The organism is Bacillus sp. GW823-FHT06A11 (assembly GCF_058795355.1).
The window spans coordinates 173,015-230,685 of the sequence record NZ_JBXAHS010000006.1 but is presented as its reverse complement, the minus strand read 5'-3'; the positions used below and the strand labels follow the sequence as shown (position 1 = coordinate 230,685).

Sequence of the window (57,671 nt, the reverse complement as noted above, 5' to 3'; positions counted from 1 at the left end):
ACAGGAATAATAATATTTGGTGAGTGGATAAAGTGAAACTATAATCAGTGGGGATTTTGTTCATCCTCTGCGATTATTAGTTGAACCAATCGGGCATTTACGGGCGGTTATCTCCCGCTTAAATACCAAGCGTTTGCTGAATGTCGAGGTGGGAGTCTTACTGCTCGCAAATAGCGGGATAAAATGAGGTGATTGTATGGAACAATCGATGCGAAAGAAAAACAACAATCAAATTAATATTGTGTTAAACCATCGAAAGAAAATTTCTTTGCCAGCTGCAGAAAATAAAACGGTAATTTCAAATGAAACTACAATTAAACATGAAATGCTGCAGAGAATTGAAGAAGAGATGGGGAAGCTTGTTGGGATGGATGATATAAAAAAGATAATAAAAGAAATATATGCTTGGATTTATGTGAATAAAAAAAGACAAGAGAAGGGATTGAAGTCTGAGAAGCAAGTGCTTCATATGCTGTTTAAAGGGAATCCGGGTACAGGGAAGACAACTGTTGCTAGAATGATAGGAAAATTGCTGTTTGAGATGAATATTCTATCGAAAGGCCACTTGGTTGAAGCTGAACGTGCTGATCTTGTAGGAGAGTACATCGGCCATACAGCTCAAAAAACAAGAGACTTAATAAAAAAAGCAATGGGAGGTATTTTGTTTATTGATGAGGCGTATTCTTTAGCTCGAGGAGGAGAGAAGGACTTTGGAAAAGAAGCAATTGATACGCTTGTAAAACATATGGAAGATAAACAACATGGTTTTGTATTGATTTTAGCTGGATATTCAAGAGAGATGAATCACTTTCTTTCATTAAACCCAGGGCTGCAATCTCGTTTTCCGTTTATTATTGAATTTGCGGATTACTCGGTAAATCAGCTATTGGAAATTGGAAAGAGAATGTATGAAGATCGTGAATATCAGTTATCAAAAGAAGCTGAATGGAAATTTAGGGATCATTTACATGCGGTGAAGTATTCGTCGCAAATTACATCGTTTAGTAATGGGCGATATGTACGGAATATTGTTGAAAAATCAATTCGTACACAGGCGATGCGGTTGTTGCAAGAAGATACGTATGATAAAAATGATTTAATTGGAATATCGAGTATGGATTTGATGCTCGAAGAGGAGACGCACAGTACATAAACTGTGCGTCTATTTTTGTGTATAAGTTCGTTTACTCTTTTTTTGCTTTTTCTTGGTGCGCTTTATGGAAGCGTTCCATTTTAGCGCTCTTTTCGTGTGCTGAATTAGGGTCGTGTCCAAATTGGTTTACTGAACTTTTTTGAGCTCCTTTATTAACGTGGTTTGTCATTTGTATTCACCTCACTTTAAAAATTAGTATAAACATTATATAAAGAAAAAATCGTTAGAAAAGAAAAACCTCTTTACGATATGTAAAGAGGTTAGATTGCTATTTATGCATTGAACGTTCTTTCGTTTCGATACGTCTGTGCGGTAAATGCCATTTGTAATGAATAGAAACCATGCGGAAGCAAACAATTAAAATGAATAAAATGTAAAGGGCCCAATCGCTAACAATAATTTGAGCGCCAATTAAGAAACCTGCTAAAATTGTCCAAAAGGCATATACTTCAGCTCGAAGAACGAGAGGTTTTCTGCGGGCTAAAAGGTCGCGAATGATACCGCCGCCGATACCAGTTAAAACAGCTGCCACGATTGTGGCACTAATTGGTAAATTTAATTTTTGAGCATATAATGCTCCTTGTACAGCAAATGCTGATAAGCCGATAGCGTCAGTGATATTTTCCCACTTTTTCCAATGTCTAATTAACTTATTTGGAAAAAGAAAAATAATAGTCATTGATAAAAGTGCGATTTGGAATAACATGTCTTGTTGCCAAAACGCGACAATCGGATAACCGATTAATAAATTACGAAGGGCACCTCCCCCAAATGCGGTTGCCATTCCTAAAATATACACCCCGAAAATATCATAATCCTCTTCCATTGCAACAATGGCTCCGCTTAGTGCGAAAGCGATTGTGCCTATGATGCTAAAAATCTCCCATGCCATGAATTTTCTCCCCCGCTAACTAGATGAAATGTGCTTCCTCTGCTATTATATTAGAAGGTTTAAATTTCGAAAAGGATGAGTGAACATATTTGATGGAAGAAAAAGAAAAAGTCATATTAGTAGGCTGTCAATTGCCGCAAGATGATGATGAAAAATTTATGCATTCCATGAAAGAGCTTGCATCACTAGCTAAGACTGCGAGAGCGGAAGTGTTAGTTTCAACAACGCAAAAACGACCAAAGTTTCATCCGGCAACTTACATAGGTAAAGGGAAATTAGAAGAGCTTACAATGCTAACTGAAGAATTAGAGCCGGATGTTATTATATTTAATAATGAATTAACGCCGAGTCAAATTCGGAATTTATCCTCAGTATTAGATGCGAGAGTAATTGATCGAACGCAACTAATACTAGATATTTTTGCGCAACGTGCGAAGTCGAGGGAAGGTAAGCTTCAAGTAGAATTAGCTCAGTTGCAATATACAATGCCACGTCTTATGGGGCAAGGGTTGTCCTTATCACGTCTTGGTGGTGGTATTGGAACGAGAGGACCGGGTGAGACGAAACTTGAGACGGATCGTCGTCATATTCGATCGCGTATTGATGAAATAAAGAAACAACTTGCAGTTGTTGTGGAACACCGAAAAAGATATCGTGAGAGAAGAAAAGACAATAAAGTATTTCAAATTTCATTAATAGGCTATACAAATGCAGGGAAATCGACACTGTTTAATAGATTAACGGAAGCTAATACGTTTGAAGAAAACCTTCTGTTTGCAACACTAGACCCAACGACGAGGAAGATGCCCTTACCTTCTGGTTATACAGTATTACTAACTGATACTGTTGGTTTTATACAAGATTTACCCACTTCATTAATTGCTGCTTTTCGTTCAACACTGGAAGAAGCGGGGGAAGCAGATATTATTTTACATGTAGTTGATTCTGCGGATCCTAACTACATAGGGCATGAAAAAACAGTAAAACGATTATTATCAGAACTTGAAATTAATCATATTCCTATTATTACGTTATATAATAAAAAAGATGAATTACATCAAAACTTTATTCCGTTTCCGAAAAGTGATTTCTTAATGACTAGTGCTTTTGAAGAAAGTGATTTATTGCGTATAAAAGAAGCGATAGAAATGAAAATGAAGAAAGAAATGGATCGTTATCGAGTAGAAATCCCTCCGAGTGAAGGTAAGTTATTAACGCTTTTAAAGACGGAAACGCTATTAGCAAAGATGGAGTTTCTGGAAGATAAATTTGTATATGATTGTGCAGGGTATATTTTTACTCATTCATCGCTTAATGTGCAATTAAAGAGATTTTTAGTGGAAGAAGGAGAAAATAAAAATGTTTGATCGTTTGAAAAATGGAGAAAAAATTGCTCCAATCGTAAAAGAAGTAGAGAATCAGATTACAGAAGTACATAAACGTGCGGATGAAGTAATTGAAAGTAATCAGTTTCGTGTATTAGAAAGTTTTCGTAAACATAAAATTAGTGACTCGCATTTTATCCCGACGACAGGTTATGGTTATGATGATATTGGCCGTGATACGTTAGAAAAAGTGTATGCTGATGTATTTGGGGCGGAAGCTGGACTTGTTCGTCCGCAAATTATTTCAGGTACTCACGCTATTTCTACAGCGTTATTCGGTATTTTACGTCCAGGAGATGAGTTATTGTACATTACTGGGAAACCGTATGATACGTTAGAGGAAATCGTTGGTGTGCGTGGGAAAGGTGTAGGTTCATTTAAAGAATATAATATTGGTTACAATGCAGTTCCGCTAACTGAAGGTGGGCTTGTTGATTTTGAAGCTGTTGCAGCAGCGATTCATAGTAATACGAAAATGATCGGTATTCAGCGCTCGAAAGGTTATGCTACTCGTCCATCGTTTACTATTTCTCAAATTAAAGAGATGATCGCGTTTGTTAAAGAAATTAAACCTGATGTTGTTGTGTTTGTAGATAATTGTTATGGGGAGTTTATTGAAGAGCAAGAGCCGTGTCATGTTGGTGCAGATTTAATGGCGGGTTCGCTTATTAAAAACCCAGGCGGGGGAATTGTAAAAACTGGTGGTTACATTGTCGGTAAAGAACATTATGTTGAAGCGTGTGCATATCGTTTAACATCTCCGGGAATTGGTGCGGAAGCTGGAGCGTCTTTATACAGTCTGCAAGAAATGTATCAAGGGTTCTTCTTAGCGCCACATGTTGCAGGACAAGCGCTGAAAGGTGCAATTTTTACAGCTGCGTTTTTAGAAAAGTTAGGAATGAACACGTCACCAGCGTGGAATGCACCAAGAACAGACTTAATTCAATCTGTTCAATTTGATGATAAAGACCGTATGGTTGCCTTCTGCCAAGCGATTCAATATGCATCTCCAATTAATTCGCATTTTACTCCGTATGCAAACTATATGCCAGGTTATGAAGATGATGTAATTATGGCGGCGGGAACATTTATTCAAGGTGCAAGTATTGAATTGTCTGCTGATGGTCCGATTAGACCACCGTATGTTGCATATGTGCAAGGTGGATTAACGTATTCGCATGTTAAAATTGCGATTTGTTCTGCGATTGATGAATTGATTGAAAAGAATTTATTAACAATTTCTTAAAGGGGAGCTGTCGATATCGGCAGCTTTTTTCGTATAAAAGTAACGATTTCTGCGATTAGAAAAAAGAATGAAAAAATTTATAAAAAATCATGTAAGAAAAGCTAACATCTATTGACACTAAACATAACATGTTATAAAATGAGAAGCAGTTAAGGCGAAGGAGGAACTGAAAAATGAAAGAAGATAGACGTTCTGCCCCGCTGTTTCCAATTGGTATTGTTATGGATTTAACACAATTGTCTGCACGTCAAATTCGCTACTATGAAGAGCATAATCTTGTTTCTCCAACCCGTACAAAGGGGAATCGTAGATTATTTTCATTTAACGATGTAGATAAGTTGTTAGAGATTAAAGATTTGTTAGATCAAGGCTTGAATATGGCTGGTATTAAGCAAGTGTTACTAATGAAAGAAAATCAAACAGAAGCAGTGAAAGTAAAAGAAGAAACGAAAGAAATTTCAAAAACTGAGCTTCGCAAAATACTTCGAGATGAATTACAACATACAGGTAGATTCAATCGAACTTCATTGCGACAAGGTGACATTTCAAGATTTTTTCACTAAAGATAACTGATTCTGAAGGCGATTAGAGGGACTAAGGAGGAATTTATAATGTCTAGATACACAAAAGAAGATATTTTCCGTTTGGCGAAAGAAGAGAATGTAAAGTATATCCGTTTACAATTTACGGACCTTTTAGGGGTAATTAAAAACGTAGAGATTCCAGTGAGACAATTAACGAAAGCTCTTGATAACAAAATGATGTTTGATGGATCTTCGATTGAAGGTTTCGTACGTATTGAAGAATCTGATATGTATTTATATCCTGATTTAGACACTTGGGTAATTTTCCCTTGGACAGCTGAAAAAGGTAAGGTAGCTCGACTAATCTGTGATATTTACAATGCAGATGGCACTCCATTTGATGGAGACCCACGTAACAACTTAAAACGTGTGTTAAAAGAAATGGAAGCTTTAGGATTTTCAGACTTCAATCTTGGACCAGAGCCAGAATTCTTCCTATTTAAGGTTGATGAAAAAGGAAATCCAACATTAGAATTAAACGATAACGGTGGATACTTCGACCTTGCGCCGATGGATCTAGGGGAAAACTGTCGTCGTGATATCGTTCTTGAACTTGAAGAAATGGGATTTGAAATTGAAGCATCTCACCATGAGGTTGCTCCAGGGCAGCATGAAATTGACTTTAAATATGCAAATGCAATTCGCTCATGTGATGACATTCAAACATTCAAACTTGTTGTAAAAACAATTGCTCGTAAACATGGTTTACACGCAACATTTATGCCGAAACCACTATACGGTGTGAACGGTTCAGGTATGCACTGTAACTTATCATTATTTAAAAATGGTGAGAACGTATTCTTTGATGCAAACGGTGACTTACAACTAAGTGATGATGCTCGTCACTTCATCGCAGGTATTTTAAAACATGCACCAGCATTTACAGCGATAGCAAATCCAACTGTAAACTCATATAAACGTCTAGTACCTGGATATGAAGCGCCTTGTTACGTAGCATGGTCTGCACAAAACCGTAGCCCGTTAGTACGTATCCCTGCATCTCGTGGTATTAGTACACGCGTAGAAGTACGTAGTGTTGACCCAGCTGCAAACCCATATTTAGTAATGGCTACATTATTAGCTGCAGGTCTTGATGGAATTAAAAACAAATTAACTCCACCAGCTGCAGTAGACCGTAACATCTATGTAATGACAAAAGAAGAGCGCGAAGAAGCAGGTATCGTTGACTTACCAGCAACATTAGCGCAAGCGTTAGTTACATTACAATCTAATGAAGTAGTATGCGGTGCACTAGGAGAACACTTACTTGAGCACTTCATCGAAGCGAAAGAGATTGAGTGGGATATCTTTAGAACACAAGTTCACCAATGGGAACGCGATCAATATATGTCTCTTTACTAAGAGGCTTGAACCCTTGATACAACTCGTATCAAGGGTTTTTTAATTCCCTATTATTACAATTTTATATGGTTGCAAAATGAAAAACAGCCACATAAAAGCCAATAATTAATAACAAGTAGTGATATCATAGAAAAACATTATCAGATAAATGTAAGTTTTATATAATTTGTGAAATGAAAAAGCCTTGATACTACGGTATCAGGGCTTTTTTAGTGAAGTTATTGGATATGTTAACTACTAGATAATGGATTGTTTTTGGTTATTTTGAATCATGTTACTAAGAAAATCTTTTCAAAAGAATTGATCTTATCTTTTTTAATCACTTGTGCTAAAACTTAATAATTCTTTACTGCCTTGTACAACGCGAGCGATGATTTTTATGTCCTCATCTGCAAGGCTATAAGTTTGTGGCTTGTGAATCAGATTATTACTCAATGATATTAACGTAATGATGCTCAGTTATAACACAGTCTTATTCAGAATTTCGTTAGTTCATTTTCTAAATTTAGGGAATAAATATAGCTTAGTACCTTGCAATAAACAATACTAAGTGGTATATTATGGATAAATCAGGTACCGTGTATTGAACAGTACTAAGATAGGGAAGGAGGATGGCACTTGAACGTTCAGTTTAAAAAAGGTGTGCTTGAACTTTGTGTATTAGCACTTGTAAAACGTAAAGATAGTTACGGTTATGAACTTGTTCAGCAAATCTCTAATAAATTTTTAATATCGGAAGGATCAGTATACCCTTTATTACGTCGTTTGACGAAAGAAGGGTATTTTCAAACGTATTTAAAGGAATCTACGGAAGGGCCACCTCGTAAATATTATCAATTAACAGAGCGAGGGGAGACGCAATTTCATTTGTTAGTAACAGAATGGCGTGATTTTGCGAAAGGGGTACAAGAAATTATTGAAGGGGTGGAATGGGATGAGTAAAGAAGGGTTTCTTAAAGAATTATCAAGTTATCTTAGAAAGTTACCAGAGGAAGAGAGGCAAGATATTTTATTGGATTATGAAGAGCACTTTCAGTTTGGACTAGAAGAGGGGAAAACTGAATCAGAAATAATTCAGGGCCTTGGTTCTCCGAAAGTAATCGCAAAAGAGTTACTTGCGATGTATCGCTTCGATGAAATGAAAAAAAATCCATCGACTTCAAATGTGACAAGAGCTGTTATGGCAGCGATTGGACTTAGTTTGTTTAATTTTATTATTGTGTTAGGCCCGTTAGTCGCAATTGTTGCTTTTATATTTTCTTTTTGGATTGGTGGTATTGCTAGTGTAGTAACACCATTTTTCGTTATTGGAAAAGTATTTATGGGTACTTTTATATGGTTGGATCTTTTCGTTAGTATAACGTTTGTTGGAGTAGGTTTATTGTTATGTATTATCGCTTTTTATAGTACAAAGTGGTTTAAGAGATTGTGTGTACGATATGTAATATGGAACTTCAAAATGATAAAAGGAGAGTAAATGATGAAAAAACTATTTTTAATCGCTATCGCTTGTATCATTATTGGAGTAATAGGAATTTCCCAAACATATGAAAAAGCAGTACAAACTGCTGAAAAAGGCGATAAAGAAGATGTAATTAAAAACGAAACATTAAAAAATATAGAAGTTAAGTTAGATGCCGGAGATATTGTTATCCAAAAATCTCCTGATTCTTCTTTTTATGTAAAGCAATCAGGAGATGTACGTAAACAAGAGATTCGTATTGCAGAAGATGGTGACACATTAAAAATTATTGGGGAAAGAGAAAAAGGTGCTTCATTTGATTTTTCTTTTTATGATTTTAGGTTTCAAACGTCTAAATTGACTCTCCTTGTGCCTGAACGCGCTTATCAAGATGTAAAAGTAAATTCATCTGCTGGACAAATCGAAATGAGTGATGTGAAAAGTGATAGCGTAAGTGTTAGAACACTTGCTGGAGAAGTAGAGTTGAAACAAGTAACGGCTAAGAATGTGGAAGGATCGACAAAAGCTGGTGAGGTGAACTTTAAGAAGGTATTAGGGAAAGTGACCGCAAAAACAAAAAGTGGGGAAATAAATATTCGAGATCATGATTCCAAGTATAATCTAGAAGCAAGTTCAACTGAGGGAGACATAGATATTACTTTATCGGAAAAACCACAAGATGCGGTAATTACTGGGCAAAGTGCTGCCGGAGATGTAACAATTTTTAATGAAGAAAATAATAACGTAACAATTGGCAATGGTAGTAAAAAGATTAGCGGTAAAACGGCTGCGGGAGATGTGACGATTGAAACTCGTTAATAAGAAATAGAATGTATGGAAATCTATCAAAATACAAAAAAGAAGATAATTACCGTATATAAATAAGGTAATTATCTTCTTTTTATTATTTTTAATGTAAATCACGATATACGCCAATTACTTTCCCGATAACTGACACTTGTTTTAAAATGATAGGTTCTAATGAAGAGTTTTCTGGTTGTAGACGGAAATGGTCTTTTTCTTTATAGAAACGTTTAACAGTTGCTTCGTTATCTTCTGTTAAAGCGACTACAATTTCACCATTATATGCAGACTGTTGTTGGCGAACAACAACTAAATCTCCATCGAAAATACCAGCTTCAATCATACTATCTCCAGAAATACGTAACATGAACACTTGGTCTGCTCCAGCAACAATACTAGCTGGAAGTGGGAAATGTTCCTCTACGCTTTCAACCGCTGTAATTGGTAAACCGGCAGTAACTTTTCCGACAATTGGAACTTGAATAACAGATTGTGTTTCCGTATCCATTCGGTCTTCACCTAAAATTTCAATGGCACGTGGTTTTGTTGGATCGCGTCGAATGTATCCTTTTTCTTCTAATCGTGATAAATGTCCGTGCACTGTAGAACTAGAAGCGAGGCCGACTGCTTGACCAATTTCACGTACGGAAGGTGGATATCCTTTTTCTTGTACTTTTAGCTTAATAAAGTCGAGAATGTCTTGCTGGCGTTTCGTTAACTTTTCCATGTTTTCTAACACCTCGTTTTCTTTCATTTTTCTTATTAATAAGTATAACATGTGAAAAAACATTCTACAAACATAAGTTCGAACAAATGGCGGATTTATGTTACACTATAGGGAAATAATAGGGAGAAAGAGGGGTTCAAAATGAATGCAATTATTTATGCACGTGTGAGTACAACGAAAGAAGCGCAAGAAACATCATTATTACGTCAAAAAGATGAATTATTGCATTTAGCTGAGCGCTATCAAATGAATGTTACTAAGGTGATTGAAGAGCAGGCTAGTGGATATACAATTGAACGTGACGGTATATTAGAGGTGCTGGATACAATTCGAGACGAACAAATTGATGTGTTACTTATACAAGATGAAACGCGCCTTGGTAGAGGAAATGCGAAGATCGCATTAATGCATTGTTTACATAAAGAAGGCATAAAAGTATATACGCATACACATAATGGTGAATTACAATTGTCGGATTCTGATTCGATGGTATTAGATATTATTGGTATTGTTGAAGAATATCAAAGAAAGATTCATAATTTGAAAATTAAACGAGGTATGCAACGTGCAGTAGAAAAAGGTTATCGTCCAGAAAATAATTTAAAAAATCGTCATTTAAGTGTAGGAAGAGAGAAAAAAGAAGTGCCAATTGAGGAAATTGTACGTTTGCGAAAAAGTGAACTCACGTTTGAAGAAATTGCAGCAACATTACGTGGATTTGGTCATAATGTTTCAAAGGCGACTGTACATCGTAGATATGTAGAGTATACGAAGCAATTGCTTGATAAAGAAGAGTAACTATTGTATGATAATAATCAGTTTTGATTAGAAGGGGGATTCGAGATGATTAATCACGAACTCGTTGAACGCATTAACTTCTTAGCGAAAAAAGCAAAAGCTGAAGGTTTAACTGAAGAAGAGCAACGTGAGCGTCAATCGCTACGTGAACAATATTTAAAAGGATTTCGTCAAAATATGTTAAACGAACTTAAAGGAATTAAAGTTGTTAACGAAGAAGGTACAGATGTTACACCGACGAAATTAAAAGCTTTAAAAAAGCAAGATAATGCAAAATTAAATTAAAAGATGGGCGAAGCCCATCTTTTTTTATTTGTAAAAATCGTTATTTAATAACTTTCCAGTTGTTATTAACGGTTGCTTCTATCGTTTTATGTTCCAATATATAATTAGCGATAAGTTCAGACATATCTGTGGGTATATCTTTTACTACCGGTTTGTTTTGAAACATAAAGAAATTTCCCCCGCCACTTGCACGATAATTATTCATTACAACTTCATATTCTTCATTCATATTAAGAGGAGCACTGTTATGCTGTAAAGATTCTACTCTTTCACCAATTGGTTTTGAAATGTTTAATACATATGAAATCCCTTCCCACATATCATAATTATAATGTTGTGGTTTTGGTTCTATGTAGGTAGGACTTACGATGATGGATCCATCTGTTTTTAATGTGAAATAAGAAGCAGAGAGTTCAAGAGCGGCTTTTATATCAGCTCCAGTTATTCTAATTACTTTTAATGTGTTTGGATAAATATAATTAGAAACGATGTCACGGATTGTTACATGTTCCGGGAAACCTGGAGATGTATTATGGAACAAACTTGTACAAGAAATTGATACCTTAGCTATATCCATCTGTATTTTATTTATGAATTCGATAAAAGGATGATCGTGCAAACGAGTTTGCATAGCATCTGAAATTTGCATGTCCCCCTGAATGATTCCAATAGGTTGATCAAGCCACTTTTGTGTTTTCTCTTCGTAATCGGCTACCAATGAAAGTACATCTTGGTCCGCTTCAATTCCTTGTACAGATAATAATTCAGAAGAGCTCTCTTTTTTTACCCATTTACGTTTCGTTTTTTCGAATGTTACTTTTACTTTGCCGACTGAGTGTCCATTGCATCCGGTCTGTAAAATTGTTACACCGTTAGCCATTGTGTGAGAAATTTCTCGGTGTTGATGACCTGTTAGTAAAAGATCTATGCCTTCAATTTCATGGCACATTGCATATCCTTGGTTTTCACCTGTTAACACGTCAGTAGGTTCCCCGGTTTGTAAATCTTTTTCAAATCCACCGTGATAGGCTACGACTAATAAATCGGGTTTCTCATGTTCGCGAATATAAGAAACCCATTTTTTTGTAGTCTTTAATGCATCTTCAAATAGTAAATCTTTAATGTGATGGGCCTGTTCCCAATTTGGGATGTAATGTGTTGTTACCCCTAAAATAGCGATTTTTATATTGGATTCAATCTGTTTGATTAAATAAGGTTTTCCGAAATAGGGTTTGTTTATGTTTTTATCTAATATGTTTGCTGATAGGTACGGGAAGTTCGCAGTAGTCACAGCATTATTTAATATATTCATCCCGTAATTAAATTCATGATTGCCGATAATTGCAGCGTCATATTGTAAGTAATTCGCTAATAAGGACATTGGATTTTTTTTGTTTTTTTCGTATGTAACGTAATGATAAGTAAATGGTGTTCCTTGAATAAAGTCGCCATTATCAATTAAAAGAACGTTTGTATTTTGGGAACGTTCTTTTTTTATAAGAGTAGAAATTTTAGCTAAACCAAGTTCTGCTGGGGAGTTATCTTGGTAGTGAATAGGATAAACAGTGCCATGTATATCGCTTGTTAATAAGATGTTTAAAGTTACAGTTTGATTTTGTTCCAATATGACTCACCTTTTCTATTGTTATCTTCCAATTAATCATATCAAATATGTGAAGTGAATTTTGATGTGAATGTATAGAATGTGTAAAGATTCTGTAAATACCCAATTGTGTATCAAAATATGTGATATATTTCTTCATGTTTACGGAAGGTTATTTTATAACAAGAAAAATGGAGGCATTAATATGTTGAAAAAAGTTTTTGCAATGAGTACAACAGTTGTACTAGCGGCCGGATTATTAAGTGGCTGCGGGACGAAAGAGTCCAGTGCAAGTAAAAATGAAGATACGAAAAAAGGTTATGTACCAAAGACCTTAAATGTTCAATTTGTTCCTTCTCAAAATGCGGATACGTTAGAGGCAAAGGCAAAACCATTGGAAAAGCTATTAAGCGATAAATTAAATATTCCGGTAAAAGTTAGTATTTCAACTAACTACAATACAATTGTAGAAGCGATGGCATCTAAACAAGTAGATGTAGGATTTTTACCGCCAACAGCGTACGTATTAGCACATGAAAAGAAGGCTGCAAATGTAATTTTGCAAGCACAACGTTTTGGAGTAGAGGATGAAACAGGAGCTCCTACAAAAGATTTAGTAGATTATTATAAATCTGAGTTTGTTGTTAAAAAAGACTCTAATATAAATAGTGTAAAAGATTTAAAAGGTAAAAAAATTGGTTATCAAGATGTAACATCATCAGCAGGATATGTATGGCCTGCAGCTGTTCTATTAAAAGAGGGAATTGATCCGCTAAAGGATGTGAAACCTGTTACATTAAAAGGGCATGATCAGTCACTTATTGCTCTTTTAAATGGTGATGTAGATGCAGCTGTTGTATTCCAAGATGCTCGTAATATTGTAAAAAAGGATTATCCGAATATATTTGATCAAACGAAAATAGTGAAATTTACTGAGAAAATTCCGAACGATACAATTTCTGTACGCTCGGATTTAGATGCAGAGTGGAGCAAGAAATTACAAGATGCTTTCATTGAAATTGGAAAAAATGAGGAAGGCCGTAAAATCATTAAAGAAGTATATTCTCATGAAGGATATATTAAATCTGATGATAGTAAATTTGATATTGTTCGTGAATATGGAAAGACAGTGAAGACGCAATAATACATAGTGAAATGGCGGCTAGCTGGAAGGTGTGAGATTTCAGTTAGTTTGCCGTTTTTTAGTTATTGATAATACATTGAAAGTAGGTAAGATGTGTGATAGAGTTTCGAAATGTTTCCAAAATGTATCCGAATGGCACAAGGGGATTGAATAATATAAATTTAAAGATTCAAAAAGGTGAGTTTATTGTAATGGTCGGATTATCCGGAGCTGGAAAATCTACACTTCTCAGATCCGTAAATCGTCTTCATGAGATTACCGAAGGAGAAATCATTATTGAAGGTGAGTCTATTACTTCTGCGAAAGGAAAAGGATTAAGGCGTATGCGCCGGGATATCGGTATGATCTTCCAAAGTTTTAACCTTGTAAAGCGATCAACAGTATTAAAAAATGTATTAGCTGGTCGTGTTGGATATCATTCCACATTACGTACAACGTTAGGTTTGTTTCCGAAAGAAGATGTGGAGCTCGCATTTCAAGCATTAAAAAGAGTGAATATTTTAGAAAAAGCATATGCGCGTGCTGATGAATTATCAGGAGGACAACAGCAACGTGTATCGATAGCTAGAGCATTGGCGCAAGAAGCAAAAATCATATTGGCAGATGAGCCTGTTGCATCGTTAGATCCACTTACGACAAAGCAAGTGCTAGATGATTTGAAAAAAATTAATGAAGATTTTGGAATCACGACAATTGTAAATTTACATTCTATTGATTTGGCTAGACAATATGCGACACGCATTATCGGATTACATGCAGGAGAAATTGTTTTTGACGGTTTAGTAGAAGAAGCAACGGATGAAAAATTTGCTGAAATTTATGGGGACGTTGCTCAGAAAAGCGAATTATTAGAGGTGGCAGTAAAATGAATGACGTGACGATATATTCAAATGAAATACCGAAGCCGCCGAGTAAATTGAAACATATGTTAACGTTTATTTTAGTTATTTTAATGCTGTGGAGTAGTAGTGTACAAGTAGATGCATCATTTTCAAAATTGGTAGACGGTTTTCCAAATATCGTAGATCTATTGAAAGAAATGGTGCCACCTGATTGGAGTTATTTTCAAGTTATTACAACAGCGATGTTAGATACAATACGTATGGCGATTATTGGGACGACCTTAGGAGCGATTTTAGCTATTCCACTTGCATTGTTTGCAGCAAGTAATGTGTTTACTAACACATTTTTATACAGTCTAGCTCGAATGATTTTAAATTTTATACGAACAATACCAGATTTATTATTGGCGGCTATTTTCGTAGCGATTTTTGGAATTGGGCCACTTCCAGGTATTTTGGCTCTTACTTTTTTTTCAATTGGACTTGTAGCGAAATTGTTGTATGAATCAATTGAATCAATTGACCCTGGCCCACTAGAAGCGATGACAGCTGTAGGGGCTACTAAGGTACAATGGATTGTTTATGGAGTCATTCCACAAGTAAAAGCACACTTTGTTTCCTATGTACTATATACATTTGAGGTGAATGTACGTGCAGCGGCTGTTCTAGGTTTAGTAGGAGCAGGTGGTATTGGACTATATTATGATCGTACACTTGGATTTTTACAATATCAACAAACTGCTTCTATAATTATCTATACCCTTATTGTTGTTTTGTTAATTGACTACATTAGTACATTGTTGCGGGAGAAACTATAATGAATAGAACGACGATGATTGTGCCAAAACCGAAGAAACCGAGTATATATCGCTGGATTATTTTAATAGCACTTACAGTTGTATATGTATGGGCCTTTTCAGGAGTACCATTAGAAGGGATAAAGGACACAGCAGGTGAAATCACGAAAGCAATTATGACAGGGATATTAAATCCAGACTGGTCGTATGTATCTTTGCCAGATGGTGAAGATTTATTGCATGGATTAATTGATACGTTGGCAATTGCGATATTAGGTACATTTATTTCTGCATTTTTATCTGTTCCGTTTGCCTTCTGGGCGGCAACGAATATGAGTAGTGGAAAATTAACTTCAGGATCTGGGAAATTTGTACTTAGTTTTGTTCGTACGTTTCCTGAATTAGTTATGGCTCTTTTATTTATAAAAGCTGTTGGTCCAGGCTCTTTTGCAGGAGTATTAGCTTTAGGATTACATTCTATTGGAATGTTAGGGAAACTATATTCAGAAGGAATTGAAAACATAGATAAAGGACCGACGGAAGCGTTGCTAGCAACAGGAGCAAACCGTTTTCAAATACTTTGGTATGCAGTGTTACCACAAGTGTTACCAGATTTTCTATCGTATACGTTATACAGATTTGAAATTAATGTACGATCCGCTGCGGTTTTAGGGGTTATTGGAGCGGGAGGGATTGGTACACCTTTAATTTTTGCGCTGAGTTCACGGAATTGGTCTCGTGTTGGGATTATTTTATTAGGTATTATTTTAATGGTAATTATAATTGATTTGATTTCAAGTTCGATTCGGAAACGGATTGTTTAACTTATTTGAAAAGCATCGAAGTTAGATGCTTTTTTATGTTTTTAAAAACGTATTTAAAAAAGTAAGAATAGAAGAAATTTGTATAAATATACAGATAATTCTTTTTCTTTTTAAAATAAAAATAATGAAAAAGTATGTCATATTGAATGCCCATACATTCCCGGAAACATTGATTTTTTTATAAAAAATCAAAAAAATATCAACATATTTGTCGATACATGTTGTATAATCTTGCGTGGGAAGCTATCATATAAATGTATAAAACGTTTACTAATATAAGCGAAGGGAAGAATAGCATGTCACATTCAATCGAACAACTTTCTATCAACACGATTCGCACATTATCCATCGATGCGATTGAAAAAGCAAACTCTGGTCACCCAGGAATGCCAATGGGTGCAGCACCAATGGCTTATACATTATGGACTCAATTTATGAAACACAATCCAAATAACCCAACGTGGTTTAACCGTGATCGTTTCGTATTATCTGCAGGTCATGGTTCAATGTTATTATACAGCCTACTTCACCTATCTGGTTATGATGTAACAATGGATGACTTAAAGAACTTCCGTCAATGGGGAAGCAAAACTCCAGGACATCCTGAGTACGGTCATACAGCTGGTGTAGATGCAACGACTGGTCCACTTGGACAAGGTATTGCAACTGCTGTAGGTATGGCAATGGCTGAAAGACATTTAGCTGCTAAATATAACCGTGATGCGTATAATGTAGTAGATCATTATACATACGCTATTTGTGGTGATGGAGATTTAATGGAAGGCGTTTCTGCTGAAGCATCTTCATTAGCTGCTCATTTACAATTAGGTCGCCTTGTTGTGCTTTATGATTCAAACGATATTTCATTAGATGGCGATTTAAATCGTTCATTCTCTGAAAGTGTAGAAGATCGTTACAAAGCATACGGATGGCAAGTAATCCGTGTTGAGGATGGAAACGATATTGAAGCAATCGCGAAAGCAATTGAAGAAGCGAAAGCTGACGAAAAACGCCCAACGCTAATTGAAGTAAGAACGACAATTGGTTTCGGTTCTCCAAACAAATCAGGAAAATCAGCTTCACATGGTTCTCCACTTGGTGTAGAAGAAACAAAATTAACGAAAGAAGCATATGCTTGGACTGCTGAGCAAGATTTCCACGTAGCAGAAGAGGTATACGACAACTTCCGTAAAACAGTACAAGATGTTGGTGAAACTACGCAAGCAGAGTGGAACACTATGCTAGGTGAATATGCACAAGCATACCCAGAATTAGCAAACGAATTCCAAGCAGCAATGAACGGTCAACTTCCAGAAGGTTGGGAGCAAAACTTACCAACTTATGAATTAGGATCAAAAGCAGCAACTCGTAATTCTTCTGGTGCTGTAATTAATGCAATTGCAGAGTCTGTACCATCATTCTTCGGTGGATCTGCTGACCTTGCTGGTTCTAACAAAACATACATGAATAACGAAAAAGACTTTACAAGAGATGATTACAGCGGTAAAAACATTTGGTACGGTGTACGTGAGTTCGCAATGGGTGCAGCAATGAACGGTATTGCATTACATGGCGGTTTAAAAACTTACGGTGGTACGTTCTTCGTATTCTCTGATTACTTACGTCCAGCAATTCGCCTTGCAGCATTAATGCAATTGCCAGTAACGTATGTATTCACACATGACAGTATCGCTGTTGGTGAAGATGGTCCAACACATGAACCAGTCGAGCAATTAGCAGCGCTTCGTGCAATGCCGAACGTTTCTGTTATCCGTCCAGCTGATGGTAACGAATCTGTTGCAGCTTGGAGACTGGCTTTAGAATCTACAAACAAACCAACTGCTTTAGTATTAACTCGTCAAGACCTTCCAACATTAGAAGGTGCAAAAGATGATACGTATGAAAAAGTAGCAAAAGGTGCATATGTAGTTTCTGCAAGCAAGAAAGAAACGGCTGATGTTATCTTACTTGCAACTGGATCTGAAGTAAGCCTAGCTGTTGAAGCTCAAAAAGCATTAGTAGCAGACGGTGTTGACGCAGCTGTTGTCAGCATGCCATCTATGGATCGTTTTGAAGCTCAAACTGCAGAGTACAAAGAATCTGTATTACCAAAAGCAGTAACAAAACGTTTCGCAATCGAAATGGGTGCTACATTCGGATGGCACCGTTACGTAGGTCTTGAAGGAGATGTGTTAGGTATCGATACATTCGGTGCTTCTGCTCCTGGTGAGAAGATTATGGAAGAGTATGGATTTACTGTAGAGAACGTTGTTCGTAAAGTAAAAGAAATGCTTTAATGATTTCAGAAAAATCTCTCCGGCATGGAGAGATTTTTCTATGTAAATGAGTTTTTTCGACAGAAAAAGTTTTTTATCTCTCCGCAGTCAGACAATCATTGCAAATTTTCTTATATATAATGAAGAGAAAAGGTTGTCCAGATTGGGAGGGGAAAAATGAAAACGTATGAATTGTATTTAATTCAAGAGGATATTGCGAAATCTTATTTTGGTCGTGAATATTTGTTTTTTGATTTATTTGCTCGATTTTCAGAATCTGGGTCCCTTTCGGAGAAAAAAGTGTTATATAAACAAATGATGTATATAACAAAACCATTGCAAGTAATGAAAATTCATCATAAATTAGAACAAGCTTTGCGCGTTCTTGGTAAATATGATAGAACACATCATACACATACACTTTATACGGGAGCGGAGTACGGTGAAATAATGGTGAAACCGCACTATATTCGTATGAATACCTCTGGAAATGTCTCTATGGAAACGACTTTCTTTGAGGTGTTAAGAAAGTGTGAATTAACATTTTTAGCTATGGATTATGAAAATACAAAGTACGGATGGCTGAATCCTCTAAAACAAGTACGAACATATGTGTAAAAATGTCGAATTGTATCTTGTCTTATTGAAAAGGTTTTAGTACACTGTAAGGTAGACAACATGAAGGAGGAAAATATATGCCAATTTGGTTAGGTATTCTAGTGGGCGTAGTAGCACTAGTAGCAGGCGTGGCGTTAGGATTTTTCATTGCCCGCAAATACATGATGAATTACTTACAAAAAAATCCACCAATTAACGAACAAATGTTAAAAATGATGATGATGCAAATGGGACAAAAACCTTCCCAAAAGAAAATCAATCAAATGATGAGCGCAATGAACAAGCAACAAATGAAATAAGCGCTAAAAGACACTCGCTAAGAGTGTCTTTCTTTTTGTTAGTTACAGTTTTTAAAACTTTTAAAAATTCTGTATTTTTGATAAACTGAAAACATCGCTCATTTTAAGGGAGGAGGAAAAAAATGAAAGTGTTTATGAATTTAGCGTGGTTTTTTAAACAAGAAAAACGAGCATACATAATCGGAATTATTTTATTATTCGGCGTTGCACTTTTAGAACTTGTAGCACCAAAAGTAATTGGAATCGTTGTAGATGAAATTAATGATGGAACATTGACGACCAATAAGTTACTAAATTTGGTTGTACTATTAGTAATTGTAGGTATTACGATGTACATATTACGTTACATATGGCGTATTATGATTTTCGGGTCTTCGTTAAAATTAGCTCGCCAATTACGAAAAAATTTATATGAACATTTTACAAAGATGAGTCCATCTTTCTATCAGTCAAATCGAACAGGTGATTTAATGGCACATGCGACCAATGATATTCAAGCGATCCAGCAAACTGCTGGAGCGGGTGTTTTAACGCTTGTTGATTCATTAGCTGTTGGGGGATGTGTACTCGTAGCGATGGGTTTTACAATTAGTTGGAAGTTAACATTGTTAAGTTTAATTCCGATGCCGATTGTAGCCATTTCGACAAATTATTATGGAACGTTATTACATAAAAGGTTTCATAAAGCACAGCAATCGTTTTCGGAAATTAATGATAAAGTGCAAGAGAGTATGAGTGGAATGAAAGTGATTCGATCGCTTGGACAAGAGAAAGAAGATTTGCAGGCGTTTCGAAAAAAATCAGAAGATGTTGTGCATAAAAATGTGTTAGTTGCACGTATTGATTCGTTATTTGATCCGACAATCGCTCTTATCGTTGGATTTTCTTTTTTAATTGCAGTATGTTACGGATCGGTATTAGTTGTAAGAGGTGAATTAACAGTAGGTGATCTCGTTACATTTACGACATATTTAGGTACCCTCGTTTGGCCAATGTTAGCGTTTGGATGGTTGTTCAATATTATGGAGCGTGGGCGTGCTTCATATGACCGTGTAGAAAAAATTCTTTCACAAAAATCAGATGTAGTAAATAGAGAAAATGCTGTACATACGATAGCGAGCGGTAATGTTTCGTTTGCCGTTGATTCATTTTCGTATAAGAAAAATGAACTGTTACATTTAAACGATATTCACTTTGATTTGAAGAAGGGCGAAACGCTAGGAGTTGTAGGACGTACAGGTGCAGGGAAAACGACTTTATTAAAATGTTTAATCCGTGAGTATGATCATTTTAATGGTGAATTAAAAGTTGGGGAGCGAGATATTCGAGATTTAACACTTCATGGTGTCCGTTCTGCTATTTCATATGTGCCACAAGATCATTTTTTATTTTCAGCAAGTATTGGTGAGAATATCGCCTTTGGAAAGGCGGATGCTACATATAATGAAATTACCCAAGCTGCAGATATTGCTTGTATTCATAATGATATCCTCCAATTTTCAGAAGGATATGAAACAGTAGTAGGGGAAAGAGGCGTTTCGTTATCTGGTGGTCAAAAACAGCGAATCTCTATTGCTCGTGCTTTATTAACAAATGCTGAAATTTTAATTTTGGATGATTGTTTATCAGCGGTAGATGCAAAAACAGAAGAGACAATTTTAAGTGCCTTAAAGAGGGAAAGAGCAGGGAAAACGACGATTATTACTGCACACCGATTAAGTGCAATTCAGCATGCCAATCTTATTCTTGTTGTTGATGAAGGTAGAATTGTACAAAGAGGTACACATGAGGAATTAATGAAGGAAAACGGCTGGTATAAAGAAATGTATGAAAGTCAGCAATTAGAAGCTTTAGTTGAGAAAGGAGGCGTATGATGGTAGAGAAGAAGCGAAGTGATTTAAGTAGATTGCTTTCTTATATGAAGCCATATAAAGGGTTGCTATCTTTAGCGTTTATCTTTTTAGTTGGTGCGACAGTAACGGAAATGATGGGGCCTTTTTTAATTAAACAATTCCTCGATGAACACCTAGTACCGCGGGATTTTGAACGATCAGCACTCGTTACTTTATTTGTAATTTACATAGTTGCTCATTTATTAAAAGTATTATTTACGTATTTAAATCTATTGTACTTTCAGAACATTGCTTTTAAGATTGTTCAAGATATGCGAGTTGAAGTATATGAACATGTTCAAAAGCTGTCATTAAGTTTCTTTGATCGTACGCCAATTGGTACGCTCGTATCTCGTATAACGAATGATACGGAAGCGATTAAAGATTTTTATGTCAGTGTATTATCAACATTTGTGAAAAATGTAGTCTTTTTAGTAGGTATTTTAATAGCGATGTTTTTATTAGATGTAAAATTAGCGTTATTTTCTCTCGTATTAATTCCGATAATGTTCGCGATTATGGTATTATATCGCCGGAAAAGTGCAGCTTTTTATTTAGAAGTACGTAATCAACTAAGCGTGTTAAATGCAAAATTGAACGAGTCCATACAAGGAATGAATATTGTTCAAGTGTTCAGACAAGAAAAACGTATGAGAAAAGAGTTTGAAGAAGTGAATAATAAACATTATAGTGCAGGGCGACGTACTTTGAAGTTAGACGCATTACTTTTACGACCAGCTACGGATTTAGTACATATTGTAGCTATTGCGTTAGTACTAGGTTTATTTGGGATTGATGCTTTAAAGAGCCCTGTTGAAGTAGGAGTTTTATATGCTTTTGTTAACTATATACATCGTTTCTTCCAACCTGTAAATGAGATGATGATGAAATTGTCCTTTTTCCAACAGGCACTTGTTTCGTCATCACGTGTATTTCATTTAATGGACGAGAAAGATTTAGCACCGGTTCAAAAAGGCAATGAGAATCCTCAAGTTGTGGATGGAGATATTGAATTTAAAAATGTTACTTTTTCGTATGATGGAAAGCGTGACGTTTTAAAAAATGTATCATTTCACGTGAAACAAGGGCAAACGGTTGCTTTTGTTGGGCATACTGGTAGCGGAAAAAGTACGATTATGAATTTGTTAATGCGATTTTATAATCTTAAGTCAGGAAATATTGTAATAGACGGTGTAGATTTAGAAAAATTTGAAGAACGAGAAATTAGAAAGAAAATAGGACTCGTATTGCAAGATGCATTTTTATTTGCTGGAAATGTAAAGCAAAATATTCGTATGTATAATGAAGAAATTACGGATGAAGAAGTAAAAGAAGCTGCTCGATTTGTGCAAGCGAATACGTTTATTGAAAAGTTACCAGAGCAGTATGAAACAGAAGTAGTAGAAAGAGGTGCAGCATTTTCAAGCGGTCAACGACAATTAATTGCTTTTGCTAGAACTATAGCAACGAATCCGAAAGTATTAGTATTAGATGAAGCAACAGCTAATATCGATACAGAAACAGAAGAGGCTATTCAAACAGCGTTGCAACAAATGCGAAAAGGTAGAACGACGATAGCCATTGCGCATAGGTTATCTACAATTCAAGATGCAGATCAAATTTTTGTGATGCATGATGGAGAGATAGTAGAAAGAGGAACACATCAAGAATTACTAAGTGAGCAAGGTTTGTATTATAATATGTACTTGTTACAAAATAAAGGGAGTTTGCAAAAGGCCTTGTAAATACAAGGTCTTTTTTATTTTGTATACAAAATATATTTACTCTTTGTTTCTATAGCATAAATGTCGTGTCCTCTTATGAAACTTGTACATATTGTATGTATACGAAGTAAAAAAATTGATAGGAGATTTTATATGCAAAACAGATCGAGTTCAAATGTTACGTTTATTGATGTGTCTCATTGGGAAGGGAATATTGATTGGAATGCAGTGAAGGCATCTGGAATTCCAGCAGCGTATGCAAAAGCGACAGAAGGTGTAAATTACATTGATCCTACTTTTACTAAAAATGTACAAGCAGCCCGAAGTGCGAATGTATTAATTGGTGCATACCATTTTGCACGTCCAGAACAAAATGATGCAATTTCAGAGGCGAAATATTTTGTGAGTATATTACAAAGTAACCAGACAGACTTAATGCCAGTTCTGGATTTAGAATCACCAAAAGATCCGAGTAATAGTAATTTAACTGGTAGCGCTATATCGAATTGGGCAAGAAGCTTCATAAATTATGTGAAACAGGCTACTGGAAAAGATGTAATGTTATATACAGGAGTTTGGTATATTAATGAGTTCGGAATTAGCGGATTAAGTGATATTCCACTTTGGATTGCTAAATACTCGAGTACACCGCCTGCTGATGCTGGTGGATGGACAGCGTGGACAGCATGGCAGTACACAGATTCTGGACAAATTTCAGGTGTAGGAAATTGTGATGTATCAGCTGCAGTTTCACTAGAAGCTTTACAAGGGAATGGAGCAAGTGGTGGAGGGAATGTTTCTCCGCCTAATAATGCAACTCCAGTGTACGGGGTTGCTATAATTAATGGAGATAATGTGAATTTGAGAAGTGGACCATCTTTGCAGTCTAGTGTAATTCGCCAATTGAATCGTGGCGAAACATATGAAGTTTGGGGAGAACAAGATGGATGGCTTTGTTTAGGGACAAATCAGTGGGTATATAATGATCCGAGTTATATTCAGTATAAACATTATGTGGCGACTATTACTGGTGATAATGTAAATTTACGTGACGCTCCATCATTAAAAGGAAATGTTATAAGACAGTTACATCATGGTGAATCGTATCGAGTATGGAGTAAGCAAGATGGATGGCTTTGCTTAGGGACAAATCAATGGATATACTACGATCCAAGTTATATTCAGTATGGTGTACAATAGAGTGAAAATAAAAGGTGCCCCGTCAGAGGTGCCTTTTATCCCGCATTAACTGGCGGTAAGACCCCCACCTCAAAATTCAGCGGAAGCAAAGAAGTTAGGGGGGATCAATTGCCAGTAAACGCCCGATTGGTTCAACTAATAATCAGTGGGGAAGGAACAAAACCCCCACTGATTAAAGTTTCACTTTATTAAAAATATACAACTTTTACAAAGTCTATATCGAAACCATAGTATACTATAGTAGATATATTTAAAAAAAATAATAGAAAATGAAATAAAGGGGTAAAAATATGAATTATGTGCTAATAGGTGCGGTTTTAATATTATTAGCTGTAGTATTTGTGCTGTTTTATAAAAATAAACAGTTAGAATCAGAGAGTCAGCAAGTAGAATTTGAAAAGAAACAAGCAATTGAAACGTATGAAAACGAAATTGCAGCTACGGTGATAGAGCATAAAGAACAACAAAATAATTTAAAAAATATGGAACAGAAAAAATACAATGATTTACAAGTAAGTGCAAATAGAGAAATTGAAAATATGCGTATGATGAAAAATCAATTAGCTATGCAATATAGTAAAGAACGTAGTGAAATACAAAATAAACATAATAACGAAATACATATGTTTCAAAAATTAATTGCAAATTTACGAGAATATACTAAAAACGGCGCTGAAATGAATACGTACGAAACATTACATTATATGAAACGAGGATTCATAGAGCAAGGCATCATATTAGATGCTGAAATTGAAATCATGCCGAATGTTTTTATTAAAAATAATAGTGAAATAAACGATAATCGAATCCATCATCTCATCTTGTGCAAAACTGGTATTTATCTACTTGAGACGAAAGAATGGGAAGAGAAATTAATTCATGGTTTAACGAAAGAAAATGCTGGTATATATTCATTTATGATTGATGAAATGGGTAAGTATCAACAAGAAGTTGAAAAAGAAGAGACATTTGAATATATAGTAGGTAAAGATTCGTCAACTATGCAAGTGAAAAATGAAGGAAATCCAGTATATAAGGCGAAGAAACTATCTCAAATTTTATACAATTGTTTGAAAGAAATGCAGGCTAATAGTATAAAAGAAAAGGTAAAACCAGTTGTATATTTTTATAATGAAAATGGAAAAGAAATAATAGATCTTTCTAGTGAGGAAACACCTAGATTAAAAGATCGGGAGCAAATTGTAACGTTCTTCAGAAATGAAATCTTAGCAGGGAAAGTAGTATATACAGTGCAAGAATTAGAACAGATTCGAGAAATGATTAGCCGGATGAATTATATAGTGAGTTAAAAGGGGAGATCTTTCTGAACGCTATGCTACGTGGCATTTTGTATGTCTATTTTTGTTTGTATATAGTAATGTACATTGTATTTATATTCGTCATTGATATGGTCCATATACCCTTAAGTGTAAGGAGCATTTTTGTAGTATTCATACCATTTGTTTTATTAGTCATGATTCAAAGGGCTATTTTATATGTTTCTAAAAATCGTAATGAAGAAAAGAAGCAAATGTTGGGGGTTTTAATAGTAGCACTCATACCATTAATAGTGTGCACTGTACAACTAAGTGTAAATGAATATACATCAAAGTTTAATCAAAATAGATGGTTAAATCATGCAGATAAGCGGGTACATGTGGTAGATGATCTATTACAAAAATATAAATTAATAGGGAAATCAAATGAAGAAATTATCCAATTGTTAGGAGCTCCAACGGAAACGAGAAGTGGGGAAGAAGGAGTTACCACTTTGTATTATCTTGGGACTGAACGTGGCTTTATTCCAATAGATAGCGAACAGCTTGTTTTCCAATTTGATAGAGATGGAAAAGTCATGGAATATACGGTGCATAAAGATTAAAGAAACGTAGAGGGAAGCTATATGTTATAGCTTCTTTTTTATTTTTCAATATGTCACGGAAGGGGGAGAAGGTTTTTGAGTGGAATAAGGAATGAAAGCGGAGGTGATGCATATATATAGATGCATTGGGTGATTATTAGTCCGATTGGTGAGGGATAATAATTAATAAGTACGGACAAAAACCCCACTCATTAAAGTTTCACTTTATCATATTGTATAAATGAAAAGGAGGTAAGACGGTGAAAGCAATCCCGACTGATGTCCTGAGTAAAGAATTGATGGAAAGAGAAGGAGTTATCTCTATTACAGTAAAGGAATTTGAAAAGATAGAAGTAGCTGGAGTGGTGGTCGCTGGTCCAGCAGTTATTTTGATTAATCAAGATTAAGTACATATCATTGAAATAAAAAGCATCCATCTAGGATGCTTTTTATTTGTATGTAAGGATAAATATGATGGATAATTGTGTTACTGGAGGGAAAGTCTGTGGCAATAATTATAACAATGTTAGTAATGGGTATTTTATTAGGATTTGTTGGAGCTGGAGGAGCTGGGTTTATTATCGCGATACTCACTTTAGTATTCCAAATCCCTATTCATGTTGCTCTTGCAACATCTTTAACTGCAATGGCATTTACGACATTATCAGGTGTTGTAAGTCATTACCGTGAAGGCAATGTTGCACTTATTATAGGCGGGATTGTTGGGGGATTTGGCGCAATTGGCTCTTATATTGGTTCTAAATTTGGTTCACTTATACCAGCACATCTTCTTCATTGGTTTACAGCTGGGATGTTATTTTTATCGGCAATTTTTATGTTTATTAAATTAATTATGTTCCAAAACAAAGAAAAGTCGTCTTTATATAAACATAAAGAGTTTTCCGTGAACTACTTGTTGAAATGTGTATGCCTTGGATTAGTTACTGGAATGATGGCTGGTTCATTTGGGATTGGTTCTGCACCGTTTATTCAACTTGGATTAATGGTTCTATTGGGACTTACGATTCAGCAATCTGTAGGGACAACAATGCTTGTTATATTACCGATTGCAATTGGAGGCGGGATAGGATATAGTTCGGAAGGATATTTAGATTATATATTGTTATTACAAGTATTGATTGGGACCATGTTAGGGGCATACATTGGCGCGAAGTTTACAAATTATGCACCGCGAACGCTTTTGAGGTTTTCGATGATTATGACACCGGTTTTAGCTGGTTGTATGCTATTGATGGAATAAAGTGAAATTATAATCAGCAGGGGGTTACTGCCTACAAATAGCGGGATAAAATTAATATAGCAAACTATTAATATATTTTACGAATGAATTATATAGGTAATTCATATTTCCCATATAAAAGGATTTGTTTTAATATTATGAGTGTAAAGTTCGAGTATTCGAAGTACTACTTGAATTATATCCCTATCCCTTTTCTAAAAATGCGAACAAGTTTTGCCCTATTCTATTCAATAGTTAATTGCATAGAAATATATTGTTCGATGACCATTATGGAACGTACATAATGGGAAAATCCCGATCCTTAAAGAGGATGCCCCTAATCTTCATGTGAAAATATGATCGGATATGAAAGCTGACCAATTTATGGTCAGCTTTCTTTTTGTTCGAAAATTATTTCTTCTTTAATTTCTGTTTGCAATAATACAGTTTTTCCAAAGCGACGTTTGCATTCCGCGCGCACTTTTTCAAGGGCTAGTAGCTGAGTAGTGGCGGGAACTGTGACAATAGCTTGGCGAGGTTTTCGATTTTCTTCACAAAAGACACATTCCACGACATAATTAGAAATCATATTTTCATCCTTCCAGTTTTAATTTCTAAGAAGGGATTGTCTATGAAGTTGATGTAACTTTTCGTCATTGTTTTATTATTTCCTCTTTTTTTCAAGGGGAAAATAATAAAGAAGGCGAATTTTAGTAGGGGAGGGATGTTTATGGAGAGATGGATAGGTAGTGCAGCGGTATGTGTAAATGAAAGAAATGAAGTTTTAATGGTACTGCAGGGCAAAGAGGGAGAAGAAAAAAGGTGGTCTGTCCCAAGTGGAGGACTTGAAAAGGGAGAGACACTAGAAGAATGTTGTATCAGGGAAGTTTGGGAAGAAACAGGTTACAATGTGGAAGTTGTAAATAAAATATATGAAAAAGAGGGTATTACATACGGTGTTCCAGTGTATGTCCATTATTATTTTGTTAAACAAATAGGCGGTAATATGAAAATCCAAGACCCTGATGAGTTAATACATGAAATTGCTTGGAAAGGGATACATGAAGTTGAACAATTGTGTTTAGCTTTTCCAGAGGATTATGAATTGCTGTGCCAATATATAGATAAAGAAGCAAGTATGTAAATACTTGCTTCTTTAATGTATCCAAGACAAGAAAAGCGGAACGATAACTAAACTAGCGCCTGCTGTTAAAAGCATAGATAAACTTGCAATTGTTCCTTCCACAGGACCGATTTCGAATGCTTTTGATGTACCGGTTCCATTTGCGCTTGTTCCTAACATAATACCTTTTGCGATTGCTGTTTTAATACGGCAAATACGTATGAGAGAAGGGCCGAGCAATGCTCCTGTTAAGGCAGTTAAAACGACAAATACAGCAGTTAATTGTGACATACCACCAATCATTTCTGAAATAGCCATTGCGATTGGTGTTGTTACGATATGTGGCGCTAAACTATGTTCTAGTGATGAATCAATTTGAAAATAATTTGCTAGTAGTGCTGAAGTAATGACTGATAAAAACGAACCGACAATGACATTAAGTAAGATAGCCATTCCATGTTTCTTTAATAAATCAAAGTATTTATAGATTGGCCATGCAAAAGCAACTGTTGCGGGTTTTAATAATTCAGTTAACCAGTGACCACCAGATTCATATGTTTCATAAGGTGTATCTAATCCGAGCAATAAAGCAATTAAAATAATGGGACAGACGAGAAGAGGAGAAAGTAGACTCCAATTCCAACGTTGATACATTTTTTTTGATAGCCAATATGTGAATAGTGTTAATAGTAAACAAAGAAATCCGATCATTGCGTTGATCCTTTCCGCTTTAGTAGCAATTCTGTTAAAAGTCCTGTAACTAAGGTAACGCAAAGAGTGCTAATCATAATAATTAAAATGAGATCGATTCCATATTGTGTTAGTGTATCTCTGTAACGTATGACAGCGACTGCAGAAGGGATGAAAAATAAAATAAGTTCTTTTAATAAAAAATCTGCTCCGTCCTGTATCCATTCTTTTTTAACTAGGTTAAATTTTAATGAAATTAATAATAAAAAAATACCGATTATACTTCCTGGAACTGGGAGGTGTGCCTGTTTTGCAATCCATTCACCTGTCCAAGCGAAACAAAATAGTAATAAAATTTGTCCGCTTAACTTCCACCATTTCATACAGTAACCACCTCTTTCTTTTTTTACATAAAAATTGTAAAAAAGAATTAACAATTTCTACTATACGTTCATTCAAAATATTTGTCTAATATATAAATTATATGTTATTAATATATTAGACATATTAATCGAAAGTGAAAAGGGTGTCCAAAAATGGAATTACGGCATTTGCAATATTTTGTTGTTGTGGCAGAAGAGTTACACTTTGGACGGGCGGCTGCTCGTTTACAAATGACACAACCACCACTTAGTCAACAAATACAGCAATTAGAAAAAGAAATGGGAGTTACATTATTTTCAAGAACGAAAAGAAAGGTTGAACTAACAGAAGCAGGAGAAATGTTTTTAAAAGAAGTAAAAAAGGCGTTTGAACAAATTGAAAAAGCAGTAGAAGTTGCACAAAGTGCGCAAAGGGGAGAAGTAGGATCACTTTCAATTGGTTTTGTAGGTGCGGCGATATATGATATTTTACCATCAATTGTTAGGGAATATAGAAAAAAATTTCCGAGAGTGTCTGTTGCATTACATGAATTGTCAACACCAGATCAAGTTCATGCACTTCATGATAACCGTATCGATATTGGCTTTTTACGTCCACCAATTCCAACACAATTATTAGAATTAGAGCCAATTCAAAGGTTATCTTGCACCTTATGTTTACCAAAGGCACATCCACTTGCAGAGAAAGATGAAATACATATAGAAGATTTACGAGATGAGCCGTTTGTATTTATTACGAGACCAGTATGGCCAGCTTTGTATGATACAATTTTATCTCTTTGCAGAGAAGTTGGATTTAGTCCGCGTATTGTACAAGAAGCAACAGAGTATCAAACAGTTATGGGGCTTGTAGCAGCAGGGATTGGAATTACAGTAATACCCGTGTCGGCAAATAAGTTATATAAAACAGAAGTTGTATATAAAGAGTTATATGATTCTAATTTTGTTGCAGAAATGTCAGTGGCTTACAAAAAAATGAATAGTAATCCAGAGCTACTAGAGTTTTTAAAAATTGCAAGAGAGAAGAAAAGAATAGAAGTAGAAGATGAGCAATAGTAGTAACAGAATATGGATTTAATTCAAATTCATAAAAGTACACCTTATTAAACAATAAAGCGGAAATGCAACTTAAGTTGCATTTCCGCTTTATTGTTCTTTTTTTAGCTCGATACTAAATAGATAAACGTGTTCATTTTCTTTTAAGAGTAGATCAATACCTGTTTCTTCATCAATGGTAGGAACGCTTACAGTTTCTTTACTGGTTTGGATTACAGCAGCTAAAGTTGTTTTTTGATTGTATTTTAAATTTTTTATAGATTGGATTGTAGTAGTTGCAGAGCTATTTACGCTTGGTGGCGCTTCTTCAGGAACAAGTGTTGAACCACCTTCAATATTCAGATACCACTGCCTTTTTTCTTGTATATCTTTATCGAATTGGAAATGTGGTGGTAAAAAAGAAAGCTTTACTTTCTTTTTTGAAAAATGTGAGGTAGCTATATTAGCAATTTCTTTTGTTTTTTTACCATTGTTATAATAATCAATTGTAGCATTTATTTCATCTTTATCATTTTTAAGAGTAACGTTATAAAACATGCTATTTCCTTCTTGAAAAGGAGTCATTTGTAAAATAGAAGCTTGCTCTTTTGTTAATTTGTATGGCTCAACAACGGCAACTTCATTGTTTTTTATTTGGCTACAACTTGTGAGTAATAATAAACACAAGATTGATAGTAATTTTATACGCATGCAATCTCCTCCTTTTTACAATTATATTCTAAATGTGATTTTTTATCATTTCGTTTTCTAGGACTAAAGACTTAGAAGAAATTCCGATTGTAGTGCGATGTTTAAAATGTCATATTTTTATACACTAGTAGTATAGAATGCGTATGTAATAAGGTAGGGGAAGAATTTTATGTCTTTATGTCGGTTAGCGAGAAAAAATATTAGAACATTTGCTACCAAAAGGATGAAGCAATTTATGTGGATTGCTATGAGTACTATGATTTTGTTTTTTATGATATCGTTACAATTTAATGAAGGAGCTATTTTGAAAGTAGGGGATGCATTTGTATTTCAAATGTATTTTTACACACTGTTTATTGTACTAATTTTCATATGTATTTTTACTACATATAAAATGATGTACTCCCTTTTGCTAGTGAGGAGAGAGGAGTTTACATCTTATGTAGCAGAAAATATAAAAAGAAAAGAAGTACTATGTTTATTATGTCAGGAGCAATTATTCATTTATGGAGCAGCGTTTGTTTTTGGATTAGTTAATGGGATGTTATTTTTAAAATTATTTACGGTTATCTTTATGAAAATCGCAGGGATACAAGGAGTAAATAGTGCGCCAATTACAATATATGCAGTTGTAATTATTAGTATAATTATGATGACTGTCGTTTTAATAACGATGATGCAATGTTATCGATTTGTTCGAAGTTTAAAAGATGAAAATTCGTTGCGATTAAAAGAAAGGGCATGAGAAATCATGCTTTTTTCAATTTTACACATAAAAATAATCATGTTACAGTGAAAAGACCTGACAAAGAATAGGAAGGAAAGGTTGTATAGAATGACAAATGAACAATCAATTGTAAAAGTCGATCGGTTAACGAAGCGAATCGGCTCAAAGACACTTGTACAAAATATTAGTTTTGAAGTGAAAAAAGGCGAGGTTGTCGGTTTACTCGGACCAAACGGTGCTGGAAAAACGACTTTAATGAGAATGATGGTTGGTATGATCCGTATGACAGAAGGTGAAGTATGGATTGATGGTCAATCTGTGAAACAGCAATTTGAAAAAACCGCTGCGAAAATTGGGGCGGTAATTGAGACACCCGAATTTTATCCTTTTTTGAGCGGGTATGAAAATTTAACATATTTCGGACGAATGAATGGTAATGTGACCGAAGAACGTATTGATGAAGTAGTGAAATTGTTAGGGATGGGACAAGTAATTGATCGCAAAGTAAAAGCGTATTCACTCGGCATGAGACAACGTTTAGGAATCGCTCAGGCGCTTATTCACGATCCAGACGTGTTGATACTAGATGAACCGACAAATGGATTAGACCCTAGTGGAATACATGAAATGAGAATGTACATAAAAAAAATTGCACATGAACAAGGAAAAGCTGTACTTGTATCAAGTCACTTACTTTCAGAAGTTGAATTAATGTGTGACAGAGTTATCATTATTCAGCACGGGGAATATGTGGCTACGCAAAATATTCAGCATAGCCAAAGCGAAGAGATGGAGACGATCCGTATACGTGTAGATGATGCGAATAAAGCAGCGGAAATATTAGGGCATGATGTTTTAGTAAAAGATAATGAATTACTTATTAATGTAAAAGATGAAGAAATCCCAAATGTTATTCGTACATTGCTTGAGAAAAATATTCAAGTGTATCGTGTATATGAAGAAAGAAAAACGTTAGAAGAGCAATTTTTAGAATTAACAGGGGGAAAAGATATTGTTTAATTTAGTATATAACGAACTGTATAAAATATTTAAGCGGAAGCGAACGATTATTCCATTTGCGGTTATTGCAGTATTAATAATCGGATTAGGGTGGGTTACGGTAAAGTATTTTGAACCGGAAACAAAAGGATGGAAAGTAGATTATACAGAACGTACTGTAGAAATTGAGAAAAAGCTTGGCATGAAAAAAGAAGCTATTTTAGCAGAAAAATCAGGGGATGAGCTTGTAAAAGAATACCAGCTTAAGATGAAGCATTTAGATACAGATACAGCACCGGCAAGCAGTTCTCCACTTTCTTTCATGAGAGATACAGGTTTTATCGTATTTCCAATTTTGCTCCCATTTATCCTCGTGTATGCAAGTACAATTTTTGCGAATGAATATAGCTGGGGAACATATAAATTTTTAACAATCCGTCCGGCGAGTCGATTTAAAATTTTAACAGCAAAGTTTTTAGCAATCGTTATATTTGCAGCTTTATTGTTTATATTTAATATGATTTTCTCCGCTTTATGTGGACTTGTTATTTATAAATTCCAACAGCCTGCATGGAGTGAGTTTATTTTCCAAGATGGAAATATAATAAAACAAAATATTTTTGTGGAAGCAAGTAAATATTATGTTTTATCGTGGTTACCAACGGTTGTGTATGCATCGTTTGCATTTATGATTTCTGTGTTAACGAGATCTAGTGGAGGTGCAATTGGTATTTCACTATTCCTTGCTTTATCAGGCAATATTGCGTTATTAGCAGCCACTAGATATAACTGGGCGAAATATTTATTGCCAGCAAACACAGATTTATATAGTATTTCAAAGAATGGAAGTTTTATTGATGGAGTAACATTCCCGTTTGCATCATGTATGTTACTACTTTATTTGTTCGTATTTTTATGTATTTCATATACTGTGTTTTTAAAACGTGATTTAACTTAATAAGAAAAGCCGTTCAGGGTGCTGAGATGCACTTTGAACGGCTTTTTTTATGAGAATTGTTTAAGTGCTCTTTCGGCTAGTAAAGCAAAGTATTCTGCACTTATAGGCAGTGCCTCTTCATTAATTGTAAAAGCAGGATGATGCCATTCATGTGTACCGCTCGTTCCCATAAAGACGAATGAACCTGGTATTTCCTGTTGGTAAAATGAGAAATCTTCTCCAGCCATTGACGGACTAGGCGAGATGATATTAAGATTCATCTTTGTGGCAACTTGAGTAGATAAGTCTGTAAGAGCTTTATCGTTGTGAACAGCAGGAGGACCTGAATAAAAACGGAATTTCGTTTTTACACCTAATGCATCAGATACACCTTTAATAATACGCTCCATGAGTGCTGGAATCTTTTCACGTGTTTCAGCTTGGAACGTGCGAATCGTTCCTTCTAACGTAGCTTTTTCAGGAATCACGTTCCACGTATTTCCTGCATGAATATTTGTAACACTAACAACCGCATTATGAGATGAACTTATATTTCGGCTTACAATTGTTTGCAGTGCCATCACAATTTGAGAGGATGCGACAATAGGATCTACGCCAGCATCTGGTACAGCCGCGTGTGTACCAACTCCGTGAATTTCAATTTCAAATCGATCAACTCCAGCCATCAGTGGACCATCTTTAATGCCAATTGTACCTACTGGTAAATCAGGTTTATTATGCATGCCGAAAATCGCTTGCACATTACGTAAATGTCCAGCATCAATAACTTTGCAAGCGCCATTACTACTTTCTTCAGCTGGTTGGAATATGAAGCGAACCGTTCCATTTAGGGAAGATTCTCTTTCTTTTAATAAGAAAGCAGTACCTAAAATAGCAGCTGTATGAAAATCGTGTCCACAAGCATGCATTTTCCCTCGTACTTTAGATGCATAGGACAAATGTGTTTCTTCTTGAATAGGAAGGGCATCAATATCAGCACGAACTGCTACAATTGGTCCGTTTTTATTACCAGACACTTCAGCGATAATTCCTGTTTCTAAATTGGAATCAATGATAGTAATATTTTTTTCTTCTAACCAATTTTTTATTGCTTTTGTTGTTTCGAACTCTTCATATGATAGTTCTGGATACTCATGTAAATGTCGACGGATGGAAATAAGTTTTTCTTTTAGTTGATTTGAAATAGATACCATGTAGTATGCCTTCTTTCTTCAGCAAAATATTTACCATAAGTATACAACAATAAAAGAGAGGATTCTCAAATGAAAATCCTCTCTCGTTTATCCCATAAAAGCCCGATTGGTTCAACTAATTAAAGTTTCACTTTATGCTGCGACTTTTTTATGCGTAGGATGTTTACGATAACGTCCACGCATTGCGTATGCAATTTGCGGGATTGCAATCCCAATTAATATAAGTGATACACCGAACCATTGTGAAGATAGTACAGCCTCTTTTAAAACGAATACGGACATAATTGTTGTAACTGGTAGTTCCGCTGCACCAAGAATAGTCGCTAAGCCAGAACCGATTTTTGGAATCCCGATTGTAAAGGCAATAGATGGAATGACGATACTAAATGTTCCTAATCCTAAACCGTATTTCCAAAGACCTTGAGAAATGGCACCATTAAAAATAAATGTTGGTGGGAATACAATCATGACTAAAGTTAAAGCACCAGTCATTAAGAGAACACCGCGCGGTAATGAAGGTACTTCAACAGCAACTTTTCCGCTCACGAAAATGTATGTTGCGAATGTAACAGCAGATAATAAACCTAAAATGATTCCAGTCGTATCGAAAGCACCTGCTGATTGTTCTAGTAAACCACTGGATAAAAATGTCCCTACAAGTAAGAAAATAACAGAAATAACTTTTTCTCTTGAAGGTAAAGTTTTTGTTGCGACTGCTTCAATGATAATTCCGACCCAAACGAATTGGAATAAAAGAATAATTGCAATAGAAGCTGGTACAGTTTTTAATGAAGCATAATAAAAAATTCCGGTAAAACTTGCAGATGTTCCTGCAACGAATAAAAGTAATGCTTGCTTTAAAGGAACGCGATGTCTAGAAAATAGAAGTGTAATAGCAAGCAAAATAATCCAACCGAACAAATATTGGCTGCCAATTACCTCTCCAAGTGAAAATCCTTCTGCATATGCAAGCTTAACAAAAATAGCTAAAATTCCATAACTACACGCTCCTAATAAAACTAAAAGAGAATAACGAAGCATGAAAAATTCCTCCCATCTATATGAAGTTGTTCCGTATCGAAAATATATAACTAGAGGGAAGTATACAAAATTAGAAATAAAGGGTCAAATGAAAGAAAAGTATGACATTTTATAGAATAATAATAAAAGTATGATATTTATGCATAATCTTGAAATTATTAATAGTAGAAGTATTATAAAATCAACTTTGCATTGTATAGAGACAGCATTTGAAAAAAATAATTTTTAAACAAATATGTAAATAGGCGTACTAGTAGCGTGCTAATTATTTGAGAAACTATGTTACCTTTGTTATGTTAATAACAATTAAAGGAGTTTCATAATGCATTTGAGTTTTTTCTATATAATAGAAGGAAATGAAAACGTTTTATTAGAAACTGTGAGAAAATATGTTTTTTCTTATTGCCACGTTGTAAAAGTGATTTCACGAATTGTTCATAGTATTTTTATGTGTTTTTGTTACAATATTTAGGGAGAGGAGTGGAATGATGCAAGATATTAGTATTTTTTTAGCGTTTGGCGCCGGGTTCTTATCATTTATTTCCCCATGTTGCTTACCGCTTTATCCGGCATTTTTATCGTACATAACAGGTATGTCGGTTTCTGAATTGAAAGAAGAAAATGCAATGCTTCGCAAAAGAAGTATGATACATACAGCGTTTTTCTTACTTGGATTTTCAATTATATTTATTGCAATTGGATTTGGTACAAGTTTTATTGGAGGAATCTTTACTGACTATAAAGATTTAATCAGACAGTTAGGTGGTATCTTTATCATCGTGTTCGGTTTAATTATTGTCGGAGTGTTTAAGCCGAAATTTTTAATGCAAGACCGTAAATTTACATTTAAAAATCGTCCAAGTGGCTATTTTGGATCAGTACTAATTGGATTAGCTTTTGCAGCAGGGTGGACGCCATGTACCGGACCAATTCTAGTGTCCGTAATTGGATTAGCAGCAACAAATCCAGAATCAGCAATGATATACATGATTGCTTACATACTTGGATTTGCAATCCCGTTTTTCGTACTGTCATTCTTTATTACGAAAATGTCTTGGATTAAAAGAAATAGTATGGCCTTCATGAAAGTCGGAGGATACATTATGATTGTTATGGGTGTCTTCCTATACTTTAACTGGATGACGAAAATTATCGTATATTTCTCAAGTTTATTTGGTGGTTTTACCGGTTTTTAGTATTATTCTGCGAAAATGTTGGAAATACTAACGGAAAAGCATATAATGAAAGTATATTTTGCATATAGCCACAAAAAAAGGATGAGAAAATATGAACATAGTTGTTTTATCCAGTATCGTTGCTGTTTGTATGGCTGTCGGTGCGATGTTTATTCGTTTAAAAGCAGCTAAGAAACCTGCAACATTGAAAAAAATTATACTTCCACCATTTTTTATGAGTACGGGCGCATTGATGTATGTTTTTCCTGAATTTCGATTAACTCCAGCAGAAATGTTAGAAGCAATTGGTGTCGGTTTGATTTTCTCTATTTTTCTTATTAAAACATCTAAATTTGAAATTAGAGGACAAGAGATTTATTTGAAGCGTTCAAAAGCCTTTGTTTTCATATTAATTGGATTACTTGTAGTGCGGATTGTATTTAAAACATACTTAAGTCAATCTCTTGATTTAGGACAACTTAGTGGCATGTTCTTCTTACTTGCGTTTGCGATGATTGTGTCATGGAGAATTGCAATGTATCGTTCCTTTACGAAATTACAAAAGGAAATGGAAAAAGAAGATGGTTTTTATAATGAAAAAGATATGAAGCTAACTTAAAAACTGTATATGTACCAAATAAAAAGACAGCGTTAAAGGCGCTGTCTTTTTTATCGAAAATAATATGGAGTTACTTTGCGAGTAAAGATTGATAGTTAGAATAATCAATCTTTTTTTCTTGTAGTTTTTTAATTAAAAATTTATGATCACGCTTTGGTGTGGCAATGATATATCCTTTAATAATTAAGTCTTGTGTAATTTGAGAGGCATTTTCTTGTAATGCAAGTTCCCCGATTTTTCCAGCGATCTTTGATTTTGCAACATCGCGAAATAGTTCTGGAACAGGACTTACAAGCTCTTCTAACAATTGTTTTTGTTCGTCAGCCCATAAATGTCTCGTTTTATTTATGTAGTGTTCTTCCCAATCTAAAATGGACATGCCGTCTTCTTTTGGTAATCGTTTTAAAAATTTTCTGAACATAAAGTATCCACCGATAGACATAAGCCCTAATAAAATAACCGTCCATAATACAATGAACCAACTGAACCATCCTTCGAGCAAGCATATCCCCCCTTAATGATAGCGGTTTTCTTTTATTCATATTATATACAGTGAGATTCATAGAAAGCAAGAACGCTTGGTCATTTTGACCAAGCGTTATAGTTTAAACGAAGTATAGTTGTTCAACACATAAATTATTATTATCGTCTTCAACATACTCAATAATAAGTGTGCCAACTTTACGATCTTTATCTTCAGTTGTGAAAATAGAGTAAGAAGTAAAACGTGTTTTTGATAGGCCGCTTATATGTGTAGGTAAAGAAATGTAGTCGTTATCGCGGAAGAATTCCATCAGTTCAATATCCTCAAATTCTTTTCGGTCAACTTGTTTGTTTGTATAGCGGCGTTGAAGTTGTTTTAAAGACTCATTCCAAGAAATTGCTTTTGTGTCGTATACCATTGTTCTATCTCCTTACTGTATGTAATCATTAAGAACATACGTTCTAATCCAGTATACTCTTTTTATTCGAAAAGGGAAAGCAAAAAATAATGTAAGCTTGGATTTCCAAGCTTACATTATTGATGCGTCCGTCATAATCTCTATTTTTTATTATAAGTTAGATAGGAATAAGAAACAAGATGATATATATAATGTTGAGGGTTTTAAAAATTCTGTATATTATAGGTGTACTAAAGTGTAAGGGAATGAGAGGTATGGTATACGTAATTTCACTGCAAGGGCCGATGGCTAGCGGAAAAACAACATTGGCTAAAAGGTTAGAGAGATGTGGGCTTTCGGTTATATATGAAAATCCTTATCCAATTGTAGAAAAGCGAAAGCAATTAAATTTGGATATGAATTCAAAAGAAGGGTTTATCATAAATCAAAAAATGTTTATCGAAGCAAAAATTAAGGAGTTTCAAAATGTGAAAGGTTCAGTCGTAATTTTTGATCGCGGACCAGAAGACATTGAGTTTTTTACACTCTTTTATCCAACGATTATAGGGGAAGAGTGGGATATAGAAGCTGAATTGAAAGGTGAATTATATAAATTAAGAGAATGTCGTTCAGATGCCATTTTTTATTTAGATGTGACGAAAAAGAATGTATATGATAGAAAAAATAACGATAGGACAAGAAAACGAAGTACATTTGAGGAGCAATTTAAATTAGTAGAAACGGAAAAAGATTGGTATAAACAATTTCCTGTAACTTATTTGGATACGAATAGATTAACAGTGGACGATCTAGAGGTATATTTTATGTACTGGTTAAAGGAGAGAGGACTATGAAAAAAATACTTTTATTTGTATACCCAACATTTGCAGAGTTTGAAATAACAGTAGCAACGGCATTGCTGAAAACGAAGTATGAAATCATAACAGCGGGCTTAACAAAAGAATTGATTATAAGTGAAACTGGGTTGCAAGTGCAACCGCATATAGAAGTAAGTAAAGTACGTGTAGATGAGTATGAGGGGATACTTATTCCAGGTGGAGAAGAAGTACAGTTGGAAGATGCAAAATCTCTTTTTTCAATCATTCGTCAATTTCATGAACAAGAAAAATTAGTGGCGGCAATTTGCGCTGGACCGTATGCGCTAGCAAAAGCGGGCTTATTTAAGGGGATTTCTTATACTGCGACTATAGATTATCAAAAGTTCGATTGTTTTCCAATAGAAAATTTCGTGTATAAAGAAGTTGTGCAACACTCAAATATCATTACAGCACAAGGGCATGCATTTGTATCATTCGGAATAGCAATTGCCTCTTATTTTGGAGTGGCAGACGAACATAATACCAATTTTTATGGTGGTAAAGGCAATGTAGTAATGGAGAAACTTTTACGAGAAAACGTGTAAAAGCTAGCAAATGCTAGCTTTTTTCTTTTTGACATCGATAAATTGCTAACGTTTTCGGATCGCGCCATATACCGTTATGAAGTGATAATTCATTTTCTACTTCTTCTTTTAGCCATTCCTTCATTTCCGCGTGAAGATATGTATTATCAGGTATATTTAGCGACGGAAACATGCTAGAAATATAGTTTACTATTGGAGTAGCATGATGAAAAACGAGCGCATTATGAATAACTGTTTCTTCAACAGTTGGAAAAACGGATTGTAATATCTCTTTACCGTTTTCTAAACAAAATGGAGTGACTGATGATGTTGTTTTCGGTAAATCAAATGCGTCTAACATGCGGTTACACATTTCAACTATACGAGGTAGTGTAACGCTAGAATTTGTTGTAGCTAAAAGTGAGCCGCCGGGACGAATTACTTTATGGAATCCTTGAATTGTTTTTTCAACATCTTTCATGTGATATAACATATGTCTTGCGATTATTAGGTCATAATAATTTGTTTCGAAAGGGAGTTTACTAGCATCCCCTCGTTTCCATTCTATTAAGTTATTTGTCTTAGCAGCCTCAGCAAGCATAGCTTCGGATTGATCCAATCCGGTTAATGGGCCTTTATGACCATTTGTTTGTAAAAGGGAAAGGAATTTTCCACTAGCACATCCAACCTCTAATATGTTTTCTTCCTTTTGAAGTTGTAAATGTTTAATGACAATCGTATCTAAATCTACGTGTTTTTCTTCGTAATGTGTATGTGTGTCGATGCGTGTTTGTAAATGGTTACTTACGTTGTATTGGCGTTTTACATCATTCATCTTTTCGCATTCCGCTTTCGTGCAAAATTGCTGAATTGCGTGCGTTAATACATTTGTTTTCTTTAAACCTTCGTAATGGAGTGCTAATTCAAACCTTTCAAGTAATTTCTCTTCAATTCGAAAATGAATATCTTTTCGTTTTGTCACTGAAATTTCGCCCCTTTGCATCTGTTAGTGAGACTATAGCACGTCTGGAAATTTTGTGTAAATCATTTGTGTACACAAAATTATGGGGATGAAAAAAATATTTGAATATGATTTTAAACTATTGACGATTTAAACGTTTTCATATATTCTTAAATTAAGTAATATTCAAATAATTCAAAAGAAATGAGAGAGTCACATGCTTCTTCAAGGAACACATCGAATTGGTCGTATGGCCATGCTGTTGGCACTTGCGGATGAAAATGAAAGTCCTGTATTATCCATTCCAAAAGGTTGGAAGTATTGTACGGGGAAAGTGGGTTCGATGAATTCGCAAAAGGTTGTCGCAGCAATGGAAACAGCGGCTAAGAGCAACCAAGTTATTGAAACAGACGTTTACAGAGAAACACATGCACTTTATCATGCAATTATGGAAGCTTTGTACGGAGTGACGAGAGGTCAAATTCAGTTAGCAGACGTTCTTCGTACAGTAGGACTTCGGTTTGCGATTGTGCGCGGTACACCATACGACGGAAAAAAAGAAGGCGAATGGGTTGCTGTTGCGCTTTATGGAACGATTGGTGCACCTGTAAAAGGATCTGAGCATGAGGCGATTGGTTTAGGAATTAATCACATATGATTTGCCCATAGTCTATTAGTTAGAAGGGGGCCTTACTTTTTTAGGACAGAAGTCTGTCTTAAAAAGATAAGGTCCCCTTTTGCCTTTTTAAGGAGGAAAAATGATGATTACGTTAACAGGACATACATTGACAGTTGAAGAAATGAAGAGGTTATTACTTGAAGGAGAAGGTGTAACAGCTTGTCCAACTAGTATGCAAAAGGTAGCAGAATGCCGCGAAGTAGTTGAGAAAATCGTAGAAGACGGAAAAGTCGTTTACGGTATTACAACTGGATTTGGAAAATTTAGTGATGTGCTTATCCAAAAAGATGATGTAAAGGCACTTCAGCATAATTTAATTCAGTCACATGCATGTGGGATAGGCGATCCATTCCCAGAAGAAGTATCGCGCGGAATGTTAATTTTACGAGCAAACACGATGCTTAAAGGAGTATCAGGCGTAAGGCCGCTTGTTGTAAATATGCTTCTTGAGTTTGTAAATCGTAAAATTCATCCAGTCGTTCCGCAACAAGGTTCACTTGGTGCAAGTGGAGATTTAGCGCCTTTATCTCATCTCGCGCTCGTATTATTAGGCGAAGGTGAAGTGTTCTATAAAGGGAAACGCGTTCATGCAATGGTTGCTCTTACAGAAGAAGGGCTTGAGCCAATTGAACTTGAAGCGAAAGAAGGTCTTGCATTAATTAATGGTACGCAGGCGATGACAGCGCAAGGAGTTCTTTCTTATATAGAAGCAGAAGCAACGGCGTATCAAGCTGAACTAATTGCTTCGATGACAATTGAAGGGTTACAAGGCATTATTGATGCATTTGATGAAAATGTTCATAAAGCACGTGGTTATAAAGAGCAAGTGGATGTAGCAAGCAGAATTCGTGACATTCTTCATGATAGTAAGTTAACAACAAAACAAGGAGAACTACGTGTACAGGATGCCTATTCACTTCGTTGTATCCCGCAAGTACACGGTGCTTCTTGGCAAGTTTTGAATTATGTGAAAGAAAAATTAGAAATTGAAATGAATGCCGCAACAGATAATCCGCTAATCTTTGATGGCGGGGAAAAAGTAATTTCAGGTGGTAACTTCCACGGTCAACCGATTGCGTTTGCGATGGACTTCTTAAAAGTAGGAATGGCGGAACTTGCAAATATTTCGGAGCGCCGTATTGAGCGTTTAGTAAATCCGCAATTAAATGATTTACCACCATTTTTAAGTCCAGAACCAGGACTGCAGTCAGGTGCAATGATTATGCAGTATGCTGCAGCGTCACTTGTTTCTGAAAATAAAACGTTAGCACATCCGGCGAGTGTAGATTCAATTCCGTCTTCTGCTAACCAAGAAGATCATGTAAGTATGGGAACAATTGCTTCACGCCATGCTCATCAGATCATTCAAAATGCAAGACGTGTTCTTTCAATTGAGATGATTTGTGCAATGCAAGCAGCAGAATATCGTGGTATTGAAAACATGAGTACAGTGACGAAGAGCTTCTACCATCAAGGCCGTCAACAAGTACCTTCTATTACAAATGACCGCATATTCTCAACTGATATTGAAAATATTGCGCATTGGTTAAAAACGAATTATTCGATAAAAGAAAGATTAGATGTAAACGCAGCACTATAAAATGAGAAAAGGGAGAGATTGAAATGGAAAAAGTACAACAAACAATTCGCGCGCCAAGAGGTACTGAGTTACAAACGAAAGGGTGGGTTCAAGAGGCTGCACTTCGAATGTTAATGAACAATTTAGATCCTGAAGTTGCTGAAAAACCAGAAGAATTAGTTGTATATGGTGGAATTGGCCGTGCAGCTCGTAACTGGGAAAGCTATCAGGCGATTGTAGATTCATTAAAAACGTTGGAAAGTGATGAAACGTTACTTGTTCAATCAGGAAAACCAGTTGCAATTTTCAAATCACATGAAGATGCGCCTCGCGTACTGTTAGCGAACTCAAACTTAGTACCAAAATGGGCGAACTGGGATCACTTCCGTGAACTAGAGAAAAAAGGTCTTATGATGTACGGACAAATGACAGCAGGTAGCTGGATTTACATTGGAACACAAGGGATTTTACAAGGAACATATGAAACATTTGGCGAAGCAGCTCGTCAACATTTCGATGGTTCATTAAAAGGTACATTAACACTTACTGCTGGTTTAGGTGGTATGGGTGGTGCACAACCTCTTGCTGTAACGATGAATGGCGGTGTTGTTATTGCTATTGACGTCGATAAGCGTAGCATCGATCGTCGTATTGAAAAGAGATACTGTGATATGTATACAGAATCGTTAGAAGAAGCATTAACGGTTGCAAACGAGTATAAAGAGAAGAAAGAACCAATTTCTATTGGCTTATTAGGAAATGCGGCAGAAATTTTACCAGAACTAGTGAAGCGTAATATTACGCCAGATTTAGTTACGGATCAAACATCAGCTCATGATCCATTAAACGGTTATATTCCAGTAGGCTACACATTAGAAGAAGCGGCGAAACTTCGTGAAGAAGACCCAGAACGTTACGTACAATTATCAAAAGAAAGCATGACAAAACATGTAGAAGCAATGCTTGCAATGCAAGAAAAAGGCGCAATTACATTTGATTATGGAAATAACATTCGCCAAGTTGCTTTCGATGAAGGCTTGAAAAATGCATTCGATTTCCCAGGATTCGTTCCAGCATTTATTCGTCCATTATTCTGTGAAGGAAAAGGACCGTTCCGCTGGGTAGCACTTTCTGGTGATCCAGAAGATATCTATAAAACAGACGAAGTAATTTTACGCGAATTCGCTGACAATGAGCATTTATGTAACTGGATTCGTATGGCACGTCAACAAGTGGAGTTTCAAGGTCTTCCATCACGTATTTGTTGGTTAGGTTACGGTGAGCGCGCGAAATTTGGTCGCATTATTAATGAAATGGTGGCAAATGGTGAATTATCAGCACCAATCGTAATCGGTCGTGACCATTTAGATTGCGGATCAGTAGCATCTCCAAACCGTGAAACAGAAGCGATGAAAGATGGTAGTGATGCAGTAGCAGACTGGCCAATTTTAAATGCATTAATTAACAGTGTAAACGGTGCAAGCTGGGTATCTGTTCACCACGGTGGCGGCGTTGGTATGGGTTATTCACTTCACGCTGGAATGGTTATCGTTGCAGATGGAACAGAAGCAGCAGCAAAACGTATTGAGCGCGTATTAACTTCTGACCCTGGTATGGGTGTTGTTCGTCACGTGGATGCTGGATATGACTTAGCTGTGGAAACTGCGAAAGAAAAAGGCGTTAACATTCCAATGATGAAATAAGGAGGAGAAAACATGCTGGACACTTTACTAATAAATATTGGTCAATTACTAACAATGGATCAAGAAGATGGCTTGTTAAGACGGGAAGCGATGAACACGCTTCCTGTTATCGAAAACGGTGCGGTTGGAATTGAAAACGATGTAATTACTTTCGTTGGAACAGCGGAAGAAGCGAAAGGATTACAAGCGAAAGAAGTTATTGATTGCGGCGGGAAAATGGTTTCTCCTGGTCTTGTCGACCCGCATACTCATCTTGTATTTGGTGGATCTCGCGAAAATGAAATCGCACTAAAATTACAAGGAGTTCCGTACTTAGAAATTTTAGAACAAGGCGGAGGCATTCTTTCGACTGTAAATGCAACGAAACAAGCATCGAAAGAAGAACTTGTTCAAAAAGCGAAATTCCATTTAGACCGTATGTTATCTTTCGGAGTTACAACTGTAGAAGCGAAGAGTGGTTACGGATTAGATGATGAGACGGAATGGAAACAATTAGAGGCAACTGCACAATTACAAAAAGAGCATCCAGTCGATTTAGTTTCAACATTTTTAGGTGCTCATGCAGTTCCGAAAGAATATAAAGGTAGATCGAAAGAATTTTTACAATGGATGTTAGAACTACTACCAGAAATGAAAGAGAAGCAATTAGCGGAATTCGTTGATATTTTCTGTGAAACAGGTGTGTTCTCTGTCGAAGAGTCAAAAGAGTTTTTATTAAAAGCGAAAGAGCTTGGCTTTGATGTGAAAATTCATGCAGACGAAATCGACCCTCTTGGTGGTGCGGAAGCAGCGGCAGAAATCGGTGCAGCATCAGCAGACCATTTAGTTGGCGCTTCTGATAAAGGAATTGAAATGCTTGCAAACTCTAATACAGTAGCCACTTTATTACCAGGAACAACTTTCTATTTAAATAAAGAAAGTTTTGCTCGCGGTCGTAAAATGATTGATGAAGGTGTTGCAGTTGCGTTAGCTACAGACTTTAACCCAGGTAGCTGTCCAACTGAAAATATTCAGCTTATTATGAGCATTGCGATGCTAAAACTGAAAATGACACCAGAAGAAGTTTGGAATGCTGTAACGGTTAACTCATCATATGCCATTAACCGTGGTGATGTAGCTGGGAAAATTAGAGTTGGTCGTAAGGCAGATTTAGTTTTATGGGATGCTTACAATTATGCTTACGTACCGTATCATTACGGCGTAAGTCATGTGAATACAGTATGGAAGAATGGTAATATTGCATATACAAGAGGTGAACAATCGTGGAGCACGGCCACTATTTAAAGAAAAATGCAAAGTTTATTGATCGTGAAGTGACAAAATGGAGTGAGATGATTAAAGATTGGGAGGAAGGCGTAGAAATATTCGGTGCTGCTTTAATTGGAGCACCCCTTTCTAAACCATCTATTAGTCATTCAGGAGCAAGTTTTGCTCCAAAAACAATTCGAGCGATGTTAGATGCATACAGCACATATGCAATTACAGAAGAACACGATATGAAAGAAAGTGTCTTATATGATTGCGGCGATATTACGATGCATGTGACGGATATAAAAGAAAGTCATAACCGAATTGCGAAAACAGTTGGTCATGTAACGAAAGTAAATCCGAACATGATACCAATCGTTCTTGGTGGTGACCACTCGATTAGTTTTCCGAGTATAACAGGCTTTGCAAACAGTAAAGGAAAGGTCGGGATTATTCAATTTGATGCTCATCATGATTTGCGTAATTTAGATGATGGAGGCCCGTCAAATGGTACACCATTCCGTAGTTTACTAGAAAATGATGTCATTACAGGGAAACAACTTGTTCAAATTGGAATTCGTAATTTTTCTAACGCACATACGTACCATGAATATGCAATAGAGCATGGCGTAACAGTGTATACAATGAAAGACGTACGAGAGCGAGAAATAAAAGATATTATCACGGAAAGTATTGAAGTGTTAAGAAAACAAGGTGTGACTTCTATTTATATTTCTCTTGATATGGATGTACTAGACCAAGCGTTTGCACCAGGTTGTCCAGCAATTGGGCCAGGTGGAATGGATAGTACGACTTTACTAGATGCGATTGAATTCCTTGGTAAAGAACCGCTCGTTCAAGGGATGGATATAGTAGAGATTGATCCAACTCTTGATTTCAGGGATATGACGAGTAGAGTAGCAGCGCAAGTGATTATGAGTTTTCTTTTAGCGAGGGAAATAGTTAGTAAGCAGGTTAGTATATAGACGGAAAAGTAGATCTTTATCTATGCCTTATCAAAAACACATTACTACTCAAATGTAGTAATGTGTTTTTATGTTAAAAGAGAATGAATGTGGGTGGAACCGTTAATAAAATTGCGGGTTTTTATAGTGTGTTATGTAAATTTAATTTCTTGCTTTTGAAGTATTGACGTGTAAAATAATTTTATGATAAAATAAAATTTTTGCTAAAAAACTAAAAGTGTGTTAAGCTTGAGAAGGTTACCATATATGGAGGTGGATTATTTGTTTCAAATTGGCGATAACATTGTTTATCCAATGCAGGGAGCAGGTATAATTAAAGCCATAGAAGAGAAGGAAGTCTCAGGAGAAAAACAACAGTATTATGTTATAAAAATGTCGGCTAGTAATATGGAACTAATGATTCCAGCAGGGAGAATATTGAATTCGAATATACGACCAGTGACGGATATAACCGCATTAGCACACATAATGGATATTTTTCAACATGGGGAATCAGATAGATTACTTACGTGGAAACAAAGGTATAAATTGAACACTGATAAAATAAAGACGGGTAAAATGCAAGAAGGTGCTGAAGTTGTGCGCGATTTAATGCGTATACAGAAAGAAAAAGCACTTAATGCAAGCGAAAAGAAGATGTTAGATAACGCATATGAATTTTTGATTAGTGAACTGGGATTAATTGAAGGTATCACAGAAAATCAGATAAAAAGCTTTTGTTAAGGTTCATTACAAATAATGTATTATATCCCAAAAAAGATCTTGAATTTTTTGGGAACATAATTATAGAAATTTTATCATTTCAAAGACATTCAACTCTTTCAAACCACTTTTAGAGCATTACCTCTATTGTTATTACTACAATCAAATCCATTTTTATTTTTTAATTTCATTTATGAATGTTCGAAGTTTAATTGAATACTTCGATAAAATAGTTACTTGATTTTTGCAATCCTGATTCACACTGGCACGGACGAGGAGCCGTAAGGATGAAAGAGAGGTAGGGCTTTCATTGTTTTAGGTATATAAGTTATTATTTTTAGAAGAATACTGAACCATATTCACTTCTATTGATAAGGTATTTTTTATATTAAAGAGATAAACGAATTGACAGCCATATATGGTCAACAAAAAAGGTTTCCTTCTAAGGAAACCTTTTTAATATTATTTATAGTATTTTATTTTTTTGATATTCGAATTTTTTATTGTAAAGTCGTAAAAATTGACGTTACTATCTAAAAGTAAGTATGATGCGATTATAGTAAGATTTTTTAGGGGGAAGAAAAATGACAAGTTCAAGTAATAAAGCAGCGAGTATTTATGAAGGAACAAATGTAAACGCTGGTGGATCTTTTGAAAACGTTGAAGAAACAAAGTTGTTTGATCCAATTCAAATTGGAGCTTGGTCTCTTCGTAATCGTATAGCGATGGCACCGATGACAAGATGCTTTGCAGATAATGAAACTGGAGTAGTTGGTGCTGATGTAGTGGAGTACTACAGAAAACGTGCTGCGGATGGAATTGGACTAATTATTACAGAAGGAATTGTCATTAGTCCGAGAGCAAAAGGGAACCCGGGAGTACCAGGTATTTATACACAAGAACAAATCGATTCTTGGAAACCTGTTACAGAGGCAGTACATAAAGAAGGCGGGACGATTATTGCTCAAATATGGCATGTTGGGCGTATGAGTCATCATGAAATAATTGGTGGTCAAATGCCGCAAGCACCATCTGCTATCGCTGCAGAGGGAAATGTTCCACGCTTTCGTAAACCGTTTGATACGCCAGAAGCAATGACGTTAGAAGAAATACAAGAAGTAATCGGTCAATACGCACAAGCTGCGAAAAATGCGATCGAAGCTGGATTTGATGGAGTAGAAATTCACGGTGCACACGGATATTTAATCGATCAATTTACGTATGAGTTTGCGAATAAGCGAACAGATAAATATGGCGGTAATTTAAAACAAAGGTTAACGTTTATGAAAGAAGTAACGGCGGCTGTAATAGAAGCTGTTGGAGCTAATAAAACACTTCTTCGCTTCTCTGCTTTCAAAGGCGATAATCCTACTTATATGTGGGAAAACCCTGAGCTTGCAATTGAAACGTTCGTAAATATGTTCAAAGAAGTTGGATTAACGATGATCCATCCCTCAACGATGAATTATACGCAAGAGATTGCTGACGGAAAGAATTTTCATCAACTAGTAAGAAAATATTGGGATGGTACGATTGTTGGGGTTGGTAATTTAAATCCGAAAGAGGCCGAAGAAGCGTTGCAAGAAGGAACAATTGATGTAGTGGCATTCGGCAGACCGTTAATTGCTAATCCAGACTTTGTTCATCGAATTAAACATGCTGAAAGTTTAGTTGAATATGACGCGAAAGAGCATCTTGCTACGTTAGTATGAATAAAGATAAAAGGAGAGCACACCGAGTGTTCTCCTTTTATTATGGGATTTCATAGGGGGAAGCGGGATGAGTGAAACGCTACTCGTTATTATTAGTATATTACTATTTTTAATGTTGCTTTTAATCATCTTTTTTATCATTACATTTTTTATAAAAAAACGAACACATCATTCTATTTTAAAGTTACATCCGTACTTAGGAAGAATGCGCTACTTACTGGAAAAGATAGGGCCTGAATTTCGACAATATTGGTTTGATCATGATACGGATGGAAAGCCTTTCTCACGTTATGATTTTCAAAGTGTTATGTTTTTAGCGAAATATCGCTCTGAAATACTTGGTTTTGGATCAAAACGAGATTTTGAAGCTTCTGGCTATTATATTGCTAATACATTATTTCCGATATTAACTGAGGAATTAAGTGTGAATCTTTCGCAAGAGCGGGAAGGTAAAAAGTACATGATTCATAAAGAAGGGTTATTTTCAAGAAGAGAAAAATTGACAGCGGATACAACGAATCTTTGGCTGTACGAAGAAGATGATGCAATTATAGTCGGTGAAAACCGTAAATATCCGTGGAAACTACATGGCATGTTTGGAGCATCTGCGACTTCTTACGGCGCGATTGGAGAAAATTATATTTTAGCGAGTGGTTTTGGAGCGAAAATGGCAGGCGGATCGTGGATTAATACTGGTGAAGGTGGCGTTATTCCAGAACATTTACATACAGGAGCGAATATCGTTGCGCAAATTGGTCCAGGGTTATTTGGGTACCGTGATGAGGACGGTAATTTTTCAATGGGAAAATTCATGGAGAAAGCGAAAGAAAGTAATATTAGAGCATTCGAATTGAAATTTGGGCAAGGTGCTAAAATACGTGGTGGTCATCTAGAGGGACAAAAAGTAAATGAGAAAATTGCTTTTGTTCGCAACGTCCGAAAGGGAGAGACGATTAATTCACCGAATCGATTTTCATTTTTAAAGAATGCAGTGGATACACTTTGTTTTATTCAACAGTTGCAAGAAAGCGGCGGTAAACCAGTTGGAATGAAAATTGTAATTGGTCAGCAGGAGCCTTTGGAAGATTTAATAAAAACAATGAAAGAACTAAATATTTACCCAGATTTTATTACAATAGACGGTTCAGAAGGCGGATCAGGGGCAACGTATAAATCGATGGCAGATTGTATGGGACTGCCGCTTATTCCAGCATTACTTACATTTATCGATACAGCAAATTATTATGGTGTCCGTAACAAGTTTAAAGTATTTGCATCGGGTAAATTAATCACACCAGATAAAGTGGCGATTGCTTTAGCGATTGGAGCGGATGCTGTAAGTTCAGCCCGCGGATTTATGATGGCAAGCGGCTGTATTATGGCCCTTCAATGTAATTCTGGCCAATGTCCATCTGGTGTAGCCACGACGAATCCGCATTATCAAAAAGCGTTAGATCCGTATGAGAAGAAGTGGCGAGTCATGAATTATATTATTAGTATGAGATATAGTTTATTTTCATTAGCAGCGGCAGCGGGAGTGAAGAGCCCGCGCCATTTAACTAGAGAGCATATTGTGTTTAAAGACGAGGTGGGGAGAGTAGTTCCTCTTTCGGAATTGTTTCCTATAGTAAATCAAACCTAAAAGTATATTTGATATGTAAGATTTTTTAAAGGAATAATCATATTTTTGGAAAAATTAGGAGTATAATAGGGAAGTATTTTTAAAAATGACTATTTTTAGGGAGAGATTCACTTGCAGCAAGGTTCTTACAGTATTACAATTTTTTTACTCGTCATAGGGCTCGTTATATTTAGACGCATGCGCTCTATGAATCGACCAATTAATAATAAAGGAAGAGAACTACTATTGCCATTATTTTTCTTATTACCAGGTTTTTCTTTATATGCTGCACCGATACAACTTGCTGATTGGCAAATTGGTATAGCTGCTGGGATCGGACTGTTATTGTCAATTCCACTTATTATTTTAAGTGGGTATGAAGTCAGAGAAGATGGTCAAATTTATGCAAAAAAAAGTATCGCTTTTATTGCTACATTTTTAGTTATCGTTCTTTTACGTGCTTATTTTAGAAGACATTTACAAGGTTTAGATCCAAAGTCAATCGGCATTCTTTTCTATACTCTTGCGGTTTGTTATATAGTACCTTGGCGTATTGGATGCTATATGAAATTTCGTAAAGTATATGTAGAGAAAGCGAAAATTGAGACGTCAATAAGCTAAAAGTCATACACTTGTATGGCTTTTTCTTTTAAAATTTATCGGGTAAACGAATAAAAATAAGGTGTGAAAAAACACTGTTTAATTTCTGAATATTATTACTTTAATTTCTTGAAAAATCATTGTAATCCACTGGGATAAAGGCGTTTATAAAGGTTTTCACATGTAATAAAAAGTGCTCGTTCACTTGAAAGAACAAAAAATGTTTGTTAAGGTAGGGAACCATAAGCGAAAATAAGAAAATAGAAAAAGTCATTTTTCGAAATTTTGAATGGCTTATGGAATAAGGGAGAGATTTGGTGAAGATTGAAATTATGGTTTCGCTTGCTATTTATATGGCAGGTATGTTGTATATCGGATATTGGTCTTATAAGAAGACATCCGATTTATCAGATTATATGTTAGGTGGAAGGGGACTCGGTCCAGCAGTTACAGCTTTATCAGCTGGTGCTTCTGACATGAGTGGTTGGATGCTAATGGGATTACCTGGTGCGATGTATGCAACAGGATTATCAAGTGTATGGATTGCGATAGGTTTATTAATAGGTGCTTATGCAAACTATTTAATCATTGCCCCACGTTTACGAACGTATACAGAAGTGGCAAATGATTCAATTACGATTCCAGACTTTTTAGAGAATCGGTTTAAAGATCGTACGAAAATACTTCGTTTTGTCTCCGCTATCGTCATTTTAGTATTTTTCACATTCTATGCGTCGGCTGGTTTAGTTTCAGGTGGACGTTTGTTTGAAAATTCTTTCAACCTAGATTATAAAATTGGTTTATTTGTAACAGTGGGTGTCGTTGTTGCGTATACACTATTCGGTGGCTTTCTAGCCGTAAGCTGGACGGACTTTGTACAAGGTTGTATTATGTTTATTGCGCTTGTACTAGTGCCAATTGTTGCTTTTACGGATGTCGGTGGTGTAACAGAAACATTTAATACGATTAAACAAGTCGATGCATCGCATTTAGATATGTTTAAAGGGACCACAATACTTGGCATTATTTCATTTTTAGCATGGGGACTTGGGTATTTTGGTCAACCGCATATTATTGTCCGTTTTATGGCAATTACCTCTATTAAAGATTTAAAGACTTCTCGTAGAATCGGTATCGGTTGGATGACGATTTCAATTATAGGTGCAATGCTTACTGGTCTAATTGGTATCGCTTATTATGCTAAAAATAATGCGACATTACAAGACCCAGAAATGGTCTTTGTAACATTCTCCAATATTTTATTCCATCCGTACATTACAGGATTTTTATTATCAGCTATTTTGGCTTCGATTATGAGTAGTATTTCCTCACAATTACTTGTTATTTCAAGTGCAGTAACGGAAGACTTCTATAAAACATTTTTCCGTCGTAATGCAAGTGACAAAGAACTTGTATTTATCGGTAGATTGTCAGTATTAGTAGTAGCTATGATCGCAGTTGTTTTAGCGTATCATCCAAGTGATACAATTTTAACACTTGTAGGTTATGCTTGGGCTGGATTTGGTTCAGCGTTCGGACCAGCCATTTTATTAAGTTTATATTGGAAAAGAACGAATAAATGGGGCGTTCTTGCAGGTATGATTGTTGGTGCAGTAGTTGTTATAGCATGGGTAAAAATTCCAAGTTTAAAAGCAATTATGTATGAAATGGTACCTGGATTTTTCTGTAGTTTATTAACTGTTATCGTTGTAAGTTTATTAACGAAAGAACCCGTTAAGGCAGTTCATCGTGAATTTAATGAGATGGAAGCAATATTGGAAGAAGAAACGAAATGATTAGCGAAGAGAGTAAACGAAACTGGCGTTTACTCTCTTTTTATTTAAAATGAAAATAAGGAACTTATTGACAACTAAAAGTAAGTAACTTATAATAAATTTGAGTTCAAGTTAATTTGTACTTTGAATAAAGATTTTAAATGGAGTAAATATTTTTTAAAAACTATCTCGAATTTGAGATGAATTGACAAGCTGGAAGTTAATGTGTATTTTTATAATCAATATCTCGAATTCGAGATAAAATTATAATGACGGATTTTACTTTGTAGCATGGACAAAATGAATAATGAATTTAAATGTAAAAGAATTTTTATAATGAAATAAAAAAGGAGTGGAAGAAATGGAAAAGAAAACAATGGGAATCCATCACATTACAGCGATTGTAGGGCATCCACAAGAAAATGTAGACTTTTATGCTGGTGTATTAGGGTTACGTTTAGTGAAACAAACAGTGAATTTTGATGATCCAGGTACGTACCACCTTTATTTTGGAAATGAAGGAGGAAAACCTGGAACAATTATTACGTTTTTCCCATGGGCAGGTGCTCGTCAAGGTATTATTGGGGATGGTCAAGTAGGAATTACGTCTTACGTTGTACCAAAAGGTGCAATGGAGTTTTGGGAAAATAGATTAGAAAAATTCGATGTTTCGTATACGAAAATGACTCGTTTTGGAGAGGAGTATTTAGAATTTGATGATCCGCATGGTTTGCATATAGAATTAGTTGAAAGAGAAGCAGGCGAATTAAATAATTGGAGTTTTGGAGAAGTTACACCAGAAGTAGCAATTAAAGGGTTTGGAGGTGCTGTTCTTTTATCTGCACAGCCTCAAAAAACAGCTGAATTGTTAGAACATATTATGGGTCTTGAGAAAATTGGAGAAGAGGGTGAATTTGTTCGATTCCGTTCTTCTGCTGATATTGGAAATATTATTGATTTGAAATTATCAACAATCGGTCGTGGCCAAATGGGCGTTGGTACAGTTCATCATATAGCTTGGAGAGCGATTGACGATGCTGATCAGCTAGACTGGAAAGAGCATGTGTCGCGTTTTGGATATCACGTAACTCCTGTACAAGATCGAAATTATTTTAACGCGATTTATTTTAGAGAACATGGTGAAATCTTATTTGAAATTGCAACAGATCCTCCTGGTTTCACTCATGATGAATCGTTAGAGACGATGGGTGAGGAATTAAAGTTACCGGAACAATATGAACAACATAGAAAACAGATTGAACAAACGCTTTTACCATTTGAAGTGAGAAATTTAGATTAAAGTGATTGAAGGGGGAACAGGATTATGATGAAACATGTTTTTCAAAAAGGAAAAGATACGTCAAAACCAGTGTTGTTATTACTTCATGGCACAGGTGGTAATGAATTAGATTTACTACCACTTGCAGAAATAATTGATCCGGAAGCGTCGGTATTAAGCGTTAGGGGAAATGTGTTAGAGAATGGGATGCCGCGTTTCTTCCGCCGATTAGCAGAGGGCATTTTTGATGAAGAGGATTTAATTTTCCGTACGAAGGAATTAAATGAATTTTTAGATGAAGCGGCTAAAGAATATAAATTCGATAGAAATAACATTGTAGCTATCGGTTATTCGAATGGGGCAAATATCGCAGCAAGCTTATTATTCCATTACGAAAATGCATTAAAAGGTGCTGTGCTTCATCACCCAATGGTACCTAGAAGAGGAATGCAATTAGCAAATTTAGCAGGGAAATCTGTGTTTATTGCTGCTGGGACAAATGACCCAATTTGTTCATCAGCAGAGTCAGAGGAATTGAAGGTACTATTAGAAAATGCAAATGCGAATGTAACAATGCATTGGGAAAATCGAGGGCATCAATTAACGATGGGTGAAGTAGAAAAAGCAAAAGAGTGGTATGACAAAGCATTTTAAAAAAAGAAGCATCTGCTAACGATTAGTAGATGCTTCTTTTTTATTTAAGACTGGATTGCGAGATGAGATGAAGAAAGTGGTAGCTCAATATCAACAATCGTACCTTTATTTAATTCGCTTGAAATGTGTAATCTACCATGATGTTCTTCAATTATTTTGTAACACATCATTAATCCTAGTCCTGTGCCTTTTTCTTTTAAACTATAAAAAGGTTCGCCTAGACGGGAGATACGATCTTCAGGAATGCCGCAACCTTCATCGATAATTCGTATTAAGATGAAATTATCCTCTAATGGTTTTGTTTGGATGAAAATATTTCCGCCATTTGGCATTGCTTCTATCGCATTTTTTAATATGTTTATAAACACTTGTTTTAATTGGTTACCGTCACATTGAATATCATATACGTAATCAAAATGATCCATGATGATATGAACGCTATGCATAATTGCAGTCGGTAAAATAAATGTAACTACCTCTTCAATTAAAGTTTGTATGTTACAAGTTTGGATAGATAATACTTGTGGCTTAGACATCGCCATAAATTGACTCGTGATGGATTCCATTTGTGAAATCTCACTTAACATAACATCGATATACCATTTCTGCTCCTCACTTATTTCAGGGAGGAGCAACGTTAGAAAACCTTTTAGAGAAGTGAGTGGATTTCGAATTTCATGGGCAATTCCAGCTGTCAGTTGTCCGACTACTGCGAGCTTCTCTGATTTTCGTAGTAACTTTTCAGTTTCTTTTAGCTCAGTAACATCTCTCCCCATCACGATAAGACCTTTGCGAGAACCATCAGGATGATAAAGCGGAACTTTTGATATACTTAAGATTAGATCGAAATCATCTCTATGTATAATAAATTCCTCGCCATGAAGAATTTGTCTTTGTTGCCATGCTAGTTCATCGATTTCTTCACAATGTAAAAAAGCTTCTCGGTATGCTTCATTATATTGAATGAGTTCGCTATCTTTTTTCCCGTGGTAGGGTACATGATGGAAATTGAAGCAAGAAAGTGCGTAATCATTTGCCTCAAGCCAGCGCCCTTCATGATCTTTAAATATAACAAACGCAGGCATGGAGTTTACTAATGTACGTAATCTCTTCTCACTTTCTTTTAGCATATTCTCAATTCTTTCTGATTTTTCAAGCGGCTTCATAATAGCATATACGCCAGTAAGACGATTTTGAACAAAAATAGGAACTAGTTTTGTCACAACATCTAATAAGAATCCATTTTTATGATAAATAGATAAGATATACTCTTGTTGATTATCCGCTTCAGTATTCTTTATATTTTGTAATACTTGCTCAGAAATATGGGCTTCTAAAATAGAGGTAATATTTTTCTGTTCTAATTCTAAAGAAGTGTAACCTAATATTCTTTCGGCAGAAGGATTTATATGTAGAATAACTCCTTCTAAATTTAATGAAATAATACTATCAGGATTGTGTTCGAACAGAGATGCGTACATTTCTGTTAATGAACGATCTTGTATATGGTTTCGCAAACGTCTAGAAATGTTCGGATGACGTTTTTTTTGAGTTGGTGAATATTTTTTACGACTCATAATAGTTCCTCCGTACAAATAGCATCTAAAAAGATTTGTCTATTCATAACTATAATATAGATGTAATGTGTATTTCTATAAAAAATAGAAGTTATAGAATAAATTTTGTTTTTTTTATTTTTTGCAAGGTGAATGCAGGATGGTAATAAGGGGAGCTTATATTGTTTTATAAACCTTTTGTAAGTTACAGACGGCTGTTTTCCGTATAACATTAGGGTAGAGGAGGGGGAGAGAAAATGAAAAATTATATTCAAGGGATTGATCACGTGCAAGTAGCTGCACCTGTAGGGTGTGAAGAAGAGGCGCGTGATTTTTATGGGAATACGATTGGTATGGAAGAAATTCCAAAGCCAGAAGAGTTGAAAAAACGAGGTGGATGTTGGTTTAAATGCGGAAATCAAGAAATCCATATTGGTGTCGAGCGGAATTTTACACCGGCTAAAAAGGCTCATCCAGCTTTTTATGTGAATGAAATTAATGAATTTAAGCAAACACTTATAGAGCAAGGTGTTAAAGTGATTGATGATTATGCACGGCCAGATGTAATTCGATTTTACGTGTCAGATCCATTTGGAAACCGGATTGAATTTATGCAAAATAAAGACTAGGTGGATTCCCACCTAGTCTTTAACTTCTTCTG

At 35.5% G+C, this 57,671-nt stretch carries 62 protein-coding genes (1 of these 62 cut by a window edge); 47 read left to right on the top strand and 15 right to left on the bottom strand.

What is annotated here, in order from left to right; translation table 11 throughout:
• The first annotated feature begins 196 nt into the window (after positions 1-196).
• Complete coding sequence (spoVK, locus tag AC1Q8L_RS24840; RefSeq protein WP_000438177.1) at positions 197-1,153, top strand: stage V sporulation protein K; 957 nt, start codon at positions 197-199, stop codon at positions 1,151-1,153.
• Between the two features lie 31 nt (positions 1,154-1,184).
• On the opposite strand, the gene AC1Q8L_RS24835 is transcribed toward spoVK, so the two are convergent.
• Both AC1Q8L_RS24835 and AC1Q8L_RS24830 read right to left on the bottom strand, forming a co-directional pair.
• Positions 1,185-1,322: a hypothetical protein gene (locus AC1Q8L_RS24835; protein WP_000181505.1), complete on the bottom strand. Its 138-nt coding sequence runs from the start codon at positions 1,320-1,322 to the stop codon at positions 1,185-1,187.
• A gap of 99 nt (positions 1,323-1,421) precedes the next feature.
• A complete protein-coding gene (locus tag AC1Q8L_RS24830; RefSeq protein WP_000312267.1) occupies positions 1,422-2,045 on the bottom strand; it encodes a trimeric intracellular cation channel family protein in 624 nt (207 codons plus the stop codon).
• A gap of 92 nt (positions 2,046-2,137) precedes the next feature.
• Between AC1Q8L_RS24830 and hflX the strand changes: the two genes are divergently transcribed.
• From hflX to AC1Q8L_RS24795, 7 genes are all read left to right on the top strand, one after another.
• The gene (gene hflX / locus AC1Q8L_RS24825; protein WP_000391412.1) at positions 2,138-3,412 is read left to right on the top strand and encodes a GTPase HflX; all 1,275 of its coding nucleotides are present in this window, start codon (positions 2,138-2,140) and stop codon (positions 3,410-3,412) included.
• Positions 3,405-4,676 (top strand): methionine gamma-lyase family protein, encoded by a 1,272-nt coding sequence (locus AC1Q8L_RS24820; protein ID WP_000460281.1) that lies wholly within the window; start codon positions 3,405-3,407, stop codon positions 4,674-4,676. The genes hflX and AC1Q8L_RS24820 overlap by 8 nt, the downstream gene beginning before the upstream one ends.
• 173 nt (positions 4,677-4,849) lie before the next feature.
• The gene (gene glnR / locus AC1Q8L_RS24815; protein WP_000656783.1) at positions 4,850-5,239 is read left to right on the top strand and encodes a transcriptional repressor GlnR; all 390 of its coding nucleotides are present in this window, start codon (positions 4,850-4,852) and stop codon (positions 5,237-5,239) included.
• A 48-nt stretch (positions 5,240-5,287) separates the two neighbouring features.
• The gene (gene glnA / locus AC1Q8L_RS24810) at positions 5,288-6,622 is read left to right on the top strand and encodes a type I glutamate--ammonia ligase (protein WP_000092763.1); all 1,335 of its coding nucleotides are present in this window, start codon (positions 5,288-5,290) and stop codon (positions 6,620-6,622) included.
• Positions 6,623-7,240: 618 nt separating this feature from the next.
• Positions 7,241-7,564 carry a PadR family transcriptional regulator gene (locus AC1Q8L_RS24805; protein ID WP_001102632.1) on the top strand — a complete coding sequence of 108 codons (324 nt, stop codon included), beginning with the start codon at positions 7,241-7,243 and terminating at the stop codon, positions 7,562-7,564.
• A complete protein-coding gene (locus AC1Q8L_RS24800; RefSeq protein WP_000031386.1) occupies positions 7,557-8,099 on the top strand; it encodes a DUF1700 domain-containing protein in 543 nt (180 codons plus the stop codon). The genes AC1Q8L_RS24805 and AC1Q8L_RS24800 overlap by 8 nt, the downstream gene beginning before the upstream one ends.
• On the top strand, positions 8,100-8,903 hold the full coding sequence (locus AC1Q8L_RS24795; RefSeq protein ID WP_000976232.1) for a DUF4097 family beta strand repeat-containing protein: 804 nt from the start codon (positions 8,100-8,102) through the stop codon (positions 8,901-8,903). It abuts the gene before it with no gap.
• A 91-nt stretch (positions 8,904-8,994) separates the two neighbouring features.
• Here AC1Q8L_RS24795 and lexA read toward each other — a convergent pair whose 3' ends face one another.
• Entirely contained in the window at positions 8,995-9,615 is a 621-nt protein-coding gene (lexA, locus tag AC1Q8L_RS24790) for a transcriptional repressor LexA (protein ID WP_000413738.1), read from the bottom strand.
• 141 nt (positions 9,616-9,756) lie between these two features.
• Between lexA and AC1Q8L_RS24785 the strand changes: the two genes are divergently transcribed.
• Together AC1Q8L_RS24785 and AC1Q8L_RS24780 are read left to right on the top strand one after the other, a co-directional pair.
• Positions 9,757-10,413 carry a YneB family resolvase-like protein gene (locus AC1Q8L_RS24785; RefSeq protein WP_000991471.1) on the top strand — a complete coding sequence of 219 codons (657 nt, stop codon included), beginning with the start codon at positions 9,757-9,759 and terminating at the stop codon, positions 10,411-10,413.
• 45 nt (positions 10,414-10,458) lie between these two features.
• The gene (locus AC1Q8L_RS24780) at positions 10,459-10,698 is read left to right on the top strand and encodes a DUF896 domain-containing protein (RefSeq protein ID WP_000607015.1); all 240 of its coding nucleotides are present in this window, start codon (positions 10,459-10,461) and stop codon (positions 10,696-10,698) included.
• 40 nt (positions 10,699-10,738) lie between these two features.
• Here the strand turns inward: AC1Q8L_RS24780 and AC1Q8L_RS24775 are convergent, their stop codons facing one another.
• Complete coding sequence (locus tag AC1Q8L_RS24775; RefSeq protein WP_098312078.1) at positions 10,739-12,322, bottom strand: bifunctional metallophosphatase/5'-nucleotidase; 1,584 nt, start codon at positions 12,320-12,322, stop codon at positions 10,739-10,741.
• A gap of 184 nt (positions 12,323-12,506) precedes the next feature.
• Here AC1Q8L_RS24775 and AC1Q8L_RS24770 point away from each other — a divergent pair, with 184 nt between their 5' ends.
• From AC1Q8L_RS24770 to AC1Q8L_RS24705, 14 genes are all read left to right on the top strand, one after another.
• A complete protein-coding gene (locus AC1Q8L_RS24770) occupies positions 12,507-13,445 on the top strand; it encodes a phosphate/phosphite/phosphonate ABC transporter substrate-binding protein (protein WP_000915063.1) in 939 nt (312 codons plus the stop codon).
• A gap of 95 nt (positions 13,446-13,540) precedes the next feature.
• Positions 13,541-14,314 carry a phosphonate ABC transporter ATP-binding protein gene (gene phnC, locus AC1Q8L_RS24765; protein WP_000569234.1) on the top strand — a complete coding sequence of 258 codons (774 nt, stop codon included), beginning with the start codon at positions 13,541-13,543 and terminating at the stop codon, positions 14,312-14,314.
• Positions 14,311-15,105: a phosphonate ABC transporter, permease protein PhnE gene (gene phnE / locus AC1Q8L_RS24760; RefSeq protein ID WP_001000773.1), complete on the top strand. Its 795-nt coding sequence runs from the start codon at positions 14,311-14,313 to the stop codon at positions 15,103-15,105. Before phnC ends, phnE (AC1Q8L_RS24760) begins: the two co-directional genes overlap by 4 nt.
• Positions 15,105-15,908 carry a phosphonate ABC transporter, permease protein PhnE gene (gene phnE, locus AC1Q8L_RS24755; RefSeq protein WP_001082390.1) on the top strand — a complete coding sequence of 268 codons (804 nt, stop codon included), beginning with the start codon at positions 15,105-15,107 and terminating at the stop codon, positions 15,906-15,908. Before phnE (AC1Q8L_RS24760) ends, phnE (AC1Q8L_RS24755) begins: the two co-directional genes overlap by 1 nt.
• Before the next feature lie 296 nt (positions 15,909-16,204).
• Positions 16,205-18,205, top strand: coding sequence for a transketolase (tkt, locus tag AC1Q8L_RS24750; RefSeq protein ID WP_000019775.1), 2,001 nt, complete (start codon positions 16,205-16,207; stop codon positions 18,203-18,205).
• Between the two features lie 156 nt (positions 18,206-18,361).
• Entirely contained in the window at positions 18,362-18,802 is a 441-nt protein-coding gene (sirA, locus tag AC1Q8L_RS24745) for a sporulation inhibitor of replication protein SirA (protein ID WP_000860652.1), read from the top strand.
• Between the two features lie 77 nt (positions 18,803-18,879).
• The gene (locus tag AC1Q8L_RS24740) at positions 18,880-19,101 is read left to right on the top strand and encodes a YneF family protein (protein ID WP_001123317.1); all 222 of its coding nucleotides are present in this window, start codon (positions 18,880-18,882) and stop codon (positions 19,099-19,101) included.
• A 122-nt stretch (positions 19,102-19,223) separates the two neighbouring features.
• Positions 19,224-20,975, top strand: coding sequence for an ABC transporter ATP-binding protein (locus AC1Q8L_RS24735; RefSeq protein ID WP_000862446.1), 1,752 nt, complete (start codon positions 19,224-19,226; stop codon positions 20,973-20,975).
• Positions 20,975-22,738 carry an ABC transporter ATP-binding protein gene (locus AC1Q8L_RS24730; RefSeq protein WP_000229518.1) on the top strand — a complete coding sequence of 588 codons (1,764 nt, stop codon included), beginning with the start codon at positions 20,975-20,977 and terminating at the stop codon, positions 22,736-22,738. The genes AC1Q8L_RS24735 and AC1Q8L_RS24730 overlap by 1 nt, the downstream gene beginning before the upstream one ends.
• Before the next feature lie 132 nt (positions 22,739-22,870).
• Positions 22,871-23,917: a GH25 family lysozyme gene (locus AC1Q8L_RS24725; RefSeq protein WP_001181402.1), complete on the top strand. Its 1,047-nt coding sequence runs from the start codon at positions 22,871-22,873 to the stop codon at positions 23,915-23,917.
• 290 nt (positions 23,918-24,207) lie between these two features.
• Positions 24,208-25,227: an NERD domain-containing protein gene (locus AC1Q8L_RS24720; protein ID WP_001110275.1), complete on the top strand. Its 1,020-nt coding sequence runs from the start codon at positions 24,208-24,210 to the stop codon at positions 25,225-25,227.
• Positions 25,228-25,250: 23 nt separating this feature from the next.
• The gene (locus tag AC1Q8L_RS24715) at positions 25,251-25,799 is read left to right on the top strand and encodes a hypothetical protein (RefSeq protein WP_000943756.1); all 549 of its coding nucleotides are present in this window, start codon (positions 25,251-25,253) and stop codon (positions 25,797-25,799) included.
• Between the two features lie 239 nt (positions 25,800-26,038).
• A complete protein-coding gene (locus tag AC1Q8L_RS24710; RefSeq protein ID WP_000644411.1) occupies positions 26,039-26,185 on the top strand; it encodes a BC1881 family protein in 147 nt (48 codons plus the stop codon).
• A gap of 98 nt (positions 26,186-26,283) precedes the next feature.
• A complete protein-coding gene (locus tag AC1Q8L_RS24705; RefSeq protein WP_000974667.1) occupies positions 26,284-27,039 on the top strand; it encodes a sulfite exporter TauE/SafE family protein in 756 nt (251 codons plus the stop codon).
• Between the two features lie 367 nt (positions 27,040-27,406).
• Here AC1Q8L_RS24705 and AC1Q8L_RS24700 read toward each other — a convergent pair whose 3' ends face one another.
• Entirely contained in the window at positions 27,407-27,607 is a 201-nt protein-coding gene (locus tag AC1Q8L_RS24700) for a DUF3903 domain-containing protein (RefSeq protein WP_000625226.1), read from the bottom strand.
• 141 nt (positions 27,608-27,748) lie between these two features.
• Between AC1Q8L_RS24700 and AC1Q8L_RS24695 the strand changes: the two genes are divergently transcribed.
• Positions 27,749-28,162, top strand: coding sequence for an NUDIX hydrolase (locus AC1Q8L_RS24695; RefSeq protein WP_000442982.1), 414 nt, complete (start codon positions 27,749-27,751; stop codon positions 28,160-28,162).
• Positions 28,163-28,174: 12 nt separating this feature from the next.
• Here AC1Q8L_RS24695 and AC1Q8L_RS24690 read toward each other — a convergent pair whose 3' ends face one another.
• On the bottom strand, positions 28,175-28,852 hold the full coding sequence (locus tag AC1Q8L_RS24690) for an LrgB family protein (RefSeq protein ID WP_000578965.1): 678 nt from the start codon (positions 28,850-28,852) through the stop codon (positions 28,175-28,177).
• On the bottom strand, positions 28,849-29,214 hold the full coding sequence (locus tag AC1Q8L_RS24685) for a CidA/LrgA family holin-like protein (RefSeq protein WP_000872365.1): 366 nt from the start codon (positions 29,212-29,214) through the stop codon (positions 28,849-28,851). The genes AC1Q8L_RS24690 and AC1Q8L_RS24685 overlap by 4 nt, the downstream gene beginning before the upstream one ends.
• Before the next feature lie 153 nt (positions 29,215-29,367).
• Between AC1Q8L_RS24685 and alsR the strand changes: the two genes are divergently transcribed.
• Positions 29,368-30,270 carry an acetoin biosynthesis transcriptional regulator AlsR gene (gene alsR / locus AC1Q8L_RS24680; RefSeq protein ID WP_000423235.1) on the top strand — a complete coding sequence of 301 codons (903 nt, stop codon included), beginning with the start codon at positions 29,368-29,370 and terminating at the stop codon, positions 30,268-30,270.
• Between the two features lie 90 nt (positions 30,271-30,360).
• Here alsR and AC1Q8L_RS24675 read toward each other — a convergent pair whose 3' ends face one another.
• On the bottom strand, positions 30,361-30,960 hold the full coding sequence (locus AC1Q8L_RS24675) for a YgaN family protein (protein WP_001220607.1): 600 nt from the start codon (positions 30,958-30,960) through the stop codon (positions 30,361-30,363).
• Positions 30,961-31,129: 169 nt separating this feature from the next.
• Here AC1Q8L_RS24675 and AC1Q8L_RS24670 point away from each other — a divergent pair, with 169 nt between their 5' ends.
• From AC1Q8L_RS24670 to AC1Q8L_RS24660, 3 genes are all read left to right on the top strand, one after another.
• Positions 31,130-31,705 (top strand): hypothetical protein, encoded by a 576-nt coding sequence (locus tag AC1Q8L_RS24670; protein ID WP_000050627.1) that lies wholly within the window; start codon positions 31,130-31,132, stop codon positions 31,703-31,705.
• A 90-nt stretch (positions 31,706-31,795) separates the two neighbouring features.
• Entirely contained in the window at positions 31,796-32,707 is a 912-nt protein-coding gene (locus tag AC1Q8L_RS24665) for an ABC transporter ATP-binding protein (RefSeq protein WP_000180622.1), read from the top strand.
• Positions 32,700-33,644 carry an ABC transporter permease gene (locus AC1Q8L_RS24660; RefSeq protein WP_000482759.1) on the top strand — a complete coding sequence of 315 codons (945 nt, stop codon included), beginning with the start codon at positions 32,700-32,702 and terminating at the stop codon, positions 33,642-33,644. The genes AC1Q8L_RS24665 and AC1Q8L_RS24660 overlap by 8 nt, the downstream gene beginning before the upstream one ends.
• A 47-nt stretch (positions 33,645-33,691) precedes the next feature.
• Here AC1Q8L_RS24660 and AC1Q8L_RS24655 read toward each other — a convergent pair whose 3' ends face one another.
• Positions 33,692-34,837, bottom strand: coding sequence for a M20 peptidase aminoacylase family protein (locus AC1Q8L_RS24655; protein ID WP_000253676.1), 1,146 nt, complete (start codon positions 34,835-34,837; stop codon positions 33,692-33,694).
• A gap of 132 nt (positions 34,838-34,969) precedes the next feature.
• A complete protein-coding gene (locus AC1Q8L_RS24650; protein WP_000947044.1) occupies positions 34,970-35,878 on the bottom strand; it encodes an EamA family transporter in 909 nt (302 codons plus the stop codon).
• 322 nt (positions 35,879-36,200) lie between these two features.
• On the opposite strand from AC1Q8L_RS24650, the gene AC1Q8L_RS24645 reads away from it, so the two are divergent.
• The 3 genes from AC1Q8L_RS24645 to AC1Q8L_RS24635 all read left to right on the top strand — a co-directional run bounded on the left by AC1Q8L_RS24645 (position 36,201) and on the right by AC1Q8L_RS24635 (position 37,672).
• Complete coding sequence (locus tag AC1Q8L_RS24645) at positions 36,201-36,350, top strand: hypothetical protein (RefSeq protein WP_002152557.1); 150 nt, start codon at positions 36,201-36,203, stop codon at positions 36,348-36,350.
• 16 nt (positions 36,351-36,366) lie between these two features.
• Positions 36,367-37,074 (top strand): cytochrome c-type biogenesis protein CcdA, encoded by a 708-nt coding sequence (gene ccdA / locus AC1Q8L_RS24640; protein ID WP_001152676.1) that lies wholly within the window; start codon positions 36,367-36,369, stop codon positions 37,072-37,074.
• 91 nt (positions 37,075-37,165) lie between these two features.
• Entirely contained in the window at positions 37,166-37,672 is a 507-nt protein-coding gene (locus AC1Q8L_RS24635; RefSeq protein ID WP_001028640.1) for a CcdC family protein, read from the top strand.
• A gap of 70 nt (positions 37,673-37,742) precedes the next feature.
• Here AC1Q8L_RS24635 and AC1Q8L_RS24630 read toward each other — a convergent pair whose 3' ends face one another.
• On the bottom strand, positions 37,743-38,174 hold the full coding sequence (locus AC1Q8L_RS24630) for a DUF2621 domain-containing protein (protein WP_000889371.1): 432 nt from the start codon (positions 38,172-38,174) through the stop codon (positions 37,743-37,745).
• Between the two features lie 103 nt (positions 38,175-38,277).
• Positions 38,278-38,574, bottom strand: a complete 297-nt coding sequence (locus AC1Q8L_RS24625; RefSeq protein ID WP_000262400.1) for a hypothetical protein — start codon at positions 38,572-38,574, stop codon at positions 38,278-38,280.
• Between the two features lie 245 nt (positions 38,575-38,819).
• Between AC1Q8L_RS24625 and AC1Q8L_RS24620 the strand changes: the two genes are divergently transcribed.
• Positions 38,820-39,407: an AAA family ATPase gene (locus tag AC1Q8L_RS24620; protein ID WP_072941421.1), complete on the top strand. Its 588-nt coding sequence runs from the start codon at positions 38,820-38,822 to the stop codon at positions 39,405-39,407.
• A complete protein-coding gene (locus AC1Q8L_RS24615; protein ID WP_000722218.1) occupies positions 39,404-39,976 on the top strand; it encodes a DJ-1/PfpI family protein in 573 nt (190 codons plus the stop codon). Before AC1Q8L_RS24620 ends, AC1Q8L_RS24615 begins: the two co-directional genes overlap by 4 nt.
• A gap of 13 nt (positions 39,977-39,989) precedes the next feature.
• Here AC1Q8L_RS24615 and AC1Q8L_RS24610 read toward each other — a convergent pair whose 3' ends face one another.
• Entirely contained in the window at positions 39,990-40,937 is a 948-nt protein-coding gene (locus tag AC1Q8L_RS24610; RefSeq protein ID WP_142317998.1) for a class I SAM-dependent methyltransferase, read from the bottom strand.
• A 196-nt stretch (positions 40,938-41,133) separates the two neighbouring features.
• On the opposite strand from AC1Q8L_RS24610, the gene hutP reads away from it, so the two are divergent.
• The 12 genes from hutP (at position 41,134) to AC1Q8L_RS24550 (ending at position 55,454) form a co-directional block, all read left to right on the top strand.
• Entirely contained in the window at positions 41,134-41,574 is a 441-nt protein-coding gene (gene hutP / locus AC1Q8L_RS24605) for a histidine utilization transcription antiterminator HutP (protein ID WP_000926516.1), read from the top strand.
• A 103-nt stretch (positions 41,575-41,677) separates the two neighbouring features.
• A complete protein-coding gene (hutH, locus tag AC1Q8L_RS24600) occupies positions 41,678-43,195 on the top strand; it encodes a histidine ammonia-lyase (protein WP_000631871.1) in 1,518 nt (505 codons plus the stop codon).
• A 23-nt stretch (positions 43,196-43,218) separates the two neighbouring features.
• Positions 43,219-44,877 carry a urocanate hydratase gene (hutU, locus tag AC1Q8L_RS24595; RefSeq protein WP_000416946.1) on the top strand — a complete coding sequence of 553 codons (1,659 nt, stop codon included), beginning with the start codon at positions 43,219-43,221 and terminating at the stop codon, positions 44,875-44,877.
• 12 nt (positions 44,878-44,889) lie between these two features.
• Entirely contained in the window at positions 44,890-46,161 is a 1,272-nt protein-coding gene (gene hutI, locus AC1Q8L_RS24590; protein WP_000887517.1) for an imidazolonepropionase, read from the top strand.
• Positions 46,140-47,111, top strand: a complete 972-nt coding sequence (gene hutG / locus AC1Q8L_RS24585) for a formimidoylglutamase (RefSeq protein WP_000399837.1) — start codon at positions 46,140-46,142, stop codon at positions 47,109-47,111. The genes hutI and hutG overlap by 22 nt, the downstream gene beginning before the upstream one ends.
• Positions 47,112-47,372: 261 nt before the next feature.
• The gene (locus tag AC1Q8L_RS24580) at positions 47,373-47,834 is read left to right on the top strand and encodes a CarD family transcriptional regulator (protein ID WP_014482101.1); all 462 of its coding nucleotides are present in this window, start codon (positions 47,373-47,375) and stop codon (positions 47,832-47,834) included.
• A gap of 563 nt (positions 47,835-48,397) precedes the next feature.
• Entirely contained in the window at positions 48,398-49,525 is a 1,128-nt protein-coding gene (locus tag AC1Q8L_RS24575; RefSeq protein WP_000204598.1) for an alkene reductase, read from the top strand.
• 67 nt (positions 49,526-49,592) lie between these two features.
• Positions 49,593-51,167 (top strand): FMN-binding glutamate synthase family protein, encoded by a 1,575-nt coding sequence (locus AC1Q8L_RS24570; protein WP_000005147.1) that lies wholly within the window; start codon positions 49,593-49,595, stop codon positions 51,165-51,167.
• 111 nt (positions 51,168-51,278) lie between these two features.
• On the top strand, positions 51,279-51,767 hold the full coding sequence (locus AC1Q8L_RS24565; RefSeq protein WP_098394997.1) for a cytochrome c biogenesis protein CcdC: 489 nt from the start codon (positions 51,279-51,281) through the stop codon (positions 51,765-51,767).
• A gap of 296 nt (positions 51,768-52,063) precedes the next feature.
• Positions 52,064-53,542, top strand: coding sequence for a sodium/proline symporter PutP (gene putP / locus AC1Q8L_RS24560; RefSeq protein ID WP_000687592.1), 1,479 nt, complete (start codon positions 52,064-52,066; stop codon positions 53,540-53,542).
• 340 nt (positions 53,543-53,882) lie between these two features.
• Positions 53,883-54,821 (top strand): ring-cleaving dioxygenase, encoded by a 939-nt coding sequence (locus AC1Q8L_RS24555; RefSeq protein WP_098312075.1) that lies wholly within the window; start codon positions 53,883-53,885, stop codon positions 54,819-54,821.
• A gap of 24 nt (positions 54,822-54,845) precedes the next feature.
• A complete protein-coding gene (locus AC1Q8L_RS24550) occupies positions 54,846-55,454 on the top strand; it encodes an alpha/beta hydrolase (RefSeq protein WP_000975455.1) in 609 nt (202 codons plus the stop codon).
• A 44-nt stretch (positions 55,455-55,498) separates the two neighbouring features.
• Here AC1Q8L_RS24550 and AC1Q8L_RS24545 read toward each other — a convergent pair whose 3' ends face one another.
• Entirely contained in the window at positions 55,499-57,031 is a 1,533-nt protein-coding gene (locus tag AC1Q8L_RS24545) for a BA3702 family sensor histidine kinase (RefSeq protein ID WP_000087652.1), read from the bottom strand.
• A gap of 236 nt (positions 57,032-57,267) precedes the next feature.
• Between AC1Q8L_RS24545 and AC1Q8L_RS24540 the strand changes: the two genes are divergently transcribed.
• Entirely contained in the window at positions 57,268-57,639 is a 372-nt protein-coding gene (locus AC1Q8L_RS24540) for a VOC family protein (RefSeq protein WP_000800772.1), read from the top strand.
• Positions 57,640-57,658: 19 nt separating this feature from the next.
• Here the strand turns inward: AC1Q8L_RS24540 and AC1Q8L_RS24535 are convergent, their stop codons facing one another.
• On the bottom strand, positions 57,659-57,671 hold the final stretch of the coding sequence (locus tag AC1Q8L_RS24535; RefSeq protein ID WP_000251344.1) for a YitT family protein. 797 nt of this gene lie beyond the right edge of the window; only the last 13 of its 810 coding nucleotides appear in the window; the start codon falls outside the window, past its right edge; its stop codon occupies positions 57,659-57,661.

Bases quoted from the DNA above. Each gene is read 5' to 3' on its own strand.
- spoVK (WP_000438177.1), top strand. From the start codon at position 197: ATGGAACAATCGATGCGAAAGAAAAACAACAATCAAATTAATATTGTG.
- AC1Q8L_RS24835 (WP_000181505.1), bottom strand. From the start codon at position 1,322: ATGACAAACCACGTTAATAAAGGAGCTCAAAAAAGTTCAGTAAACCAA.
- AC1Q8L_RS24830 (WP_000312267.1), bottom strand. From the start codon at position 2,045: ATGGCATGGGAGATTTTTAGCATCATAGGCACAATCGCTTTCGCACTA.
- hflX (WP_000391412.1), top strand. From the start codon at position 2,138: ATGGAAGAAAAAGAAAAAGTCATATTAGTAGGCTGTCAATTGCCGCAA.
- AC1Q8L_RS24820 (WP_000460281.1), top strand. From the start codon at position 3,405: ATGTTTGATCGTTTGAAAAATGGAGAAAAAATTGCTCCAATCGTAAAA.
- glnR (WP_000656783.1), top strand. From the start codon at position 4,850: ATGAAAGAAGATAGACGTTCTGCCCCGCTGTTTCCAATTGGTATTGTT.
- glnA (WP_000092763.1), top strand. From the start codon at position 5,288: ATGTCTAGATACACAAAAGAAGATATTTTCCGTTTGGCGAAAGAAGAG.
- AC1Q8L_RS24800 (WP_000031386.1), top strand. From the start codon at position 7,557: ATGAGTAAAGAAGGGTTTCTTAAAGAATTATCAAGTTATCTTAGAAAG.
- AC1Q8L_RS24795 (WP_000976232.1), top strand. From the start codon at position 8,100: ATGATGAAAAAACTATTTTTAATCGCTATCGCTTGTATCATTATTGGA.
- lexA (WP_000413738.1), bottom strand. From the start codon at position 9,615: ATGGAAAAGTTAACGAAACGCCAGCAAGACATTCTCGACTTTATTAAG.
- AC1Q8L_RS24785 (WP_000991471.1), top strand. From the start codon at position 9,757: ATGAATGCAATTATTTATGCACGTGTGAGTACAACGAAAGAAGCGCAA.
- AC1Q8L_RS24780 (WP_000607015.1), top strand. From the start codon at position 10,459: ATGATTAATCACGAACTCGTTGAACGCATTAACTTCTTAGCGAAAAAA.
- AC1Q8L_RS24770 (WP_000915063.1), top strand. From the start codon at position 12,507: ATGTTGAAAAAAGTTTTTGCAATGAGTACAACAGTTGTACTAGCGGCC.
- phnE (WP_001000773.1), top strand. From the start codon at position 14,311: ATGAATGACGTGACGATATATTCAAATGAAATACCGAAGCCGCCGAGT.
- phnE (WP_001082390.1), top strand. From the start codon at position 15,105: ATGAATAGAACGACGATGATTGTGCCAAAACCGAAGAAACCGAGTATA.
- tkt (WP_000019775.1), top strand. From the start codon at position 16,205: ATGTCACATTCAATCGAACAACTTTCTATCAACACGATTCGCACATTA.
- sirA (WP_000860652.1), top strand. From the start codon at position 18,362: ATGAAAACGTATGAATTGTATTTAATTCAAGAGGATATTGCGAAATCT.
- AC1Q8L_RS24740 (WP_001123317.1), top strand. From the start codon at position 18,880: ATGCCAATTTGGTTAGGTATTCTAGTGGGCGTAGTAGCACTAGTAGCA.
- AC1Q8L_RS24735 (WP_000862446.1), top strand. From the start codon at position 19,224: ATGAAAGTGTTTATGAATTTAGCGTGGTTTTTTAAACAAGAAAAACGA.
- AC1Q8L_RS24730 (WP_000229518.1), top strand. From the start codon at position 20,975: ATGGTAGAGAAGAAGCGAAGTGATTTAAGTAGATTGCTTTCTTATATG.
- AC1Q8L_RS24725 (WP_001181402.1), top strand. From the start codon at position 22,871: ATGCAAAACAGATCGAGTTCAAATGTTACGTTTATTGATGTGTCTCAT.
- AC1Q8L_RS24720 (WP_001110275.1), top strand. From the start codon at position 24,208: ATGAATTATGTGCTAATAGGTGCGGTTTTAATATTATTAGCTGTAGTA.
- AC1Q8L_RS24715 (WP_000943756.1), top strand. From the start codon at position 25,251: ATGCTACGTGGCATTTTGTATGTCTATTTTTGTTTGTATATAGTAATG.
- AC1Q8L_RS24700 (WP_000625226.1), bottom strand. From the start codon at position 27,607: ATGATTTCTAATTATGTCGTGGAATGTGTCTTTTGTGAAGAAAATCGA.
- AC1Q8L_RS24695 (WP_000442982.1), top strand. From the start codon at position 27,749: ATGGAGAGATGGATAGGTAGTGCAGCGGTATGTGTAAATGAAAGAAAT.
- AC1Q8L_RS24690 (WP_000578965.1), bottom strand. From the start codon at position 28,852: ATGATCGGATTTCTTTGTTTACTATTAACACTATTCACATATTGGCTA.
- AC1Q8L_RS24685 (WP_000872365.1), bottom strand. From the start codon at position 29,214: ATGAAATGGTGGAAGTTAAGCGGACAAATTTTATTACTATTTTGTTTC.
- alsR (WP_000423235.1), top strand. From the start codon at position 29,368: ATGGAATTACGGCATTTGCAATATTTTGTTGTTGTGGCAGAAGAGTTA.
- AC1Q8L_RS24675 (WP_001220607.1), bottom strand. From the start codon at position 30,960: ATGCGTATAAAATTACTATCAATCTTGTGTTTATTATTACTCACAAGT.
- AC1Q8L_RS24670 (WP_000050627.1), top strand. From the start codon at position 31,130: ATGTCTTTATGTCGGTTAGCGAGAAAAAATATTAGAACATTTGCTACC.
- AC1Q8L_RS24665 (WP_000180622.1), top strand. From the start codon at position 31,796: ATGACAAATGAACAATCAATTGTAAAAGTCGATCGGTTAACGAAGCGA.
- AC1Q8L_RS24655 (WP_000253676.1), bottom strand. From the start codon at position 34,837: ATGGTATCTATTTCAAATCAACTAAAAGAAAAACTTATTTCCATCCGT.
- AC1Q8L_RS24650 (WP_000947044.1), bottom strand. From the start codon at position 35,878: ATGCTTCGTTATTCTCTTTTAGTTTTATTAGGAGCGTGTAGTTATGGA.
- AC1Q8L_RS24645 (WP_002152557.1), top strand. From the start codon at position 36,201: ATGCATTTGAGTTTTTTCTATATAATAGAAGGAAATGAAAACGTTTTA.
- ccdA (WP_001152676.1), top strand. From the start codon at position 36,367: ATGCAAGATATTAGTATTTTTTTAGCGTTTGGCGCCGGGTTCTTATCA.
- AC1Q8L_RS24635 (WP_001028640.1), top strand. From the start codon at position 37,166: ATGAACATAGTTGTTTTATCCAGTATCGTTGCTGTTTGTATGGCTGTC.
- AC1Q8L_RS24625 (WP_000262400.1), bottom strand. From the start codon at position 38,574: ATGGTATACGACACAAAAGCAATTTCTTGGAATGAGTCTTTAAAACAA.
- AC1Q8L_RS24620 (WP_072941421.1), top strand. From the start codon at position 38,820: ATGAGAGGTATGGTATACGTAATTTCACTGCAAGGGCCGATGGCTAGC.
- AC1Q8L_RS24615 (WP_000722218.1), top strand. From the start codon at position 39,404: ATGAAAAAAATACTTTTATTTGTATACCCAACATTTGCAGAGTTTGAA.
- hutP (WP_000926516.1), top strand. From the start codon at position 41,134: ATGCTTCTTCAAGGAACACATCGAATTGGTCGTATGGCCATGCTGTTG.
- hutH (WP_000631871.1), top strand. From the start codon at position 41,678: ATGATTACGTTAACAGGACATACATTGACAGTTGAAGAAATGAAGAGG.
- hutU (WP_000416946.1), top strand. From the start codon at position 43,219: ATGGAAAAAGTACAACAAACAATTCGCGCGCCAAGAGGTACTGAGTTA.
- hutI (WP_000887517.1), top strand. From the start codon at position 44,890: ATGCTGGACACTTTACTAATAAATATTGGTCAATTACTAACAATGGAT.
- AC1Q8L_RS24575 (WP_000204598.1), top strand. From the start codon at position 48,398: ATGACAAGTTCAAGTAATAAAGCAGCGAGTATTTATGAAGGAACAAAT.
- AC1Q8L_RS24570 (WP_000005147.1), top strand. From the start codon at position 49,593: ATGAGTGAAACGCTACTCGTTATTATTAGTATATTACTATTTTTAATG.
- AC1Q8L_RS24555 (WP_098312075.1), top strand. From the start codon at position 53,883: ATGGAAAAGAAAACAATGGGAATCCATCACATTACAGCGATTGTAGGG.
- AC1Q8L_RS24550 (WP_000975455.1), top strand. From the start codon at position 54,846: ATGATGAAACATGTTTTTCAAAAAGGAAAAGATACGTCAAAACCAGTG.
- AC1Q8L_RS24545 (WP_000087652.1), bottom strand. From the start codon at position 57,031: ATGAGTCGTAAAAAATATTCACCAACTCAAAAAAAACGTCATCCGAAC.
- AC1Q8L_RS24540 (WP_000800772.1), top strand. From the start codon at position 57,268: ATGAAAAATTATATTCAAGGGATTGATCACGTGCAAGTAGCTGCACCT.